The 42,423-nt window shown below is 61.2% G+C and carries 38 protein-coding genes and 6 tRNA genes (1 of these 44 cut by a window edge); 13 read left to right on the top strand and 31 right to left on the bottom strand.

Annotated elements, in window-relative coordinates; translation table 11 throughout:
- Nucleotides 1-31: 31 nt before the first annotated feature.
- Together cheR and ACK59Z_RS06360 are read right to left on the bottom strand one after the other, a co-directional pair.
- Entirely contained in the window at nucleotides 32-859 is an 828-nt protein-coding gene (gene cheR, locus ACK59Z_RS06365; protein ID WP_004575768.1) for a protein-glutamate O-methyltransferase CheR, read from the bottom strand.
- A gap of 51 nt (nucleotides 860-910) precedes the next feature.
- A complete protein-coding gene (locus ACK59Z_RS06360) occupies nucleotides 911-1,840 on the bottom strand; it encodes a chemotaxis protein CheV (RefSeq protein WP_003254476.1) in 930 nt (309 codons plus the stop codon).
- Nucleotides 1,841-1,917: 77 nt separating this feature from the next.
- Here ACK59Z_RS06360 and flgA point away from each other — a divergent pair, with 77 nt between their 5' ends.
- The 4 genes from flgA (at nucleotide 1,918) to ACK59Z_RS06340 (ending at nucleotide 4,489) form a co-directional block, all read left to right on the top strand.
- Complete coding sequence (gene flgA, locus ACK59Z_RS06355) at nucleotides 1,918-2,670, top strand: flagellar basal body P-ring formation chaperone FlgA (RefSeq protein WP_003254477.1); 753 nt, start codon at nucleotides 1,918-1,920, stop codon at nucleotides 2,668-2,670.
- 164 nt (nucleotides 2,671-2,834) lie between these two features.
- Nucleotides 2,835-3,149, top strand: coding sequence for a flagellar biosynthesis anti-sigma factor FlgM (flgM, locus tag ACK59Z_RS06350; RefSeq protein WP_003254479.1), 315 nt, complete (start codon nucleotides 2,835-2,837; stop codon nucleotides 3,147-3,149).
- A gap of 49 nt (nucleotides 3,150-3,198) precedes the next feature.
- A complete protein-coding gene (locus ACK59Z_RS06345; RefSeq protein WP_003254480.1) occupies nucleotides 3,199-3,666 on the top strand; it encodes a flagella synthesis protein FlgN in 468 nt (155 codons plus the stop codon).
- A 79-nt stretch (nucleotides 3,667-3,745) separates the two neighbouring features.
- Nucleotides 3,746-4,489 (top strand): flagellar brake protein, encoded by a 744-nt coding sequence (locus tag ACK59Z_RS06340; RefSeq protein ID WP_003254481.1) that lies wholly within the window; start codon nucleotides 3,746-3,748, stop codon nucleotides 4,487-4,489.
- A gap of 93 nt (nucleotides 4,490-4,582) precedes the next feature.
- Here the strand turns inward: ACK59Z_RS06340 and ACK59Z_RS06335 are convergent, their stop codons facing one another.
- From ACK59Z_RS06335 to bkdR, 3 genes are all read right to left on the bottom strand, one after another.
- Nucleotides 4,583-5,923, bottom strand: a complete 1,341-nt coding sequence (locus ACK59Z_RS06335; protein ID WP_064614948.1) for an MFS transporter — start codon at nucleotides 5,921-5,923, stop codon at nucleotides 4,583-4,585.
- Between the two features lie 132 nt (nucleotides 5,924-6,055).
- Nucleotides 6,056-7,297 carry a glutamine synthetase family protein gene (locus tag ACK59Z_RS06330; protein WP_180988311.1) on the bottom strand — a complete coding sequence of 414 codons (1,242 nt, stop codon included), beginning with the start codon at nucleotides 7,295-7,297 and terminating at the stop codon, nucleotides 6,056-6,058.
- 195 nt (nucleotides 7,298-7,492) lie between these two features.
- Nucleotides 7,493-7,978 carry a Bkd operon transcriptional regulator BkdR gene (gene bkdR, locus ACK59Z_RS06325; protein WP_003254485.1) on the bottom strand — a complete coding sequence of 162 codons (486 nt, stop codon included), beginning with the start codon at nucleotides 7,976-7,978 and terminating at the stop codon, nucleotides 7,493-7,495.
- Nucleotides 7,979-8,176: 198 nt separating this feature from the next.
- Between bkdR and ACK59Z_RS06320 the strand changes: the two genes are divergently transcribed.
- The 4 genes from ACK59Z_RS06320 to lpdA are packed head-to-tail and all read left to right on the top strand — an operon-like array spanning nucleotide 8,177 to nucleotide 13,123.
- Nucleotides 8,177-9,409 carry a 3-methyl-2-oxobutanoate dehydrogenase (2-methylpropanoyl-transferring) subunit alpha gene (locus ACK59Z_RS06320; protein WP_003254486.1) on the top strand — a complete coding sequence of 411 codons (1,233 nt, stop codon included), beginning with the start codon at nucleotides 8,177-8,179 and terminating at the stop codon, nucleotides 9,407-9,409.
- A 1-nt stretch (nucleotide 9,410) separates the two neighbouring features.
- Nucleotides 9,411-10,469 (top strand): alpha-ketoacid dehydrogenase subunit beta, encoded by a 1,059-nt coding sequence (locus ACK59Z_RS06315; RefSeq protein ID WP_003254487.1) that lies wholly within the window; start codon nucleotides 9,411-9,413, stop codon nucleotides 10,467-10,469.
- Nucleotides 10,470-11,741, top strand: coding sequence for a dihydrolipoamide acetyltransferase family protein (locus ACK59Z_RS06310; protein ID WP_010955112.1), 1,272 nt, complete (start codon nucleotides 10,470-10,472; stop codon nucleotides 11,739-11,741).
- Between the two features lie 2 nt (nucleotides 11,742-11,743).
- The gene (lpdA, locus tag ACK59Z_RS06305) at nucleotides 11,744-13,123 is read left to right on the top strand and encodes a dihydrolipoyl dehydrogenase (RefSeq protein ID WP_019750717.1); all 1,380 of its coding nucleotides are present in this window, start codon (nucleotides 11,744-11,746) and stop codon (nucleotides 13,121-13,123) included.
- A gap of 272 nt (nucleotides 13,124-13,395) precedes the next feature.
- Here the strand turns inward: lpdA and ACK59Z_RS06300 are convergent, their stop codons facing one another.
- The gene (locus ACK59Z_RS06300; RefSeq protein WP_409292634.1) at nucleotides 13,396-14,394 is read right to left on the bottom strand and encodes a diguanylate cyclase; all 999 of its coding nucleotides are present in this window, start codon (nucleotides 14,392-14,394) and stop codon (nucleotides 13,396-13,398) included.
- Nucleotides 14,395-14,609: 215 nt separating this feature from the next.
- On the opposite strand from ACK59Z_RS06300, the gene ACK59Z_RS06295 reads away from it, so the two are divergent.
- Both ACK59Z_RS06295 and ACK59Z_RS06290 read left to right on the top strand, forming a co-directional pair.
- Nucleotides 14,610-15,137, top strand: a complete 528-nt coding sequence (locus ACK59Z_RS06295) for a hypothetical protein (protein ID WP_108192217.1) — start codon at nucleotides 14,610-14,612, stop codon at nucleotides 15,135-15,137.
- A gap of 312 nt (nucleotides 15,138-15,449) precedes the next feature.
- Nucleotides 15,450-16,832 (top strand): amino acid permease, encoded by a 1,383-nt coding sequence (locus tag ACK59Z_RS06290; RefSeq protein WP_108192216.1) that lies wholly within the window; start codon nucleotides 15,450-15,452, stop codon nucleotides 16,830-16,832.
- Between the two features lie 82 nt (nucleotides 16,833-16,914).
- On the opposite strand, the gene ACK59Z_RS06285 is transcribed toward ACK59Z_RS06290, so the two are convergent.
- A tRNA-Arg gene (locus ACK59Z_RS06285) sits at nucleotides 16,915-16,991 on the bottom strand.
- Between the two features lie 111 nt (nucleotides 16,992-17,102).
- Nucleotides 17,103-17,696: a phosphonate metabolism protein/1,5-bisphosphokinase (PRPP-forming) PhnN gene (gene phnN, locus ACK59Z_RS06280; protein WP_047604204.1), complete on the bottom strand. Its 594-nt coding sequence runs from the start codon at nucleotides 17,694-17,696 to the stop codon at nucleotides 17,103-17,105.
- Between the two features lie 344 nt (nucleotides 17,697-18,040).
- Here phnN and ACK59Z_RS06275 point away from each other — a divergent pair, with 344 nt between their 5' ends.
- Entirely contained in the window at nucleotides 18,041-18,367 is a 327-nt protein-coding gene (locus tag ACK59Z_RS06275) for an Arc family DNA-binding protein (RefSeq protein ID WP_003254499.1), read from the top strand.
- 106 nt (nucleotides 18,368-18,473) lie between these two features.
- On the opposite strand, the gene mgtE is transcribed toward ACK59Z_RS06275, so the two are convergent.
- Nucleotides 18,474-19,916, bottom strand: coding sequence for a magnesium transporter (gene mgtE, locus ACK59Z_RS06270; protein WP_003254500.1), 1,443 nt, complete (start codon nucleotides 19,914-19,916; stop codon nucleotides 18,474-18,476).
- Nucleotides 19,917-20,109: 193 nt separating this feature from the next.
- Here mgtE and ACK59Z_RS06265 point away from each other — a divergent pair, with 193 nt between their 5' ends.
- Nucleotides 20,110-20,292: a hypothetical protein gene (locus tag ACK59Z_RS06265; RefSeq protein ID WP_127644222.1), complete on the top strand. Its 183-nt coding sequence runs from the start codon at nucleotides 20,110-20,112 to the stop codon at nucleotides 20,290-20,292.
- 20 nt (nucleotides 20,293-20,312) lie between these two features.
- Here ACK59Z_RS06265 and ACK59Z_RS06260 read toward each other — a convergent pair.
- From ACK59Z_RS06260 to acs, 21 genes are all read right to left on the bottom strand, one after another.
- A tRNA-Arg gene (locus tag ACK59Z_RS06260) sits at nucleotides 20,313-20,389 on the bottom strand.
- 73 nt (nucleotides 20,390-20,462) lie between these two features.
- Nucleotides 20,463-20,539, bottom strand: a tRNA-Arg gene (locus ACK59Z_RS06255).
- A 74-nt stretch (nucleotides 20,540-20,613) separates the two neighbouring features.
- A tRNA-Arg gene (locus ACK59Z_RS06250) sits at nucleotides 20,614-20,690 on the bottom strand.
- Between the two features lie 71 nt (nucleotides 20,691-20,761).
- Nucleotides 20,762-20,838 (bottom strand) — tRNA-Arg (locus ACK59Z_RS06245).
- Between the two features lie 106 nt (nucleotides 20,839-20,944).
- A tRNA-Ser gene (locus ACK59Z_RS06240) sits at nucleotides 20,945-21,035 on the bottom strand.
- Between the two features lie 72 nt (nucleotides 21,036-21,107).
- The gene (csrA, locus tag ACK59Z_RS06235; protein ID WP_003254503.1) at nucleotides 21,108-21,296 is read right to left on the bottom strand and encodes a carbon storage regulator CsrA; all 189 of its coding nucleotides are present in this window, start codon (nucleotides 21,294-21,296) and stop codon (nucleotides 21,108-21,110) included.
- Between the two features lie 167 nt (nucleotides 21,297-21,463).
- Nucleotides 21,464-22,699 carry an aspartate kinase gene (locus tag ACK59Z_RS06230; RefSeq protein WP_003254504.1) on the bottom strand — a complete coding sequence of 412 codons (1,236 nt, stop codon included), beginning with the start codon at nucleotides 22,697-22,699 and terminating at the stop codon, nucleotides 21,464-21,466.
- Between the two features lie 102 nt (nucleotides 22,700-22,801).
- Nucleotides 22,802-25,426 carry an alanine--tRNA ligase gene (gene alaS, locus ACK59Z_RS06225; protein WP_029611822.1) on the bottom strand — a complete coding sequence of 875 codons (2,625 nt, stop codon included), beginning with the start codon at nucleotides 25,424-25,426 and terminating at the stop codon, nucleotides 22,802-22,804.
- 384 nt (nucleotides 25,427-25,810) lie between these two features.
- The gene (astE, locus tag ACK59Z_RS06220) at nucleotides 25,811-26,818 is read right to left on the bottom strand and encodes a succinylglutamate desuccinylase (protein ID WP_003254507.1); all 1,008 of its coding nucleotides are present in this window, start codon (nucleotides 26,816-26,818) and stop codon (nucleotides 25,811-25,813) included.
- A 10-nt stretch (nucleotides 26,819-26,828) separates the two neighbouring features.
- Entirely contained in the window at nucleotides 26,829-27,119 is a 291-nt protein-coding gene (locus ACK59Z_RS06215) for a topoisomerase II (RefSeq protein ID WP_003254508.1), read from the bottom strand.
- 14 nt (nucleotides 27,120-27,133) lie between these two features.
- The gene (gene astB, locus ACK59Z_RS06210; protein WP_004577068.1) at nucleotides 27,134-28,483 is read right to left on the bottom strand and encodes an N-succinylarginine dihydrolase; all 1,350 of its coding nucleotides are present in this window, start codon (nucleotides 28,481-28,483) and stop codon (nucleotides 27,134-27,136) included.
- A gap of 23 nt (nucleotides 28,484-28,506) precedes the next feature.
- Nucleotides 28,507-29,970, bottom strand: a complete 1,464-nt coding sequence (astD, locus tag ACK59Z_RS06205; RefSeq protein ID WP_004577069.1) for a succinylglutamate-semialdehyde dehydrogenase — start codon at nucleotides 29,968-29,970, stop codon at nucleotides 28,507-28,509.
- Nucleotides 29,971-30,999: an arginine N-succinyltransferase gene (gene astA / locus ACK59Z_RS06200; RefSeq protein ID WP_003254513.1), complete on the bottom strand. Its 1,029-nt coding sequence runs from the start codon at nucleotides 30,997-30,999 to the stop codon at nucleotides 29,971-29,973.
- 78 nt (nucleotides 31,000-31,077) lie between these two features.
- Nucleotides 31,078-32,097: an arginine/ornithine succinyltransferase subunit alpha gene (gene aruF / locus ACK59Z_RS06195; protein ID WP_108192215.1), complete on the bottom strand. Its 1,020-nt coding sequence runs from the start codon at nucleotides 32,095-32,097 to the stop codon at nucleotides 31,078-31,080.
- Between the two features lie 148 nt (nucleotides 32,098-32,245).
- On the bottom strand, nucleotides 32,246-33,466 hold the full coding sequence (locus tag ACK59Z_RS06190) for an aspartate aminotransferase family protein (protein WP_409292630.1): 1,221 nt from the start codon (nucleotides 33,464-33,466) through the stop codon (nucleotides 32,246-32,248).
- Between the two features lie 411 nt (nucleotides 33,467-33,877).
- Complete coding sequence (argR, locus tag ACK59Z_RS06185; protein ID WP_004576734.1) at nucleotides 33,878-34,858, bottom strand: transcriptional regulator ArgR; 981 nt, start codon at nucleotides 34,856-34,858, stop codon at nucleotides 33,878-33,880.
- 98 nt (nucleotides 34,859-34,956) lie between these two features.
- Entirely contained in the window at nucleotides 34,957-35,721 is a 765-nt protein-coding gene (locus ACK59Z_RS06180) for an ABC transporter ATP-binding protein (protein WP_010955179.1), read from the bottom strand.
- A gap of 22 nt (nucleotides 35,722-35,743) precedes the next feature.
- A complete protein-coding gene (locus ACK59Z_RS06175; protein ID WP_003254520.1) occupies nucleotides 35,744-36,442 on the bottom strand; it encodes an ABC transporter permease in 699 nt (232 codons plus the stop codon).
- Complete coding sequence (locus tag ACK59Z_RS06170) at nucleotides 36,439-37,128, bottom strand: ABC transporter permease (RefSeq protein ID WP_003254523.1); 690 nt, start codon at nucleotides 37,126-37,128, stop codon at nucleotides 36,439-36,441. The genes ACK59Z_RS06175 and ACK59Z_RS06170 overlap by 4 nt, the downstream gene beginning before the upstream one ends.
- Nucleotides 37,129-37,216: 88 nt before the next feature.
- A complete protein-coding gene (locus ACK59Z_RS06165) occupies nucleotides 37,217-38,002 on the bottom strand; it encodes an ABC transporter substrate-binding protein (protein WP_003254524.1) in 786 nt (261 codons plus the stop codon).
- A 536-nt stretch (nucleotides 38,003-38,538) separates the two neighbouring features.
- Nucleotides 38,539-40,500, bottom strand: a complete 1,962-nt coding sequence (gene acs, locus ACK59Z_RS06160; RefSeq protein WP_003254525.1) for an acetate--CoA ligase — start codon at nucleotides 40,498-40,500, stop codon at nucleotides 38,539-38,541.
- A gap of 397 nt (nucleotides 40,501-40,897) precedes the next feature.
- Between acs and ACK59Z_RS06155 the strand changes: the two genes are divergently transcribed.
- Nucleotides 40,898-41,152, top strand: a complete 255-nt coding sequence (locus ACK59Z_RS06155) for a DUF2790 domain-containing protein (RefSeq protein ID WP_003254526.1) — start codon at nucleotides 40,898-40,900, stop codon at nucleotides 41,150-41,152.
- A gap of 152 nt (nucleotides 41,153-41,304) precedes the next feature.
- Here the strand turns inward: ACK59Z_RS06155 and ACK59Z_RS06150 are convergent, their stop codons facing one another.
- On the bottom strand, nucleotides 41,305-42,423 hold the 3' portion of the coding sequence (locus ACK59Z_RS06150; protein WP_012051576.1) for a sigma-54-dependent transcriptional regulator. Its footprint extends 441 nt past the window's final position; 1,119 of the gene's 1,560 nt are visible here — the last part of the coding sequence; its start codon lies beyond the right edge, outside the window — the gene reads right to left on this strand; it ends in the stop codon at nucleotides 41,305-41,307.

The raw sequence follows: 42,423 nt of genomic DNA, 5'->3' as shown, positions 1-42,423 counted from the left end.
GACCGGCATCTCTCGATACCGGCCTTCGTGCTTACTTGGCCTGGTAGATGATCCCCGGGCTGCACTGCACCATCTGGTAATGGTCCGGCAAGCCGTTCAGCGCTTCCGAGGCGCCGAGGAACAGGTAGCCACCTGGCTTGAGGGTACTGTGAATGCGCAGCAGGATGTCCTTCTTCACCTGCGCCGAGAAATAGATCAGCACATTGCGGCAGAACACGATGTCGAACTTGCCCAGACTGGCATAGCTGTCGAGCAGGTTGAACGAGCGAAACTCGACACGGCTGCGAATCGCTGGCTTGACCGCCCAACGCCCCGGCCCCTTGGGGTCGAAGTAGCGCTGCAGGCGCTCCTGGGACAGGCCGCGGGCAATCGCCAGGCTATCGTATTCGCCGGTCTTGCAGTTGGTCAGCATGGTGCCGGAGAGGTCGGTGGCGACGATCTGCGCCCCCATCTTCAACTGACCGAGGTTGCTGCGCTCGAACTCGTCGATCGCCATCGAGATGGAATACGGCTCCTGCCCCGACGAACAGGCCGCCGACCACATGCGCAGGCGCTGGCCGGGGTTGTTGCGGATGAACTCGGGGATCACCTTGTTCTTCAACACCTCAAAGGGGTAGGTGTCGCGAAACCACAGGGTCTCGTTGGTGGTCATGGCATCGACCACCTGCTCGCGCAAACCACCGCGCGGCTGGGCCTGAATGCGCTGCACCAGCTCACCCAGGCTCTTGATGCCCTGTTGTTCCATCAGCTTGTTGAGACGGCTGGAAACCAGGTACTGCTTATTCTCGCCCAGCAGGATGCCACAGGCTTTCTCCAGGAAGACCCGGAACTGTTCGAAATCCAAATTACCCGTAGACACTACTGCCGCCTCTTTTCAATCACTGGTGCCGGGGGCATGCCCCCGGCTGCTTCAATGCGCTGCCTTGATCCGGTCGACCACCCGTTGGGCCAGGTCGTCCGGCTTGAACTTGGCCAGGAAGTCATCGGCGCCGACCTTCTTGACCATTGCCTGGTTGAACACCCCGGAAAGCGAAGTATGCAGGCAGATGTGCAATTTTTGCATGCGCGGATCGCTGCGAATCTCCGCGGTTAGCGTATATCCGTCCATTTCCGGCATTTCAATGTCCGAGATCATCATCAGGAACTCTTCTTCCGGCTTTTTGCCCTCATCCACCAGCTGACGCAGGTAGTTCAGCGCCTGACGGCCATCATTGAGCGCCACCACCTCGACCCCAACGGTCTGCAGGCAACGGCTGACCTGCTTGCGCGCCACTGACGAGTCGTCGACGGTCAGCACCCGCATCAACACCGCCTTGTCCTGCACTTCGGCATCGATCACACCGGCCGATACCGACTCGGACGACGGCGACACTTCGGCCAGCACCTTCTCCACGTCGATGATCTCGACCATGCGGTTGTCCACCCGGGTGACCGCGGTGAGGTAGTGATCACGGCCAGTACCCTTGGGTGGCGGATGGATCTCTTCCCAGTTCATGTTGACGATGCGCTCCACCGAATGCACCAGGAAGCCTTGGGTCTTGGTGTTGTACTCGGTGATGATCACGAAGCTGTTGCGTGTGTCTTCCTGCAGCGGTCGCAACCCGGTGGCCATCGACAAGTCGAGGATCGGGATGGTCGACCCACGAATATTGGCAACGCCACGCACCACAGGGTGCGCCTTGGGCAGCAGGGTCAGCGCAGGGCATTGCAGTACTTCCCTGACCTTGAACACATTGATGCCGTAAAGCTGTTCGCCATTGAGGCGGAACAGCAGCAATTCCAGGCGATTCTGCCCCACCAGCTGCGTGCGCTGGTTGACCGAATCCATAACACCCGCCATGCCAGACTCCTTAACGTTTCAGCCTTTCGTTGCAACTCAGGTAGCGAGTCGGCACGGGCTTTGCTTTTTTGAGTGTCATGCACACGAAAACGACATTTTCCCGACGATTGACACGCCTGCTGACTGGCCCGCTGGCCACGCTGTGCCTGCTGATGCCCGGCGTTCGCACGGTGGCGAACGCGTTCACCTTGCCTGAACAGCTTATCGGTGTCACCCAAGGGTTTCTTGAATTCACCGTTGAAGATTATCTGTCCACTACCCAGACCGCCGGCCGCTATGAAATCCAGGTCAACCCGCTGGACCCACGCCTGCGCATGCCGTTGTGCAGCCAGCAGCTGGACGCCTCACTGGAAAGCCCGGCCCAGCCGCTGGGCCGGGTCACGGTACGGGTACGTTGCAACGGCGCAGCACCGTGGACGGTATTTGTGCCGGCCACCGTGCGACTTTTCCGCGACGTGGTGGTGGTGACCCGCCCGCTCAAGCGCGACAACACGGTCGGCGAAGGTGACGTGGCCCTGCGCGAGCGCGATGTCGGCACCCTGGGCCAAGGCTTTCTGACCGAGCTGGACCAGGCGGTGGGCATGAAGATGCTGCGCCCCACGGTGATCGACCAGGTGCTCACCCCGCAACACCTGGAACAGGCCGAGGTAGTGCGCAAGGGTGACCAGGTGGTGATCATTGCCCGCAGTGGCAGCCTGAGTGTGCGCATGCCGGGCGAAGCCCTGAGCAAGGGCGGCCTGAGCGAGCAGATCCGGGTACGCAACCTCAATTCAAAACGCGTGGTCAAGGCCAGGGTGACCGGCCCGGGCCAAGTCGAGGTCAGTATGTAGGCCAGCCACCAGATTGCGCTGGCAGTGAGGAACCGCTTTTCCTAAACTGTGTCAGAACACGGGTTCGCGGGCTTGCCGACAGGCGGCAATGCATTTGTGCCTAAAGTTTATATCGGGTTGGCCGAAAACAAGGCAAGCGTCCAAATACCCAGAGGTTTCTGATCATGGTCATCGACTTCAGTCGTTTGAATAACTCTCCGTCCGTCACGGGCGGCGTGCGCGGCAACACCGCGTCCGGCAGCGCCGAAAAACCGGCAGCCAGCCAGGAAGCGGTGAAAGACACCAGCGCCAGCGGAGAGGCGGTACACCTCAGCCAGGAGGCACAGCAGTTGCAGAAAATCAGCGACAAGCTGCGCGACGAGCCCGTGGTCAACAGCGCCCGTGTGGCCCAGTTGAAGCAGGCAATCGCCGACGGCAGCTACCAGGTCGATGCCGGCCGGGTCGCCAGCAAACTGCTTGATTTCGAAGCCCAGCGCTGACCGTACGGCGCGCTGACTTCACGGACGCCAGAAAAGCCAAGAGTTAGCCATGCACGACACCACCTTGCTGCAACTGATCGAAGATGACATTGCCCCGATGCAGGAACTGCTCGACCTTCTGCACAAGGAAGCAATCGCCCTGCATGGCCGCGACATGCCGCTGCTGGAGCAAATCCTGGCGCGTAAGCAGTCGTTGATCATCTTGCTCGAGCAGCACGGCCAGCGCCGCAGCCAATTGCTCGGCAGCCTGGGCCTGAGTGCCGACCGCACCGGCGTGCAGGCTGTAGCCGCGCAGTCACCCCATGGTGATGTGATGCTGCAGCGGCTCGACATGTTGTCGCAACTGATGGACGAGTGCCAGCAGGTCAACCAGACCAATGGCCGGATCATCCAGGTGCAGCAACACGTCACCAACAACCAGATTCGCATCCTTCAGGGCGGCGACTCGCCTTCGCTCTACGACAGCCGTGGCAGCACCTCGCCGCTGGCCAAGCCGCGCGCGCTCAGCCAAGTGTGATTTTTCTATCAAGGCACAGAACATAGTGGCAAAATGCCGTTACTTGCGTGTGTCGCTTTTGCCTGGAGAACGATAAGCTGTGTTCAATGAATCCGATGCCCCGCAACCACCCAAGGTGTTGAGCACCCCCTTGGAGATTGCGGCCAACTTGCGGCAGCTGCAGGAAAGCCACGACCCCCTGATCATCACCTTCCATGACCGCAGCCAGCGCTTCCAGAGCTATGTGGTGCACGTGGACCGCGAAAGCAACACCCTGGCACTGGATGAGATGATCCCCCGTGACGGCGAGAAATTCATTGAGAACGGTGAGCACTTCCGTGTCGAAGGCTTCCACGATGGTGTACGCATCGCCTGGGAATGCGATCACACGCTGAAAATCAGCGAAGTCGACGGCCACCGTTGCTACAGCGGCGCCCTGCCGCAAGAGATGACCTATCACCAGCGCCGCAACGCCTTCCGCGCCGCGCTGAAGCTATCGCAGCTGGTCGACATCATCCTCGACGGTGCTCACCTCAAGGGCAACGGCGCCATGCGAGGCAAGCTGCTGGATATCTCGGCCACTGGCTGCAAACTGCGCTTTGAAGGCAATGTCGAAGACCGTTTGCAACTGGGCCAAGTGTATGAGCGTTTCAAGGCGGGCAACCCACTGGGCCTGGTGGACACCATGGTCGAGCTGCGTCATCTGCACTATGAAGAGCGCATCAACACCACCTTTGCCGGCGTACGCTTCCACAACCTGAGCGGCCAGGCTCAACGCAAGATCGAGAGTTTCGTGTACCAGCTGCAGCGTGAAGCTCGGCGGTTCGACAAGGACGATTATTGATCGTCGGTCGGTAAAACAGAAAACGCCACCTGCTGAGGTGGCGTTTTCATTTGTGTTTCTGCTGGGCTGGCCTCTTCGCGGGTAAACCCGCTCCTACACCGACTTGCTGACCTCTTCAGGTTCAGGCGCCTGTTGCTGCGCGCCCTTCTCTTCATCCTCGGTATCTTCAGCCGCCACCGGCGCCTGCATCACGTCCTGCACCGTCTGCTCATCCACCCGCGGGTCCAGCGCCGCCGACAACGGCGAACCGGCCGCCGGCATCGCCACGTGGCCCAGCGGTGCGTCCTGCACCTGATGCAGGCCGGTAACCGCTTTCGGCCGAATACGCCAGACCAGCACCAGAGCAAAGAATACGAAGAACGCATACAGCATCTGCGCGCCCAGCACTTTCATCAGAACCCCTGCCGCCAGGGGGCCGACGCATGCCCCCACACCGTAGGTCACCAACAGCATCGCCGTCAGCGATACCCGGCGCTCGCTTTCCACGTGGTCATTGGAAAAGGCAACCGCCAGCGGGTACAGGCAGAACTGCAGCAACGAGATCAGGAAGCCGATACCGAATAGCAACTCCAGCGGCACACTGGGCAGTATCGCCAATGGCGCAGCCGCCAGCGCCAGCCCCACTGCCACACTCCGAATCAGCACCGCCCGGTCATAACGGTCAGACAACCAGCCCAGCGGCCACTGCACCAGCAGGCCGGCAAAAATGCAGCTACCCATGAACAGACCGATCTGCTCGGTACTCATCCCCTGGCTTGACGCATATAAAGGCGCCAGACCGTAGAACGAGCCGACAATCAGCCCCGAGCCCAAAACCGTACTGAGCGACTGCGGCACGCGCTTGATGAAAAACTTCGGCTCCATCGGTGCCGGGCGCAAGGGCGCCGGGTGAATACGCCGGGTCATCGCCACGGGCACCAGGCACAGGGCAAAGCACATCGCCACCAGCATCAGCAGCTCAGGGCCGAGCTGCGGGTGCACCACCAGAATCAACTGGCCAAGCACCAGCCCCAGGTACGAGGCAATCATGTAGCCGCTGAACACCGCGCCCCGGTGTTTCACATCGGCCTGCTCATTGAGCCAGCTCTCGATGACCATGTATTGGCACATCATCCCCAGGCCGACGATCATGCGCAGCCCGACCCAGGCCGGCAGCCAGCTGGTCAGGCCATGACCGAGCACCGCAGCGCCGACGATACCGGCACAGGTGGCATAGGCGCGTATGTGCCCTACCCGTCCGATCAGCCGGTGGCCAACCTTGCCGCCAACCGCCAGACCAAAGTAGTTGGCCGCCATCAACGCACCCACCCACAGGCTGTCGACGTGGTCGGCAGCCAGGCGCAGGGCCAGGTAGGTGCTGAGCAGGCCCGAGCCGATCAACATCATCAGCGCGGCGAAATACAACGACTGAAACGGCTTCCATACATTTCGCATACGTCCCGTGGAGCTCCCTGGTCAGGTGGCAGTTTTGGGTGCTAGCAGCATAAAGGCAAAAACCGCCTGGCGCAGGCCCCCCGACAGCTATTTGGCATTGCGGGGGCGTGCCCGGTGCAGGTTGTGTCGCGCTCAGGCCTGTGCCGCCAGGACCCGGCGCTCCCACGGCGTGATCTCGTCGAAGAAATCGCTCAGCTCAAGCGTCTTGCTGGCAATGTAGCCTTCGATGAACTCGCTGCCGAACAGTTCCCGCGCCAGCGCGCTGCGCTTGAGCCTTTCAAGGGCCGCGTGCAGCGTGCACGGCAGGCTCAGGTGCTCGGGCACTTCGAATTCGCCCTGGATGGCCGGCGACGGTTGCAAGCGCTGCTCGATGCCATGCAGCCCGGCGGCCAGGCTGGCAGCAATGGCCAGGTACGGGTTGGCATCGGCGCCAGGCAGGCGGTTTTCCACCCGTCGCGCTACCGGTGCACTGGCCGGAATGCGCAAGCCAGCGGCGCGATTGTCCTCGGACCAGCACGCATTGTTCGGCGAGGCATAGGGGTGGCACAGGCGCTGGTAGGAATTGACGTTGGGCGCGAACAGGGCGGTGAAGTCGGCCATGCACGCCTGTAACCCACCGATGAAGTGGTGGAAGGTGTCTGTCGGCAGGCCCTGCTCGTCACTGAACACGTTACGCCCGCTGCCGGCCTCGACCAGGCTCTGGTGAATGTGCATGGAACTGCCGGGCGTACGCGCCAGCGGCTTGGCCATGCAGACCACCGTCAGCCCGTGCTTGAGCGCCACTTCCTTGAGCAGGTGCTTGAACAGGAAGGTCTGGTCGGCCAACAGCAGCGGGTCGCCGTGCAGCAGGTTGATCTCGAACTGGCTGACACCCATTTCGTGCATGAAGGTGTCACGTGGCAGGCCGAGCGCGGCCATGCAGTGGTACACCTCCTTGAAGAACGGGCGCAGGCCGTTGTTGGAACTGACACTGAACGCCGAATGGCCCAGCTCGCGGCGGCCATCGCTGCCTACAGGCGGCAGGAACGGTTGCTGCGGGTCTGTGTTGGGGGCAAAGACGAAGAACTCCAGCTCGGTTGCCACTACCGGCGCCAGGCCCAGTGCCGCATAGCGGGCTATCACGGCTTTTAGCTGGCCCCGGGTGGACAGTGCCGAGGGCCGGCCATCCAGCTCGTTGGCATCGCAGATGGCCAAGGCGCGGCCGTCCTTGCTCCAGGGCAGGCGGTGGACCTGACTGGGTTCGGCCACCAGTGCCAGGTCGCCGTCATCACTGCCGTAGAACTTCGCCGCTGGGTAGCCACCCATGATGCACTGCAGCAGCACACCCCGGGCCATCTGCAGGCGACGGCCTTCGAGGAAGCCTTCGGCGGTCATCACCTTGCCGCGCGGAACGCCGTTGAGGTCGGGGGTGACGCATTCGATTTCATCGATGCCCTGGAGCTGAGCGGTGCTCATGACGCTTGTCCTTGTTGTTGTAGGCTGACAACAACATAGGCTGCGGGTGTTTAAAATATCAAGCAGCCTATATAGGTGTCTGTGTCACCCGCGAACAGGCCGGCACAGCCCCCCCTACTCCCGCAAGGTCATGCCATTGGCCGGCAACGGCAACGCCGTCTTGTAGCGCACCTGCTTCAGGGCAAAACTCGAACGAATATTGGCCACCCCCGGCAAGCGCGTCAGGTAATCGAGAAACCGCTCCAGCGCCTGGATGCTCGGCAGCAGCACCCGCAACAGGTAATCCGGGTCCCCGGTCATCAGGTAGCACTCCATCACCTCGGGCCGCTCGGCGATCTCTTCTTCAAACCGATGCAACGACTGCTCCACCTGTTTTTCCAGGCTGACATGGATAAACACATTCACATCCAGCCCCAGCACCTCAGGCGACAGCAAGGTCACCTGCTGGCGGATCACCCCCAGCTCTTCCATGGCCCGCACCCGGTTGAAACAAGGCGTGGGCGACAGGTTCACCGAGCGTGCCAGCTCGGCATTGGTGATGCGGGCGTTCTCTTGCAGGCTGTTGAGAATGCCGATATCAGTACGATCGAGTTTGCGCATAAGACAAAATCACCGGTTTTTTGTGTTTATGCGGAATGTTTATCTGCCCCGCTCAGCAAAGGCAATCAACTTGAGAGAAAAATTCTCCTGCCGGGCCACTAAGATGTAGGTGACGCTGACTTACCAGTCACAAGCCGGTACTCAGCGGCGGCCGCTTCAGAGCTCACAAAAACAAATACCCGAGCGAGCGTAAAAAGCATGAACGAGTACGCCCCCCTGCGTTTGCATGTGCCCGAGCCCACCGGCCGGCCAGGCTGCCAGACCGATTTTTCCTACCTGCGCCTCAACGATGCAGGTCAAGCCCGTAAACCCGCGATCGATGTCGATGCTGCCGACACTGCCGACCTGTCCTACAGCCTGGTCCGCGTGCTCGACGAGCAAGGCGACGCGCAAGGCCCCTGGGCCGAAGACATTGACCCGCAGATCCTTCGTCAAGGCATGCGCGCCATGCTCAAGACGCGGATCTTCGACAGCCGCATGGTGGTTGCCCAGCGCCAGAAGAAGATGTCCTTCTACATGCAAAGCCTGGGCGAAGAAGCCATCGGCAGCGGCCAGGCGCTGGCGCTGAACCGCACCGACATGTGCTTCCCGACCTACCGCCAGCAAAGCATCCTGATGGCCCGCGACGTGTCGCTGGTCGAGATGATCTGCCAACTGCTGTCCAACGAGCGCGACCCCCTCAAGGGCCGCCAGTTGCCGATCATGTACTCGGTGCGCGAAGCCGGCTTCTTCACCATCAGTGGCAACCTGGCGACCCAGTTCGTGCAGGCGGTCGGCTGGGCCATGGCATCGGCGATCAAGGGCGATACCAAGATCGCCTCGGCGTGGATCGGTGACGGCGCTACTGCCGAGTCAGACTTCCACACCGCCCTCACCTTTGCCCACGTATACCGCGCCCCGGTCATCCTCAACGTGGTCAACAACCAGTGGGCCATTTCCACCTTCCAGGCCATCGCCGGTGGCGAGTCGACCACCTTTGCCGGCCGTGGCGTGGGTTGCGGTATTGCTTCGCTGCGGGTTGACGGCAACGACTTCGTCGCCGTGTACGCCGCCTCGCGCTGGGCTGCCGAGCGCGCCCGCCGCGGCCTGGGCCCAAGCCTGATCGAGTGGGTCACCTACCGTGCCGGCCCGCACTCGACGTCGGACGACCCCTCCAAGTACCGCCCTGCCGATGACTGGAGCCACTTCCCGCTGGGTGACCCGATCGCCCGCCTGAAGCAGCACCTGATCAAGATCGGCCACTGGTCCGAAGAAGAACACCAGGCCGTCACGGCCGAGCTCGAAGCTGCGGTGATTGCCGCACAGAAAGAAGCCGAGCAGTACGGCACCCTGGCTAACGGGCACATCCCGAGCGCCGCCTCGATGTTCGAGGATGTGTACAAGGAGATGCCCGAACACCTGCGCCGTCAACGCCAGGAACTGGGGGTTTGAGATGAACGACCACAACAACAGCATCAACCCGGAAACCGCCATGGCCACCACTACCATGACCATGATCCAGGCCCTGCGCTCGGCCATGGATGTCATGCTTGAGCGCGACGACAATGTGGTGGTGTACGGCCAGGACGTCGGTTACTTCGGCGGCGTGTTCCGCTGCACCGAAGGCCTGCAGAACAAGTACGGCAAATCGCGCGTGTTCGACGCGCCCATCTCCGAGAGCGGCATCGTCGGTACCGCCGTGGGCATGGGTGCCTATGGCCTGCGCCCGGTGGTGGAGATCCAGTTCGCCGACTACTTCTACCCGGCCTCCGACCAGATCGTCTCCGAGCTGGCCCGCCTGCGTTACCGGTCGGCCGGCGAGTTCATTGCCCCGCTGACCCTGCGCATGCCTTGCGGCGGCGGCATCTATGGCGGCCAGACTCACAGCCAGAGCCCGGAAGCGATGTTCACCCAGGTCTGCGGCCTGCGCACCGTGATGCCGTCCAACCCTTATGACGCCAAAGGCCTGCTGATTGCCTCGATCGAATGCGACGACCCGGTAATCTTCCTGGAGCCCAAACGCCTGTACAACGGCCCGTTCGATGGCCACCACGACCGCCCTGTAACCCCGTGGTCGAAGCACCCGCACAGCGCCGTGCCCGACGGCTATTACACCGTACCGCTGGACAAGGCCGCCATTACCCGCCCTGGCAATGACGTGACCGTGCTGACCTACGGCACCACGGTGTACGTGGCCCAGGTGGCCGCCGAAGAAAGCGGCGTCGATGCCGAAGTGATCGACCTGCGCAGCCTGTGGCCGCTGGACCTGGACACCATCGTCGAGTCGGTGAAAAAGACCGGCCGTTGCGTGGTGGTGCACGAGGCCACCCGCACCTGCGGCTTCGGTGCCGAGCTGGTGGCGCTGGTGCAGGAGCACTGCTTCCACCACCTGGAGGCGCCGATCGAGCGCGTCACCGGCTGGGACACCCCCTACCCTCACGCACAGGAATGGGCTTACTTCCCCGGCCCTTCGCGGGTAGGTGCGGCACTGAAAAAGGTCATGGAGGTCTGAATGGGCACGCACGTCATCAAGATGCCGGACATTGGCGAAGGCATCGCGCAGGTCGAGTTGGTGGAATGGTTCGTCAAGGTCGGCGACATCATCGCCGAGGACCAGGTGGTGGCCGACGTCATGACCGACAAGGCCACTGTGGAAATCCCCTCGCCGGTCAGCGGCAAGGTGTTGGCCCTGGGTGGCCAGCCCGGGGAAGTGATGGCGGTCGGTAGCGAACTGATCCGCATCGAAGTGGAAGGCAGCGGCAACCATGTGGACGTGCCTCAGCCAAAACCGGTAGAGGCCCCGGCCGCCCCGATTGCAGCCAAGCCGGAACCGCAGAAAGACGTAAAACCCGCCGTGTACCAGGCGCCCGCCAACCACGAAGCTGCGCCCATCGTGCCGCGCCAGCCGGGCGACAAGCCGCTGGCCTCGCCGGCCGTGCGCAAACGCGCCCTGGACGCCGGTATCGAACTGCGTTATGTGCATGGTAGCGGCCCGGCCGGGCGCATTCTGCACGAAGACCTCGACGCCTTCATGAGCAAGCCGCAAAGCAATGCCGGGCAAGCACCTGATGGTTATGCCAAGCGCACCGACAGCGAGCAGGTGCCGGTGATCGGCCTGCGCCGCAAGATCGCCCAGCGCATGCAGGACGCCAAACGCCGGGTCGCGCACTTCAGTTATGTCGAGGAAATCGACGTCACCGCCCTGGAAGCCCTGCGCCAGCAACTCAACAGCAAGCACGGCGACAGCCGCGGCAAACTGACCTTGCTGCCATTCCTGGTGCGCGCCCTCGTCGTGGCGCTGCGTGACTTCCCGCAGATCAACGCGACCTACGACGACGAAGCGCAGATCATCACCCGCCATGGCGCGGTCCATGTGGGCATTGCCACCCAAGGTGACAACGGCCTGATGGTACCGGTGCTGCGCCACGCCGAAGCGGGCAGCCTGTGGGCCAATGCCGGCGAGATTTCGCGCCTGGCCAACGCGGCACGTAACAACAAGGCCAGCCGTGAAGAGCTGTCCGGCTCGACCATTACCCTGACCAGCCTTGGCGCCCTGGGTGGCATTGTCAGCACGCCGGTGGTCAACACCCCGGAAGTGGCAATCGTCGGGGTCAACCGCATGGTCGAACGACCGGTGGTGATTGATGGCCAGATCGTCGTGCGCAAGATGATGAACCTGTCCAGCTCGTTCGACCACCGCGTGGTCGATGGCATGGACGCTGCCCTGTTCATCCAGGCCGTGCGTGGCCTGCTCGAACAACCCGCCTGCCTGTTCGTGGAGTGAGCATGCAACAGATTATCCAGACTACCCTGTTGATCATCGGCGGCGGCCCTGGCGGCTATGTAGCAGCCATCCGCGCCGGGCAACTGGGCATTCCTACCGTACTGGTGGAAGGCCAGGCACTGGGCGGCACCTGCCTGAACATCGGCTGCATCCCGTCCAAGGCGCTGATCCACGTGGCCGAGCAGTTTCACCAGGCCTCGCGCTTTACCGAACCCTCGCCGCTGGGCATCAGCGTGGCTTCGCCGCGCCTGGACATCGGCCAGAGCGTCACCTGGAAGGACGGCATTGTCGACCGTCTGACCACCGGTGTTGCCGCCCTGCTGAAAAAGCACGGGGTGAAAGTGGTGCATGGCTGGGCCAAGGTACTGGACGGCAAGCAGGTCGAGGTCGATGGCCAGCGTATCCAGTGCGAGCATCTGTTGCTGGCGACCGGTTCCAGCAGTGTCGAACTGCCGATGCTGCCGCTGGGTGGCCCGGTGATTTCCTCGACCGAAGCCCTGGCGCCGAAAGCCCTGCCGCAACACCTGGTGGTGGTCGGCGGTGGCTATATCGGCCTGGAGCTGGGCATTGCCTACCGCAAGCTGGGTGCACAGGTGAGTGTGGTGGAAGCGCGCGAACGCATCCTGCCGACCTACGACAGCGAATTGACCGCCCCGGTGGCCGAGTCGCTGAAGAAACTGGGCATCGCGTTGCACCTGGGCCACAGCGTCGAGGGCTACGAAAATGGCTGCCTGCTGGCCAGCGACGGCAAGGGTGGGCAACTGCGCCTGGAGGCCGACCAGGTACTGGTGGCCGTTGGCCGCCGGCCACGCACCAAGGGCTTCAACCTGGAATGCCTGGACCTGAAGATGAACGGCGCCGCCATTGCCATCGACGAGCGCTGTCATACCAGCATGCACAACGTCTGGGCCATCGGCGACGTCGCTGGCGAACCAATGCTGGCGCACCGGGCCATGGCCCAGGGCGAGATGGTCGCCGAAATCATCGCCGGCAAGGCTCGACGCTTCGAGCCGGCAGCGATTGCCGCCGTGTGCTTTACCGACCCGGAAGTGGTGGTGGTCGGCAAGACCCCGGAACAAGCCAACCAGCAGGGCCTGGACTGCATCGTCGCGCAGTTCCCGTTTGCCGCCAATGGCCGGGCCATGAGCCTGGAGTCAAAAAGCGGTTTCGTGCGGGTAGTGGCGCGCCGTGACAACCACCTGATCGTGGGTTGGCAGGCGGTTGGCGTGGCGGTCTCCGAGCTATCCACCGCGTTTGCCCAATCGCTGGAGATGGGCGCGTGCCTGGAAGATGTGGCCGGCACCATTCATGCCCACCCCACGTTGGGTGAAGCGGTGCAAGAAGCCGCCCTGCGCGCGTTGGGCCACGCCTTGCATATCTGACACTGAAGCGGCCGAGGCCGATTTGGCCCGCTGCGCCGAGAGGCGCTGCGGGTCTTTTTTCATTCAGGTCATCCAAGCCTCCAGAAAACAGCGCGCTCTTTGAGGGGCTAGTGTGGTGTTTTGCAAATACGGCCAATAACTCGCGAGCGATTTTTGCGCTCAGGCAAGGCGTCGCGACGAGTCGTAGCCCAGCTACGGCGAGGAGCGACAACGCCGCATGAGCGCAAAAAGCGCCGCGAATTATGGTCGTTATTTGTGAAACACCACACTAGCTACTCGGCAATTGCGTTCTTGCCTGTCCCCTTGGCCCTGTAGAGTGCCTTGTCGGCACGCGCCAGCAGCGCGTGCTGGTCCTCCCCTTCCAGCCATTGCACCACGCCATAGCTCATGGTCAGCCGGCAATCACCCACCGGCTCCACCTGCTCCAGCACCTGGCGCAAGCGCGCCGCCACATCCAGCGCCTCCCCCAATGCGGTCTGCGGCAGCACGATGACGAACTCGTCGCCGCCCCAGCGCGCCAGCAGGTCCAGTTCGCGCAAGCAGGTGCGCAGGCTTTCGGCCACCCGGACCAGCGCCGCATCGCCACGGGCGTGACCGTAGCGGTCGTTGATCGGTTTGAAATCATCCATGTCCATGGCGATCAGCGACAACGGCTGGCGGAAGCGCTGGGCGCGCTGGCACTCCCGCTGCAACGCGCTCTCCAGCCGGTAACGGTTGGCAACACGGGTCAACGCATCGCGTTCGGCCAATTCACGGTTTTCGTCCAGTTGCCGCTGCAACTGCTGGTTCACCCAGGACAACTCACGGGTGCGTTCGGCCACCTGAAATTCCAGCGACTGGTTCTTCTGTTCCAGTTGCGTCACCAAGCGCTTGCCAGCGTCGATATTGCGATGCGCACCCAGCATGCGTGCCACGGAACCGTCCTTGTTATGCGCGATGACGTAGCCGCTGTCTTCGATCCAGATGTAGCTGCCGTCCTGACAACGGCAACGGTATTCAATGCGGTAGCGCTCGTTGCGCTGATTGATATAGGCCTCGAAATGGGCCATTACCCGGGGGTAGTCTTCGGGATGGATCACGCTTTCCCAGGTAAATACCGAGTTGGCCATGGAGTGGCTGGCATAACCCAGCATGCTGTACCAGCCCGGGTTGCGATAAACGTAGCCGGTATTGGCATTCCAGTCCCAGATGCCATCACTGATCAAATCGAACAAGGTGTGCAATTGCTGTTCACTGAAGCCGGCAGGTACCGGCCGGGTTTCTTGACTCATGGACGCTCTCCCTGATGCCCAGCAACTGCGCTCCGATCAAGGGGCTGCCGACAGTGGTGTTGATTGCCGCGAGCGGCAAGATGATGCCTATCACGGGCAAGCATATGCCCACCCGTGTGCAACCGAAATAGCGCCAACGCCCTGATTTCGGCCGGCACAGCGCTGGCATGGCTTTTGCGCTTGGTACCTGCCAACGAGATTTCCAAGGAGGAAACATGATAATCGCCCCGAACGGCGTCAGCTGGCAGCCCACGCTCCATCAGCCTCGGTCCACCAGCGATGAGCAGGCAGTGGCCCAGATTGCGCCTGTCCGCACGCCAATATCCACCGCCAACACGGCGAGCCAACAGCAGAATGGAGGCAGCACCGCTCAGCAAAACGCAGAGGATGCTCGTGCAGAAGCCTTTGCCAAATTCAAGGTGATACTGCAAAACCTGAGCTCTGCGACCACCGAGCCGGTCATCGGAGAACCCCTGCCGCCCAAGACTGCCCGGCAGGAATTTCAAGACTTCATGTCCAAGTCGCCCGGCGAGATGATCAAGGAAAAACTGCTGCGTGAAATAGGCTTGACCGAAGAAGAGTACGACGCCCTGCCGCCCGAAATGAAAGCAAAGGTCGACGAGTTGATCGCCCAGCGCATGAAAGAAGACATCAAGCGCAAGATCGAGGAGAAAGCGCAAGAGCAGGTCGCCAAGGTGGACGGCGGCGTGGATGAAGAGCAACAAGCGGCAAGCCCGGTGTGAGGGAATGCCAGCGGCCGGTAAGGAGAGCGCCGCGGTTCGTCCAAGGCGCCCCAGCCTGAGCGGTTTGAAGGCGTGCGGTGGCGTCGATGTTCAGGTGGTGCATGGCTTCGTCAACTGCAACGCTAACGGGGCCATCACCGGTCTCAGGAAAAATCGGCAGGATGTTGTGCAGAGAATTCGTTTGAGGTCCTTGGCCTTATTGTCCAGGGTGGCAGGCTGGTAGCTATTTGCCACGCGTGGACGCAGGCGCATGACGATGCCTGCGTAGGGGGACGATGTCGGATCCCTCCTAAAATAAGAGAGGACAAGGAAATGCAATCACACGGTTTGAAGCAAAGCCTCAAGCAGCGGCATATCACCATGATCGCGCTGGGTGGGGTGATCGGTGCAGGGCTGTTCATGGGCTCGGGCTCACTGATCGCATCGGCAGGGCCCGCGGCCATACTGTCGTATTTCATTGGTGGCCTGGTGGTCACCCTGGTCATGTTCATGCTGGGCGAAATGGCCTGCCGCAACCCGGATGCAGGGTCGTTCTCGACCTACGCCAACACCTACCTCGGTGACTGGGCAGGGTTTGCGGTCGGCTGGCTGTACTGGTTCAAGTCGATGATGACCATCACCCTGGAAGCGGTACTGCTGGGCGCCATCCTGCATGACTTCCTGCCCTGGCTACCGATCTGGGCAGGTGCCTTCCTGATGCTGGTGACACTCATGGCCAGCAACGCCTACTCGGTGCGTTCGTTTGCCGAAGTCGAGTATTGGCTGGCCGCGATGAAGGTCGCCACCATCCTCATCTTCATGCTGCTGGGCGTCTCGATCCTGCTCGGCCTGCACAGTGAGATTCCCGCCCCCGGCCTGATCAACCTCACCGCCCATGACGGCTTCATGCCCAACGGCCTGTCACCGGTGATGGCCGGCGTTATCGTGGTGATTTTCTCCTTGGGCGGCAGCGAAATTGCCGCTGTGGCCGCGGGTGAGTCAGAGAACCCGCGACAGAACGTGATCCGTGCGATCAAGAGCGTGATCCTGCGGGTGATGCTGTTCTACGTAGGCTCTGTGTCGATCCTGATCCTTTGCCTGCCCTGGACCGACAAGGCCAACCTGGCCTCGCCCTATGTTTCGCTGTTCAGCCTGGCCGGGTTCGGTGGTGCTGCAGTGGCCATGAAACTGGTGCTGTTCGTCTCGTTCATGTCGGTGATGAACTCGTTCATGTTCTCCAACTCGCGCATGCTGTTCTCGCTGAGCCAGCGCGGTCACGCGCCCAAGCTGTTCTCACGCACCAGTGCCAAGGGCGTACCGATCAATGCACTGCTGCTGAGCCTGTCGATCTGCACGATGATCCTGACCGTGCACTTTGTCAGTGGCGGCGACCTGTTCATGACCTTGGCCAAGAGTACCGGCAGCCTGGTCATGGTCGTATGGATCTTCATCATCATCGCCCACGTGGCGATGCGCAGGAAAACCCGCCACGAAGCGGTCGCCCCAAACGCCTTCCGTGCCTGGCTGTTCCCCTACACCAATATCATTGCGCTGTTCGCCTTGCTGGCAGTCATCGGCACCCAGGCGTTCGACCCGGCATCGCGTTTCCAATTCTGGTTCACGGTGCTGACGGTACTGCTGGTGGTGGCGGGGTACTTCCTGATGCGCCAGCGGCTGGCCCCAAGCGCGGCGTTATGCCACGAACGTGATGCATGACAGCGCTGGCCAAGCGCAGGTGCTGTCAACAGCAGCACGACGGCGACAAAGGCGACGGAGACAATAATGGGAATGACGAGAATGGCGTCCCAGGCAGGAATTGAACCTGCAACCTTCCCCTTAGGAGGGGGATGCTCTATCCAATTGAGCTACTGAGACGCTACGACCGGCAGCGAGCGCTGCACAGCGGGATGGCCAGCATGTTAACCAGCATGCTGGCGTTTGTCATGCCTCAACTGGGCTTTTTCGCGTAATCCTTTTCTGCCGCTGCTATCCCCGCGGTAGCACGCCCTGATGGCGAAGCAGCGAAACAAATGCGGCGACCGCCGCCTGCAGTGTGGAAGAATTATCCAGCACATGCACCGACGGGTCGGCTGCAGCTTGCAAGCGTGCGCTGCGCGCCAGGCGCTGCTCCACTTCTTCTGCAGTTTCCCGGCCCCGGGCCAGCAAGCGCTGGCGCAGCACCTCAGGCTTGACCTCGACCAACACGGCCAACAAATCCGGGTAGCGCTGACGGGCTTCTGGCAGATAAGCCCGCGAGCCATTCACCAGCACTGCCCTCCCCGCCGCCAACCACTGGTCCACCTGCCGGGGTATGCCATAGTCCAGGCCATTGGCCCGCCAGTGCATGGCAAACGCACCCTGCGCACGCAAGGTATCAAACTGCTCAGGCGTGACCCCTTGGGCAGCTTCGCCTTTGGCTTCGGCCGAACGGGTGATGACCCGGCGGGCAATTTCTACCCCGGCGAGGGCCAGTTGCTCACGCGAAGCGTCGATCAGGGAGTCTTTCCCGGAACCCGACGGCCCAACCAGAAATATCAACCGGCCCGTCCCTGATCGGCGGTCGCTTGCGTCATGTTGCATAGCCACTATGCTCTATGGAGAGAACCGGCGCATTCTAGGGCTTTTCTGGGCATTTTTCTGCGTTTTACCGATTATTGACGGCAAAAGACTGACGGCCAGGCTAGCCAGAGCATGTAAAACTTTTCAAACCAGTGCTCATTTCTGATAATTGGTACTGGCATAAAGCCTTTATCCGGCTCACTATTTGTCACATAATTGACGCCAAGCAAACGGCGACCATGAGGCAAGATGAGCATCCATTTTTCACTGGCGGTTGAACATTTTGTCGTCGCCACGGTCGTACTTCCATCCCGTGCGGCCAATTTGAGAACCGCTTCCCCTGAACCAAACTCTGGTCAATTTATATGCGCCCAATGAAACAGGCTATTTATTCGAGCCGCACCGCTGACAAGTTCGTCGTCCGCCTGCCAGACGGAATGCGTGAGCGCATTGCCGAGGTAGCGCGCAACCACCACCGCAGCATGAACTCCGAGATCATTGCACGCCTGGAGCAGAGCCTTATCCAGGAAGGTGCGCTGGGTGACGAACTGAGCATGCGCCTGGACAGCCCTGAGCTATCCCTGCATGAGCGCGAGTTGCTGCAGCGTTTCCGCCAACTGTCCCACCGCCAGCAGAACGCCCTGGTCGCCCTCATCGCTCACGATGTGGAAATGGCCGCAGACGCTTCCTGAGGCCTGCAGCGAACACAAAAAAGCCAGCGTAAGCTGGCTTTTTTGTGGATGACTGATTGGCAGCAAAGGCATTTCCCTGTGGGACGTTCCCACAGGGAGGATGGGCTTACAACAGGAACAGCGTCGCCAGCCCAAGGAAGATGAAGAAACCACCGCTGTCGGTCACAGCAGTGATCATCACGCTCGCCCCCATCGCAGGGTCGCGCCCCAGGCGAGCCAATGTCATCGGGATCAGCACGCCCATCAGCGCTGCCAACAACAAGTTCAAGGTCATCGCTGCAGTCATCACCACCCCCAGCGACCAGCTGCCATACAGCCAGAAAGCCACCGCACCAATCACTCCGCCCCAAACCAGGCCGTTGATCAGCGACACCGCCAATTCCTTGCGCATCAAGCGGCTGGTATTGCCTGGCGACACTTGGTCCAGGGCCATGGCGCGGACGATCATGGTGATGGTCTGGTTACCAGAGTTGCCACCAATACCCGCAACGATCGGCATCAACGCAGCCAACGCCACCAGCTTTTCAATCGAACCTTCGAACAACCCGATCACTCGCGAAGCAACGAACGCGGTAATCAGGTTGATGGCCAGCCACGCCCAACGGTTGCGGAACGAACGCCAGACCGAGGCGAAAATATCTTCCTCTTCACGCAGACCCGCCATGTTGAGGACTTCGCTCTCGCTTTCCTCACGGATCAGGTCAACCATTTCGTCGATGGTCAGACGGCCGATCAGGCGTTCGCTCTTGTCCACCACCGGGGCGGATACCAGGTCATAACGCTCGAAAGCCTGCGCTGCATCGTAGGCATCTTCCTCGGGCTGGAAGGAGACAGGGTCGGTCGCCATGACCTCCGCCACCTTCTTCTCCGGGTCGTTGACCAGCAGGCGCTTGATCGGCAATACCCCCTTGAGGATGCCGTCGTAATCAACCACGAACAATTTGTCGGTGTGGTTCGGCAATTCTTTCAGGCGGCGCAGGTAGCGCAGCACCACTTCCAGGCTGACATCTTCGCGGATGGTGACCATCTCGAAGTCCATCAGCGCACCGACCTGCTCCTCGTCATAGCTCAGCGCCGAACGCACCCGCTCGCGCTGCTGGGCATCGAGGGTTTCCATCAGCTCGTGAACAACGTCACGCGGCAGCTCTGGGGCGAGGTCGGCCAGTTCGTCGGCGTCCATCTCCTTGGCGGCAGCCAGCAGCTCGTGATCGTCCATGTCGGCGATCAGCGATTGGCGAACCGAATCGGAAACTTCCAGCAGGATGTCGCCATCGCGCTCCGAGCGCACCAGCTGCCAGACCGTCAGGCGATCTTCCAGGGGCAAGGCTTCGAGGATGTAGGCGATGTCGGCGGGGTGCAGGTCATCGAGCTTGCGCTGCAGCTCGACGAGGTTCTGGCGGTGGACCAGGTTTTCCACCAGGTCATTGTGCGCGCCTTCCTGGCGATGGGTCAGGTCTTCGACCATGCGCTGACGCTGCAGCAGTTCGACCACCTGGGCCAGGCGATCCTGCAGGCTTTCTTGCGCTTTTTTAACTTCTACTTCGGTCATAGGCGAACTCCACTCCCAGCAGCGGAGCACGCCGAGGGAATCAATCGGTCAGATCTTTCTGTATGAATCGTGTTAGCGAGTAACTACTGGGTAAGTCCATGGTGGTTTTCCACAAGCCCCGGCGGGGCTGACGGGCGCAATCATACACTGCTAAAGCTGTCAGATCGCTTAAATTTTTGGCCAGAACAATCGTTTGCGTGATAAAGCTGGGACAACGCTCGAAGCTATCAGTGCGACGGTTGTTGTGGATGAGAAAGCACATTTGATTTTTGAGGCCGCTCAGCGGCTCAAGACTACACCGCAATCATTACAGAAGAGCGTAGATCGACAGGCTCAAGAATTCATTGGCGCACAAACAAAAAGCCCGCTCTATTGAGCGGGCTTTTTGATGGGGTATGGCGGACTCAGCAGGATTCGAACCTGCGACCGCTCGGTTCGTAGCCGAGTACTCTATCCAGCTGAGCTATGAGTCCGTGGTGGTAGTTTTAGACCAGATTACCACTGGTTGACTGAAGTAGCTTTGCAAGCAGAACCACTTCAAGAAAGTGGCGGACTCAGCAGGATTCGAACCTGCGACCGCTCGGTTCGTAGCCGAGTACTCTATCCAGCTGAGCTATGAGTCCGCGATTGGCAGTTTTAAACCAGATTACCGCTGGTTGACTGAAATGGCTTTGCAAGCAGAACCACTTCAAGAAAGTGGCGGACTCAGCAGGATTCGAACCTGCGACCGCTCGGTTCGTAGCCGAGTACTCTATCCAGCTGAGCTATGAGTCCGCGATTGGCAGTTTTAGACCAGATACCGCTGGTTGATTGAAGCAGCCTTGCAAACAAAGCCACTTCAAAAGTGGCGGACTCAGCAGGATTCGAACCTGCGACCGCTCGGTTCGTAGCCGAGTACTCTATCCAGCTGAGCTATGAGTCCGTGTCTTGCCGCGCATTATAGGTCGCTGAAACATTTTTGCAAGAAGCTTTTCGTTATAAAACAACTACTTAGCGTTCCTACCGTTTACAGCGCCCTACGCAAATAATGGCGGTGAAGGGGGGATTCGAACCCCCGATACCCTTATGAGGTATACTCCCTTAGCAGGGGAGCGCCTTCGGCCACTCGGCCACCTCACCGCAACACGAGGCGAATATTAAAGAACCTCTTTCACCTTTGCAACCCTTTTTTTGAAAAAAACTTCAAAAAAATTAAAGGCTTGGCTCTTCATCCTTCTCCTTCTTGATCCGCAGGTAGATTTCCTCGCGGTGAACTGCCACTTCTTTCGGGGCGCTCACGCCAATACGCACCTGGTTGCCTTTGACGCCAAGCACCGTCACGGTGATCTCGCCGTCTCCAATGATCAGGCTCTCGGCGCACCGACGAGTCAGAATCAACATAGCTTTCTCCTTACGCAAAACATTCAGGGGTAACAGTCTTGGATATCGGGCCCGGGTCGCGGACGACGACCATGGCCCCGGTTACTCGCCGCACAAGGCAGGACAGGACCTGCGCGGCGAGCAGAAACGCGAAGGGCGCGGCAAGCCGCGCCCTTCCAGGCAGCGCCTTACTCGCCCTGTCGGGCAGGAGCATCCAGATCGAACGCGGTATGCAGCGCGCGCACGGCCAGCTCCAGGTACTTCTCTTCGAGCACCACCGAAACCTTGATCTCGGAAGTGGAGATCATCTGGATGTTGATGCTCTCCTTGGCCAGGGCTTCGAACATGCAGCTGGCAACACCGGCGTGCGAACGCATGCCGACGCCGACGATCGAGACCTTGGCGATCTTGGTGTCGCCGATCACTTCACGGGCACCGATTTCGCGCGCAGTGTTTTCCAGCACGCTCTGCGCCTTCTCGTACTCGTTGCGGTGCACGGTGAAGGTGAAGTCGGTGGTGTTATCGTGAGCAACGTTCTGCACGATCATGTCGACTTCGATGTTCGAAGCGCTGATCGGGCCGAGGATCTTGAAGGCCACGCCCGGGGTATCCGGCACGCCGCGAATGGTCAGCTTTGCTTCATCACGGTTGAAGGCGATACCGGAAATGATCGGCTGTTCCATGGATTCCTCTTCATCAATGGTAATGAGGGTACCCGGACCCTCCTTGAAGCTGTGCAGCACGCGCAGCGGAACGTTGTACTTGCCGGCGAACTCCACCGAACGGATCTGCAGCACCTTGGAACCAAGGCTGGCCATTTCCAGCATCTCTTCGAAGGTGATCTTCTCCAGGCGACGAGCCTGTGGCACGACGCGCGGATCGGTGGTGTAGACGCCATCGACATCAGTGTAGATCTGGCACTCATCAGCCTTCAGCGCTGCCGCCAGGGCCACGCCGGTGGTATCAGAGCCACCACGACCCAGGGTAGTGATGCTGCCGTGCTCGTCGACACCCTGGAAGCCTGCAACCACGACCACGCGACCTTCCTTGAGGTCGGCACGAATCTTCTGGTCGTCGATTTGCAGAATGCGCGCCTTGTTGTGCGAGCTGTCGGTGAGAATACGCACCTGGTTGCCGGTGTAGGACACCGCTGGCACACCACGCTTGATCAAGGCCATGGTCAGCAGGGCAATGGTGACCTGCTCACCCGTCGACACGATCACGTCCAGTTCACGAGGAACCGGCTGATCGGTGATCTGCTTGGCCAAGTCGATCAGGCGATTGGTTTCACCGCTCATGGCCGACAGCACAACCACCAGGTCGTCGCCCGCTTCACGGTGTTTCTTGACCTTTTCGGCTACCTGCTCGATCCGCTCGATGGAACCGACAGAGGTGCCGCCAAATTTCTGTACGATCAACGCCATTTCAATGGTGCCTCAGCCCATACAGGGCCCCAAAAAACAATCCAACATGAAGGGGTGGACGGGAGTGGCCTGTGTGGCCACTAGACCCTCCACCCCCTCATCTCAAAGTCCCTGCTCTGCGAATGGCACGGCCAGCGCCAGGGCCTGGTCCAGGGCAGCGACGTCGACGCCACCACCCTGGGCCATGTCCGGACGGCCGCCGCCCTTGCCACCCACCGCCGCAGCGGCTTGTTTCATCAGATCGCCAGCCTTGAGTTGGCTGGAGAGGTCCTTGGTCACGCCGGCCACCAGCACAACCTTGCCCTCATGCTCGCTGCCCAGCAGGATCACTGCGTGGCCGAGCTTGTTCTTCAGCTGATCGACCAGGGCCAGCAGGGCCTTGCCATCCTGCCCATCCAGGCGGGCGGCGAGGACCTTGGCACCCTTGACCTCAACGGCCGCGTTGGAGAGATCGTCCCCGGCGGCGCTGGCGGCCTTGGCCTGCAGCTGTTCCAGCTGCTTCTCCAGCTGGCGGTTGCGCTCAAGCACAGCCGACAGCTTGTCGATCAGGTTGTCGCGGTTACCCTTGACCAGTTGTGCGGCTTCCTTGACCTGCTCTTCGGCAGCGTTCAGGTAAGCCAGCGCAGCGGCACCGGTTACGGCTTCGATACGGCGCACGCCAGAGGCTACGCCGCCTTCGCTGATGATCTTGAACAGGCTGATGTCACCGGTGCGCTTGGCGTGGATACCGCCGCACAATTCCACCGAAAAATCACCGCCCATGCTCAGCACACGCACGGTGTCGCCGTATTTCTCGCCGAACAGCGCCATTGCGCCTTTGGCCTTGGCAGTTTCGATGTCGGTCAGTTCGGTTTCAACCGGGGTGTTCTTGCGAATCTCGCGGTTGACGATGTCTTCCAGCTGCTTGATCTGCTCCGGCTTCACCGCTTCGAAGTGGCTGAAGTCGAAACGCAGGCGCTGGCTGTCGACCAGCGAGCCCTTCTGCTGTACATGCTCGCCCAGTACCTGGCGCAATGCTTCGTGCAGCAGGTGGGTGGCGGAGTGATTCAACGAGGTGGCGTGCTGTACGTCGGCATCGACCTTGGCCTCGACGGGCGAACCGATCAGCAGCGCACCGCTGGCCACCACGCCGTGGTGCAGGAAGGCGCCGCCGGTCTTGGTGGTATCACGCACGTCGAAGCGTGCAGCACCCGCCTGCAGGAAGCCGCTGTCACCGACCTGGCCACCGGACTCGGCGTAGAACGGCGTGCGGTCGAGCACCACAACGCCCTGCTCGCCTTCACCCAGCTGGTCAACGGATTGGCCGTCCTTGTACAGGGCGATGATCTTGCCCTGGCCCTCGGTGGTGTCGTAACCGAGGAACTCGGTGGCGCTGTCGACCTTGACCAGGCTGTTGTAATCCATGCCGAAGGCGCTGGCGGAACGGGCACGCTCACGCTGGGCGTCCATTTCACGCTCAAAGCCGGCTTCGTCGATAGTCAGTTCACGCTCACGGGCGATGTCGGCAGTCAGGTCCATCGGGAAGCCATAGGTGTCATACAGCTTGAACACCACGTCGCCCGGTACCACATCGCCTTTCAGCTGGGCCAGGTCTTGCTCGAGGATGCGCAGGCCCTGCTCCAGGGTCTTGGCGAACTGCTCTTCTTCGGCCTTGAGCACGCGCTCGATGTGCGCTTGCTGGCTCTTCAGCTCCGGGAAGGCTTCGCCCATTTCAGCGGCCAGTGCGGCAACGATCTGGTAGAAGAAGCTGCCCTTGGCGCCCAGCTTGTTGCCGTGACGGCAAGCGCGGCGAATGATGCGGCGCAGCACGTAGCCACGGCCCTCGTTGGACGGCAGCACGCCGTCGGCAATCAGGAAGCCGCACGAACGGATGTGGTCGGCGACCACTTTCAGCGAGGCCTGGCCGTCATTGCTGCAACCGATGGCCTTGGCTGCGGCAGCCAGCAGGTTCTGGAACAGGTCGATCTCGTAGTTCGAATGCACGTGCTGCAGCACGGCGCTGACGCGCTCCAGGCCCATGCCGGTGTCCACCGACGGCGCTGGCAGCGGGTGCAACACACCGTCGGCTGTGCGGTTGAACTGCATGAAGACGTTGTTCCAGATCTCGATGTAGCGGTCACCGTCTTCTTCTGGCGAGCCAGGTGGGCCACCCCAGATATCCGGGCCGTGATCGTAGAAGATCTCGGTGCATGGGCCGCACGGGCCGGTATCGCCCATGGTCCAGAAGTTGTCGGAGGCGTACGGGGCGCCCTTGTTATCGCCAATGCGCACCATGCGCTCGGCCGGCACGCCGACTTCCTTGGTCCAGATGTCGTAGGCTTCGTCGTCGGTGGCGTAGACGGTGACCCAGAGCTTTTCCTTGGGCAGGTTCAGCCACTGCTCAGACGTCAGGAAGGTCCAGGCGAAGGTAATGGCATCGCGCTTGAAATAGTCGCCGAAGCTGAAGTTGCCCAGCATTTCGAAGAAGGTGTGGTGACGCGCGGTGTAACCGACGTTTTCCAGGTCGTTGTGCTTGCCACCGGCACGCACGCACTTCTGGCTGCTGACAGCACGCGTGTAGGCGCGCTTCTCCGCACCGAGGAAGCAGTCCTTGAACTGGTTCATGCCTGCGTTGGTGAACAGCAGGGTCGGGTCGTTGTTCGGGATCAGCGAACTGGAGGCGACTCGGGTATGTCCCTGCTCTTCGAAGAAGCGAAGGAAGGCTTCACGGATTTCTGCGCTTTTCATAGGTTCTTCCACGGAAACGGCGGCCCTGTTGGGCAAACGCGTCGACGAAACGACGGCAAAGGGCCGCATTATATCGGTCCTGCAGTCTTGATGCAGTGTGTTTATACGATAGAAGCCATCGTTTGGACGGTTTTTCGGGCTATGCAAACGAAAACGACATGACCGGATGCTAAATCCTGTGTTTCGCCACTGGCAAGCCAATTACCGCTTAAGGGAGGGGAAAAGGGAACAGGCGGTGAATTAAAAGGTTTTCATCATGGATAGGATCCGAAACTGTGTCGCCTGGTTCGCGGGTAAACCCGCTCCTACAAGGTAAGTGCAAGGCCTTAATGTGGCGCCGTGCCCGTAGGAGCGGGCTCACCCGCGAAACAGGCGACACCGCTCTCACCCCAGCCGCTGCCCCGAATCCGGCACGATCAGAATGCCGGCGCGCAGGCCGTTCCTGACCTTGGGATTGGGGAAGATGATGCGCGCACCCTCCTCCTCGACTACCCAGCGCATCTCGGCCAGGTCTTCAGCCAGCAGGTAACCCTTGCTCAGCTCGGAGAAGTTTTCGATGTCCGCCGGCAGGTGCAGGTGGAAGCTGTCGCTGTGCTTGATGATTTCGCGGGAAACACTGAACAGCTGCAGGCCATCCAGCGAACTTTCGTTTTCGGGCTCGGTAGCCTCGATGATGCGGATCAGCCGCTCTTCGAGCTTGTCGAGGTTCACCTGCTCGTTCTGGCCGAACGGGCGGGCCTTGCCCAACTCCAGGGTGAAAGCTTCAGCCTCAAGCTGTTCGTAGGTGAAAGCACTGAAGGTGATGGACGACTTGCTTTGCAGCAGCACCGCCTCCATACCTGCCGCCGCCAGGCGCGCCAGCTCACGACGGGAGTGCTTGCGCCCCTCTTTATAAGGGTACAAGGCAAATTGCTCGATCTTCGAACCGCGGATGGCAGTATGCAGGTCGTAATGCAGGCGGTTGCGCCCCGGCTTGCTGAAGAACACCCGGGCGAACTGTTCAAGCTCGGCAGCACGCAGTGCTTCGAACCCGCTGGACAGCTCATGGCGACCATTGAACAAGCGGTTGATGTCCTGTTCGATAAAGCGCTCGCCCTTGCGGATCGCCGCCGGGTTGCCGAACAGGAACAGCACCCGTGCCCTGGGTTTGATCTTGCCGTTGGCCACGCCATGCAGCAGCCGCTCGAGCAATTCGATCGGCGCTGTTTCGTTGCCATGAATGCCGGCGGACAACAGCAAGTCCAGCCCGCAATCTTCGCTTTCGGCCGGACGCACTTCGAGCGCGCCCTCCCCCAGCCATCGCAAACGCGCGCCCCCGGGTGTCACTTGGGTCTTCTCAGCCGGTTCGTGAGCGGTGAGGGTCAGCTCAAGCAATTTGCCAAGGGCGAGCATAGGTGCTTCCTTAGTGGTGGTGACCGCAGTCAGGGCCATGAACGTGATCGTCGTCTTCGCCAAGTTCTGCCGGTTCCATTTCCAGCTGCAGGCTGACCAGATTGGTGGCCATCGGGCGCAGCAGCAAGTTGGCATACTCGGTGTCGTCTTCCTCGACATCCACGCCGATCAGCAACTGGCCACGGCCATCCTGCTGAATCCACACTTCCTTGCCTTGCCAGACCACAGCAAAGCGGGTGCAGGAAGTTTCCAGCTGGGTGCCGTCTTCATCTTCGAGGATCAGGCGCAAGGCGTCGGTCATTACAGAGTCTCTCTTCAAGGTTGGCGTTGGAACGGATACACCGAGCCCAACTTCAGGATCTGGGTCAATTCGTCCAGTGCCGTACGGCATTCCACCAGCAGTTGCGGGTCAGCCAGGTCTGCTTCGCCAAGGCGATCGCGGTAGTGCCTGTCGACCCACTGCAGCAGCGTGTCATACAGCGGGGCCGTCATGATAACGCCTTGGTTGACGGCTGCCAGTTCCGCTTCTTTCAAAGCCACGCGCAGACGCAGGCAGGCGGGGCCGCCGCCGTTTTGCATGCTTTGCTTGAGGTCGAATACCTTGACCTCCTTCACCGGGCCTCCCTGGCTGGTCAGCTGACCCAGATAGGCCCAGACCCGCTCGTTGTTGCGGCACTCTTCCGGCACGACCAGCAGCATGGAACCATCGTCGCGGCTGAGCAGCTGGCTGTTGAACAGGTAGGAACGCACCGCGTCCTCCACCGCCACCGCGGCCCTGGGCACGCAGATGGCCTGGAAGTTGCCACCCTTGCTGGCCAGTTTAGCTCGCAGTTGCCCAAGTACCGCGTCGGTCTCGAGAAACGCGTCCTCGTGGTAGAACAGCACCTCGCCGTTACCGACCGAAATCACATCATTGTGGAACACACCCTGGTCGATCACCGCCGGGTTCTGTTGAGCGTAGACCACACCGTCATCGCTCAGGCCGTGCAGCCGGGCCACAGCTTGCGAGGCCTCCAGGGTTTGTCGGGCCGGGTACTTCTGTGGCGCGGGGTAACGGCTGTCGAAGGCACTGCGGCCGTAGACAAAAAATTCCACGCCAGCCTCGCCATAGGCGCGGCAGAAGCGCGTGTGGTTGGCCGCGCCCTCGTCACCGAACTGTGCCACGGCAGGCAGCGCAGCGTGGTGGGCAAAGTGTTTCTCGTTGTTGAACATGGCGCCCAGCACGCGGCTGGTGGTCGGGTGTTCGATGCTGCGGTGATATTTGCAGTTGAGGTTGGCGGCAGTGAAGTGCACGCGACCGTCAGCAGTGTCGGCACTCGGGCTGACTGTCGCGGCGTTGGCCACCCACATGCTCGAGGCCGAGCAACTGGCCACCAGCAACGGCATGGCCTCGCGGGCGGCGCGCTGGATAACGTCGGCATCGCTACCACTGAACCCCAGGCGGCGCAGCGCCGCCACGTCCGGGCGCTCTTGTGGCGCCAGAACACCCTGCTTGAAGCCCATGTCGGCCAGCGCTTTCATCTTCGCCAGGCCCTGGCGCGCGGCCTCACGCGGGTTGGACGCCTGCTGGCTGTTGCTCTGCGAAGCCACGTTACCGTAAGACAGGCCGCCATAGTTGTGGGTAGGCCCCACCAGGCCATCAAAATTCACTTCATAGGATTTCATCGGCTAGGCTCCGTGACCTGTTGTTATAGGGTGACGCCCGGCGTCAGGGTCGCCGGCAAGGCAAGGCTGGCGGTCTCCAGCGAAGCCACGGGGTAAGCGCAGTAGTCGGCCGCGTAATAGGCGCTGGCGCGATGGTTGCCACTGGCACCCACACCACCGAACGGCGCGCTGCTGGCAGCCCCCGTCAGCTGCTTGTTCCAGTTGACGATGCCAGCGCGACTGCGCAACCAGAAGTACTGGTAGCGGGCCCGCGAATCAGACAGTAAGCCGGCGGCCAGGCCATACTGGGTGTTATTGGCTTCATCGATGGCAGCATCGAAGTCGGCGTAGCGGATCACCTGCAACAGCGGGCCGAAAAACTCTTCGTCCGGGCGGTCAGCCACGGCGGTGACATCGACAATGCCCGGGGTCAGCAGTGCAGCATCGGCCTGCGGCTGAGTCATTTCCAGCAGTTTCACGCCACCTTTGGCGGCCAGTTCAACCTGGGCGGCAAGCAGCGCCCGAGCCGCCTGCAGCGAAATCACCGACCCCATGAAAGGCGCCGGCTGTTCATCGAACGCCCCCACCGTGATGGTTTTGCACACTTCGACCAGGCGCGCGATCAGCGCATCGCCCCAGGCGCCTTGCGGCACCAGCAGGCGCCGCGCGCAGGTGCAACGCTGGCCGGCGGAAATGAACGCCGACTGGACAATGGTATACACCGCCGCATCGAGGTCCTTGACCTCGTCCACCACCAGCGGGTTGTTACCCCCCATTTCCAGGGCCAGGATCTTGTCTGGGCGGCCTGCGAACTGTTGATGCAGCAGGTTGCCGGTGCGGCTGGAGCCGGTGAAGAACAGGCCATCGATACCTGGGTTGGCGGCCAGCGCCACACCGGTTTCGCGTGCGCCCTGCACCAGGTTCAGTACCCCCGCCGGCAGGCCGGCAGCAATCCAGCAGTTGACGGTAAGCTCAGCGACCTTGGGGGTGAGCTCGCTGGGCTTGAACACCACGCAGTTGCCTGCCAGCAGCGCCGGCACGATATGGCCATTGGGCAGGTGCCCGGGGAAATTGTAAGGGCCGAACACCGCCACGACGCCGTGAGGCTTGTGCCGCAGAACAGCCGTGGCATCGGCCAGCGGACCACTCTTTTCGCCGGTGCGCTCGCGGTAGCTCTGTACTGAAATCGCCACCTTGTTGATCATACTGGTGACTTCAGTCGCAGATTCCCACAGCGGCTTCCCAGTTTCCTCGCCAATGCACTGGGCCATGGCTTCGGCATGCACTTTCAGCTGCGCGGCAAACTTCTCCAGCACATCGATACGTGCCTCCAGGCTCAATTGCGCCCAGGCCGGAAAGGCCTGCCGCGCAGCCTGCACGGCAGCGTCGACCTGGCTGGCGTCAGCGCCCTGCCCTTGCCAGATCACGGCCTGGGTCACCGGGTTGAGCGACTGCAGGGTTTCGCCCTGGCCGGCCTGCCAATTGCCTGCGATGTAATGCGTGGTCATTTACTGGGCCTCCCGGCTGGCCGACAGCGGCACCGCGCGGACATTGTCGCCGACGCCCATGCGCAGGCGCTTGGCGGTCAACGGGTCGACCACCAGGGTGCCGGCGGCCAACCGTGCAGGTGCAGCAGTGATGCGGCAATCGTCGCGCTTGCGGTTGTGGATGATGAAAGGGGTCGCGTCATCGCCTGGCGTACCTACCGCCAGCACCAGGGTCTGGCTCTCGCGCACGGCGCGGATCTTGGCAGTGTCACACTCGATGGCCGGGCCGGCATCGAAGATGTCGACGTAGCCCTGGTAGTTGAAGCCTTCCTGCTTGAGCATGGCCAGCGCCGGCTCGGTGTCTTTGTGCACACGGCCGATCACACTGCGCGCCGCTTCGGACAGGAAGCAGGTGTACAGCGGGAACTTGGGCATCAGTTCGGCGATGAACGACTTGTTGCCCACGCCGGTGAGGTAATCGGCCTGGCTGAACTCCATCTTGAAAAAATGCCGGCCCAGGCTTTCCCAGAACGGCGAACGGCCCTGCTCGTCAGACATGCCGCGCATTTCGGCAATGATCTTCTTGCCGAACAGCTCGGGGAACTCGGCAATGAACAGCATGCGCGCACGCGACAGCAGGCGGCCATTGAGGCCCGAGCGGTAGTCGCTACGCAGGAACAGCGAGCACAGCTCGGAGTTGCCGGTCAGGTCGTTGGCCAGGAACAGCGTCGGGATTTCGCGGTAGATCTTCAGCTCCTGCGAAGCGCTGACAGTCAGGCCGACCCGGTAGTTGTACCAAGGCTCACGCAGGCCGACGGCGCCGGCGATGGCACTGATACCCACCACCAGACCTTCGTCGTTTTCCAGCACGAACAGGTAATCGGTGTCGCCACGCTCGGCTTCGCCACGAAAGCTTTTTTCCGCCCAACCAACGCGATGCCCCAGGCGCTCTTCGTTGGCCGGCAGCGTGGTCAGCCCGGTGGTGCCGGTGCTGCGTGCCAATTCGATCAACGCAGGCAAATCGCTGCTGCGTACAGGACGAACGATCATGCTATCTCCTTGTGCGGCGGCATCGGCCGGCGCGAAACTCTGCTAACGCATCAATCCCGAAACGTCTGTTGCCAGACCTCAAACCGCGACCAGGCGCACGCTGGCGCCCTCGCCCACGCCCAGCGCGTCGGCTGCTGCCACGCTCAGGCTGACCGGCTTGCCAGGCACCCAGTCCAGGTCCAGCAACACCGCGCGGTAGTCCTGCAACAGGCCGTTGCACACCAGGTACGGGCGACCGCCTTTGGCCGGGGCCTCCTCGATCTTCACCGGCACCACCCGGCTCTGGGCGATCGAGCGGATGCCAGAGGTGCGCGCATGCAGGGTCGGGCCGCCGTCGAAGATGTCGATGTAGTGCTCGGTCTCGAAGCCTTCGCGCATGAGTATGTCGAAGGTGATCTGTGCCCGCGGATGCACCTGGCCCATGGCTTCCTGCGCCAGGTCTGGCAACAACGGCACGTAGATCGGGTAGTGGGGCATCAGCTCCGCGAGAAAGGTACGGCTCTTCAGGCCGCACAGGCGCTCGGCGTCGGCATAGTTGAGGTCGAAGAAATTGCGGCCGATGGCATCCCAGAACGGCGATTCACCCTGCTCGTCGCTGAAGCCGACGATTTCGGTCACCACCGAATCGGCAAAGCGCTCCGGGTGCGCAGCCATAAACAGCAGCCGGCCGCGCGAGTTGAGCTCGGCCCAGCCACTGTTCACCAAATCCGGCGCCACATAGAAACTGGTCAGCAGGCTGTTGCCGGTCAGATCGTGGCACAGCGACAGCACATGGATCTTGTTGTGTATCTTCAGCTCGCGTGAGGCGTGCACGAATGTTTCGTTACGAAAACTGTAGAACGGCTCGGAGTACCCGGCCGAAGCGACGATGGCCGAGCAGCCGGCCAACTTGCCTGTTTCACTGTCTTCGAGCACGAAAAAGTAACTCTCTTCACCGTTGAAGCTGACCTCGGCGGCGAAGGATGTCTCAGAGGCGGCAATCTTGTCGCCCAGACGAGCAGTGTCGTCCGGCAGCGAGGTGACACCAATGGGGCTGTCTGCAGCCATGCGCTGCACGTCGTTCAGATCAGCCATTTGCGCGGGGCGCATCACCAGCATGGTGTCACTCCTTTGGAATACGGGCCATTCACGTCGGCACGGAAAAACGGCAGGCACCCAGGCACCTGCACTGGAATCGGGTATCGCCGGTCCCGGCGTAGCCTCGGGTTGAGGCTGCGCCGGGACCGGCGAAAGGACCGCTGGCGGATCAGCCTTTGGTCAGTGTGGCCACAGCGCGTTCGAAGCGGTCCAGGCCTTCGTCGATGTCAGCGTCTTCAACCACCAGGCTTGGCGCGAAGCGGACGACATCCGGGCCGGCCTGCAGCACCATCACGCCTTCTTTCTCGGCAGCATTGAGCACGTCCTTGGCCTTGCCTTTCCAGGCCTCGGTCAAGACGCAGCCCAGCAGCAAGCCGACGCCACGCACCTGGCTGAACAGGTTGTACTGCTGGCCGATCTGCTCCAGGCGGGTTTTGAAGCGCTCGTGCTTAGCCTTGATACCGGCCAGGGTTTCCGGGGTATTGACCACATCCAGCACCGCGCAGGCAACGGCGCAGCCCAGCGGGTTGCCGCCATAGGTGGTGCCGTGGGTGCCAACGGCCAGGTGCTTGGCCAGCTCGGTGGTGGTCAGCATGGCGCCAATCGGGAAGCCGCCGCCCAGGCTCTTGGCACTGGTCAGAATGTCCGGGGTCACGCCGTAGTGCTGGTAGGCATACAGCGAGCCGGTACGGCCCACGCCAGTCTGCACTTCGTCGAAGATCAGCAGCGCATTATGCTCGTCACACAGCTTGCGCGCGCCTTCCAGGTAGGCCTTGTCGGCCGGCACCACGCCGCTCTCGCCCTGGATCGGCTCGATCACCACGGCGCAGGTCTTGTCGGAAATCTGTACCTTCAACGCTTCCAGGTCGTTGTACGGCACATGGCTGATACCGGTGATCTTCGGGCCAAAGCCATCGGAGTACTTCGGCTGGCCACCCACGCTGACGGTAAACAGGGTGCGACCGTGGAAGCTGTTCACGGTGGCGATGATTTCGTGCTTTTGCGGACCGAAGCGGTCATGAGCCACACGACGGGCCAGCTTGAAAGCGGCCTCGTTGGACTCGGCGCCGGAGTTGCAGAAGAACGCGCGGTCGGCAAAGGTGGCGTCCACCAGCTTGTGGGCCAGGCGCAGGGCCGGCTCGTTGGTGAACACGTTGGAGACGTGCCAGAGGGTGTTGGCCTGTTCAGTCAGGGCCTTGACCAGTGCCGGGTGGCAGTGGCCCAGGGCATTGACCGCGATGCCGCCGGCAAAGTCGATCAACTCGCGACCCGACTGGTCCCAGACGCGGGAACCCTCGCCTCGCACAGGAATGAAGGCCGCCGGAGAATAGTTGGGGACCATCACCTGGTCGAAATCGGCACGTTGCACCGGGGCTTGCTCAACGGACATCTGAGTCTCCTGAAGAGGAACGCTGGCCTGGAAGTGGCGAGCGATGGGGGGATTGTAAGGACTGATCCGCGCCTGTCCTTGCGGCCAAGCGACAACTTGTTACAGCGCAAAACCCAGTTTTGACAAGGCTTTCGGCAATGCGACAAACACTGTCGCAATCGCGCAGTGTACGGGAGAGAGGGGGCTGGGTGAACGGGTGTTCACACAGGTTTGTGAGGGGGCGGGATGTACGGGTGTTCACACAGGATTGTGAGGGGGACAGGATGTACGGGTGTTCACATAGGATTGTGAGGGGGCAGGATGTACGGCGATGTTGATGTGTTGACGGGGAGATCGAGCGCCGCCCGCGCGGCGCTCGATTTGCGCCCCAACACCAACCCCAAGGCATACACCCCGAACCCAACCGAAATCTCAGCCCTTTTCAGCCGGCGCCGAGCTCAATTCGAACGGGCTGCTGCTGCGACGCTGGTTCCGGTCTTCCCGCGGCGTTGCACCAAAGAAGTTACGGTAGGCACTGGAAAAATGCGGCCCCGAGGAGAAGCCACAGGACAGCCCGATCTGGATGATCGACTTGCTGGTCTGCATCAGCATCTGCCGCGCCTTGTTCAACCGCAACTCCAGGTAGTACTGGCTGGGCACACGGTTCAGGTACTGCTTGAAGATACGCTCCAACTGCCGACGTGACACGCACACATGCTGGGCGATTTCGTCGGTGGTCAGCGGCTCTTCGATGTTGGCTTCCATCAGCAACACGGCCTGAGTCAGCTTGGGGTGACTCGAGCCCAGGCGGTTCTGCAGCGGAATACGCTGGCGCTCGCCACCCTCGCGGATGCGTTCTACCACCAGCTCTTCCGATACCGCCCCGGCCAGCTCCGCCCCGTGATCGCGCGCCAGCACCGCCAGCAGCAGGTCGGTCACGGCCATACCGCCGCAGGCGGTCAGTCGGTCGCGATCCCAGTCGAACAGGTGGCTGGTGGCAATCACCTTGGGGAAGCGTTCGGCAAAGTCATCCTGCCAGCGCCAGTGCACGGCTGCCCGGTACCCATCGAGCAGGCCCAGCATGGCCAGCGGATACACACCGGCCGACAAGCCACCGATCAGGCAACCACTGCGCGCCAGTTGCTTGAGCGCCGCTGAAAAGGCAGCCCCCATCGCCGCAGGCGGCTCGTCGGCCAGCAGAAAGAGCTTGTGGCAGCCCTCCAGGCGGCCGGTCCACGGCTCGCCCGGCAGCCGCCAGGCGCCTTCCTGCGCAGGCTCGGCCTGCAGGAAGACCAACTCGTAGACCACATCCGGATGCACACGCTGCGCCACCAGCAACACTTCCTCGGCCAACGCCAGGGTCAAAGGCCTGGTGCTGGGCCAGATGAGAAAACCGATTCGCTGGGTGGTCATAGGGTACGGTCCGAAACCTGAGGTCGTTCGAGTCTGTGCGCCGGGTCAGGCTGCGCTCGCCGCGCAGCATGCCCTATTCTGGTGCAAAAATGCAGCTTTTACTTCAGGCTGCCGGAGAGGAACTGCTGCAGGCGCTCCGACTGCGGATTGGCCAGCACTTCACGCGGGCAGCCGGTTTCTTCCACCAGGCCTTTGTGCAGAAACACCAGCTGGTTGGACACCTCGCGGGCAAAGCCCATTTCGTGGGTCACCACCACCATGGTCCGACCTTCCTGGGCCAGCGCCTGCATCACCTTCAGCACATCACCCACCAGCTCAGGGTCAAGCGCAGAGGTCGGCTCGTCGAACAGCATGACCTCCGGCTCCATGGCCAATGCCCGGGCAATTGCCACACGTTGTTGCTCACCCCCCGACATATGCCCGGGGAAGGCATCCTTGCGATGGGCAACCCCCACCTTGGCCAGATAGTGCTCAGCCTTTTCCAGGGCTTCCTTCTTGTTCACGCCCAGCACGTGCACTGGCGCTTCGATGATGTTCTCAAGCGCAGTCATGTGCGACCACAGGTTGAAGTGCTGGAACACCATCGACAGGCGTGAGCGCATACGCTGCAATTGACGCGGGTCGGCGGCCTTCAACGCACCATCCTTGCCGGGGACCAGCTTCAGTTCTTCGTTGTTGAGCAGGATCTTGCCGGCGTGCGGCTGCTCCAACAGGTTGATGCAGCGCAGGAAGGTCGACTTGCCCGAACCGCTGGAGCCGATGATGCTGATGACGTCGCCGGCCTTGGCCGCCAGTGACACGCCCTTGAGCACTTCGTGGCTGCCGTAGCGCTTGTGCAGGTCTTGGACTTCGAGTTTGTACATGCTGTCGATTCTCACAAAGCGGTCAGTGCTTGCGCGGCGCCAGGTAGCCGAGCCAGCGGCGTTCGGCCATCTTGAACAGGCGCACCAGGATGAAGGTCAGGCACAGGTAGAACACGCCCGCCGTGATATAGGCCTCGAAAGGCAGGTAGTACTGGGCATTGACCGTGCGCGCAGCACCGGTGATGTCGATCAGGGTGACGATCGACGCCAGGCTGGTGGTCTGCAGCATCATGATCACTTCATTGCTGTACTGCGGCAGTGCCCGACGCAGTGCCGAAGGCAGCAGGATGCGGCGGTACATTTTCATGCGCGACATCCCCATGGCCTTGGCAGCTTCGATCTCGCCATGCGGCGTCGCCTTGAGGCTGCCGGCAATGATTTCGGCCGTGTAGGCACTGGTATTGATGCCGAACGCCAGGCAGGCGCAGAAGGTGGCGCTGGACAGCAGCGGCCAGAAGATACTCTCGCGCACCGCCTCGAACTGGGCCAGGCCGTAGTAGATCAGGAACAGCTGCACCAGCATCGGCGTGCCACGGATGACGTAGGTGTACAGCCATGCAGCAAGGTTGACCACCGGCTGCCTGGATACCCGCATCAGGCCCAGCGGAATGGCTGCCAACAGGCCGAAGAAAAGCGAAATCGCCAGCAGTTTCAGGGTGGTCAGCAAACCGCCGAAGTACATCGGCAGCGCTTCCCAGACGACGTTGTAGTCGAAGATCATAGTTCAGCCACCTTGACGCCCACCGAGTAGCGGCGCTCCAGATACTTCAGGGCCAGCAGCGAAACACTGGTCAGCACCAGGTACAGCGCCGCCACTGCCAGGAAGAAGGTGAAGGGTTCGCGGGTGGCGTCAGCCGCCTGCTTGGCCTTGAACATCATGTCCTGCAGGCCGACGACCGAAATCAGTGCAGTGGCCTTGGTCAGCACCAGCCAGTTGTTGGTGAAGCCCGGAATGGCCAGGCGAATCATTTGCGGCACCTGGATGCGGAAGAACACTTGGCGGGGGCTCATGCCATACGCCACGCCCGCCTCGGCCTGGCCTTTGGGAATGCCCAGGAAGGCACCGCGGAAGGTTTCCGAGAGGTAGGCGCCAAAGATGAAGCCCAGGGTACCGATACCCGCAATCAGCGGATTCAGATCGATATAGTCTTCGTAGCCGAGCAGCGGCGCCACCCGATTGATGATGTCTTGCCCGCCGTAGAAGATCAGCAGGATCAGGACCAGGTCCGGAATACCACGGATCACCGTGGAATACAGATCGCCCAGCCAGGCCAGCCAGCGCACTGGCGACAAACGCAGCGCCACACCGATCAGGCCGAGCACGATGGCCAGGGCCATCGACGACAGGGCGAGCTGTAGCGTCAGCCACGCCCCGTCGAGGATGACTGCCCCGTAGCCTTTCAACATGATGAGGTCCTCGACCTAGAGAATGAAAAATGGTGCAAACCTCAGAGCCTCTGCTGTTTGCACCATTGCACAGGTGAAACCCGACGTCTTACTTCGAGTCTGGACCGTAGATGTCGAAATTGAAGTACTTGCTTTCGATTTCTTTGTACTTGCCGTTGGCACGGATGGCGTCGATCGCCGCGTTGATGCGGTCGACATTTGCCTTGTCACCCTTGCGTACGGCAATACCGATACCGTCACCGAAGTACTTGGCGTCGGTGAAGGCCGGGCCTACGAACGCGAAGCCCTTGCCGGCGTCAGTCTTGAGGAAGCCGTCTTCCAGCAGGGTGGCATCAGCCACGGTGCCGTCGAGGCGACCAGCTGCGACGTCCAGGTAGATTTCGTTCTGGGTGCCGTAAGGCACCACGGTGGCACCTTTGGCGCCCAGCACTTCCTTGGCGAAGCGGTCGTGAATGGAGCCGCGCTGCACACCGATCTTCTTGCCTTTCAGTTCGTCCAGGCTGTCGCTGACGGTGGTGCCGTCCTTCATGACCAGGCGCGCCGGAGTCAGGTAGTAGCGCTTGGTGAAGTCGACCGACTTCTTGCGGTCATCGGTGATCGACATGGACGACAGGATGGCGTCGATCTTGCGCACTTTCAGCGCCGGGATCAGGCCGTCGAACTCCTGCTCGACCCAGGTACACTTGGTTTTCATCTCTTCGCACAGCGCGTTGCCGATATCGTAGTCAAAGCCGGCAATGCTGCCGTCAGGTTGCTTGAAGGCGAAGGGTGGGTAGGCCGCTTCGATGCCGATTTTCAGCGGTTTTTCAGCAGCCTGCGACACCAGGGAAAACACAGACAGCGCCAGGGCGCCAAGCAGTGCGAGCTTCTTCATCAGGTAACTCCATCGGTACGGGGCAATACAAGGCAGGTAACGGCTGCCCGATATGCGAATGAGTACAACGCGAGCCGCGCAGGGTTCGACCAAGGCCGCATACCACGAGCGAGTGAGTGGCATTTTAACGACAGCCCGGTAGTCGATATTTCTTCAAAGCGACAACTACTTATAGAAGCGCTTGAAACCGCCGCGGGCGATGTTGACAGCCAGTGCAGAATATGCAATGACGCAAGAAATAGAACCTATAGACCTAGCAATTCCTGGGCCTATTATTGGCAAACCCTTGTACGACGGCAAGTGCAGCGTGCCTTGATGCACAAAATGCTGACCCCGATGCACCGAAACGGGCCGGAATTGTTTCCTAGCGCCCCGAACCTGTGCGGGGCCGGTGACAGAACAGTAACCGATGATTGTCGGGTAACAATGCAAGAGCGGGCTTGCCCGCGAATGCATGAGGTCAGGAGACAGCTTAGCCTGAACTGACGCATTCGCGGGCAAGCCCGCTCCTACAGGGGGTATTGCCGGGGAGGGAATTAGGCCGAAGCCAGGTTCATCGCCTTGTGGGTATCGATCAGGTGCTGCACCACACCTGGGTCGGCCAAGGTCGAGATATCGCCCAGGGCGTCGTATTCACCGGTGGCAATCTTGCGCAGGATGCGGCGCATGATCTTGCCCGAGCGGGTCTTCGGCAGCCCTGGCGCCCACTGGATCACATCCGGCGAGGCAATCGGGCCAATCTCCTTGCGTACCCAGTTCTTCAGCTCCAGGCGCAATTGCTCGCTGGCCTCGATGCCGGCATTGAGGGTGACATACACATAAATACCCTGCCCTTTGATGTCATGCGGCACGCCAACCACTGCGGCCTCGGCAACCTTCGAATGCGCGACCATGGCGCTTTCGATCTCGGCAGTACCCATGCGGTGGCCGGACACGTTGAGCACGTCATCCACACGACCGGTGATCCAGTAGTAACCGTCCTCGTCGCGGCGCGCACCGTCGCCGGTGAAGTACATGCCACGGAAGGTCTTGAAGTAGGTGTCGACGAAGCGGTCATGGTCGCCGTACAGCGAACGCGACTGACCCGGCCAGGAATCGAGGATTACCAGGTTGCCCTCGGCAGCACCGTCGATCAGGTTGCCCAGGTTATCGACCAAGGCAGGCACCACACCGAAGAACGGACGGGTTGCCGAACCCGGCTTGAGGCCGGTGGCGCCAGGCAGCGGGCTGATCAGGATGCCGCCGGTCTCGGTCTGCCACCAGGTGTCGACGATCGGGCAACGCTCCTTGCCGACGGTCTTGTAGTACCAGTTCCAGGCCTCAGGGTTGATCGGCTCACCCACCGACCCCAGCAGACGCAGGCTGGAACCGTCGGCGCCCTCAACAGCTGCCTGCCCTTCAGCCATCATGGCGCGAATGGCAGTTGGCGCTGTGTAGAGGATGTTGACCTTGTGCTTGTCGACGATCTTCGATACGCGGGTAATGTCCGGGTAGTTCGGCACGCCCTCGAACAGCAAGGTGGTAGCGCCGTTGGCCAGCGGGCCGTAGACGATATAGCTGTGGCCTGTGACCCAACCGACGTCGGCGGTGCACCAGTACACCTCGCCCGGGCGGTAATCGAATACGCGTTCATGGGTCAGCGCGGCGTAAACCAGGTAACCGCCCGTGGTGTGCAGCACGCCCTTCGGCTTGCCGGTGGAGCCGGAGGTATAAAGGATGAACAGCGCCTCTTCAGCGCCCATTTCCTTGGGTGCGCAGTGGCTCGAGGCGACTTTCATCAGGTCTTCGTACCAGATGTCGCGGTGCTGGTGCCAGGCAATGTCGCCACCGGTGCGCTTGCACACGATGATTTTCTGCACGCTGCTGGTTTCAGGGTTGGTCAGCGCCAGGTCGACGTTGGCCTTGAGCGGTGTGCGGCGGCCACCACGCACGCCTTCGTCGGCCGTGATCACCACCTTGGACTTGCAGTCGATGATACGGCCAGCCAGCGCCTCGGGCGAGAAGCCGCCGAACACCACCGAGTGAATCGCACCAATGCGTGCACAGGCCAGCATGGCGACCACCGCTTCGGGGATCATCGGCATATAGATGGTGACCACGTCACCGCGGTGCACATCCTGGCCACGCAGGGCGTTGGCGAACTTGCAGACCTGCTCGTGCAACTCGCGGTAAGTGATGTTGCGGTGCTCGGAAGGGTCGTCACCTTCCCAGATGATGGCCAACTGGTCACCGCGCTCTTCAAGGTGGCGGTCCAGGCAGTTGGAGGAAACGTTCAGAGTGCCGTCGGCGAACCATTTGATATCGACATGGTGGTCGTCGAAGGAGGTCTGCTTGACCTTGGTGAACGGCTTGATCCAGTCGATACGCTGGGCCTGCTCGCGCCAGAAGCCGTCCGGGTTGATCACCGATTGCTGGTACATGGCCTTGTAGGTGGCCTCGTCGGTCAGGGTAGTGGCCGCAACCTCGGGACGAACGGGATACAGTGGAGCCGCACTCATCTGTGTTACCTCGGTGTAATAGTTGTTTTTGTATGGAACCGTTTGTAACTGTACCAGAGCGACAAAAGCCATTCGACGTTGGTAGTAATTTGGTACACCCGTTCCGGCAAAACGCTCTGGCGCGGGCATTACAGCCTTGCCGACGAAAAAACGAGGGGTTTGCCACAGGATTGTTACAGATTCTGTCAAAACACTTTATCAAAACACCCACTGTTTCAGCATTGGCCACCGCCATAAAATTCACCTCGCCAGCAACGGCAAGGCGATTAACAACTGGTAACAGCCCCCACGAAGGCAAACGTTAATCCCCCTCTAATCCCGATAGTTAACACTCGCTGTACTCGCGGCGCCATAAGCGCCGCGTGCCCCCTCACGACCTTAGACAGGTAAATAGAAAATGAAAGCTTTACTGGTATTGGTACTTGGCAGTCTTTGCGGCGCGGCAATGGCCGGCGAAGCCAAAGATGCCGAGCAGATTCCGGTTGAACAGTACAGTTACTCGCAGCACCTGGACATTGCTCGCGTCATTTCCATGAGCGAAGTGCCCAATGTGTGCGAAGTCGTGCCCGCCCGCATGACCTACGAGGACTCCCAGGGCCAGAAGCACATTCTCGAATACCGCGTGATGGGGAACGGCTGCTCTAACGGCTGATACCTTGGAATCGGGGGCCCTGCGGCCCCCTATCGCGACACAAGGCCGCACCCACAGGTAATGCGCTCAGCCAGAGCACAGCGTATTACTTGTGGGAGCGGCCTTGTGTCGCGAAAGGACTGCAACGCAGTCCCAGGTTCTTTGCCCAACAACTAATCCGCCGACTTGTTAAGCGAGTAATCCCTCAACTTGTTGGCAATTGTCGTGTGCGAAACACCCAGTCTTTTGCCCAAGGCCCGACTACTGGGAAACTCACCTATCAAACTTTCCAGCACCGCCTTTTCAAAGCGCCCTACTATCTGCGAAAGATCCCCTTCCAGCGAAAACTCACCCAACGGTTGCCGCACGCCATAATCCGGCAAGCGGATATGCTCGCTTTTAACCACGCCGCCGTCACATAACGAAACCGCCTGGAACAAAACGTTTTCCAACTGCCTTACATTACCTGGCCAGTGGTACTGCCCAAGTTTGTCCATTGCCGCCGGTGCCAGGCGCGGCATGGCACAGCCAATCTGTCGACTGGCCTGATCGAGAAAATGCTGCACCAACCCCTCCAGACCATCCATGCATTCGCGCAAAGGCGGAATGTGCAGCGACAGTACATTGAGCCGGTGATACAGGTCCTGGCGAAACTCGCCACGGGCACACAACTCGGACAAATCCACCTGGGTTGCACAAATCACCCGCACATCCAGGTAGACCTCTTCATCGCTACCTACCCGACGGAAGCAGCCGTCCTGCAGAAAGCGCAGCAGCTTTACCTGCAGGCGCGGGCTCATCTCCCCTACCCCGTCAAGGAACAGCGTGCCGCCTGCAGTCAACTCCAGCAGCCCCAGCTTGCCTTCGGCCCGTGCCCCTTCGAATGCCCCAGGGCCGTAACCGAACAGCTCGGTCTCGGCCATCGACTCGGGCAACCCGGCGCAGTTGAGCGCCATCAGCGGCGACTGTCCACGCGGACTGGCCAAATGGCAGGCACGCGCCAGCAACTCCTTGCCCGTACCGGTTTCGCCCTCGATCAGCAACGGTGCATCCAGCGGCGCCATGCGCCGCGCTTCACGCACCACGGCAGCCATCACCCGCGAGCTCTGGAAGATGCTGTCGAAGCCACGCAGCTCTTGCTTGCGCACATTGTAGATACGCTCGCCGATTCGGTCGGCGCGGTGCAGGGTAAGCACCGCGCCGGCCAGCGCCTCGCTGTCATCGTGCTCGGACTGCAGCGGTGCGATATCGGCCAGGAACACATCGCCTTTGACTTTGATGCGCAAGCCGTT

It is taken from the genome of Pseudomonas sp. KCJK9058 (assembly GCF_046230975.1).
GTDB lineage: Bacteria > Pseudomonadota > Gammaproteobacteria > Pseudomonadales > Pseudomonadaceae > Aquipseudomonas > Aquipseudomonas alloputida.
Note: the sequence above shows the minus strand (reverse complement) of the source record. Positions and strands in the feature narration are given on the sequence as shown.

Excerpts from the sequence above, each read along its gene's own strand:
- ACK59Z_RS06360 (WP_003254476.1), bottom strand. The coding sequence starts at position 1,840 with ATGGCGGGTGTTATGGATTCGGTCAACCAGCGCACGCAGCTGGTGGGG.
- flgA (WP_003254477.1), top strand. The coding sequence starts at position 1,918 with ATGCACACGAAAACGACATTTTCCCGACGATTGACACGCCTGCTGACT.
- flgM (WP_003254479.1), top strand. The coding sequence starts at position 2,835 with ATGGTCATCGACTTCAGTCGTTTGAATAACTCTCCGTCCGTCACGGGC.
- ACK59Z_RS06345 (WP_003254480.1), top strand. The coding sequence starts at position 3,199 with ATGCACGACACCACCTTGCTGCAACTGATCGAAGATGACATTGCCCCG.
- ACK59Z_RS06335 (WP_064614948.1), bottom strand. The coding sequence starts at position 5,923 with ATGCGAAATGTATGGAAGCCGTTTCAGTCGTTGTATTTCGCCGCGCTG.
- ACK59Z_RS06330 (WP_180988311.1), bottom strand. The coding sequence starts at position 7,297 with ATGACCGCCGAAGGCTTCCTCGAAGGCCGTCGCCTGCAGATGGCCCGG.
- bkdR (WP_003254485.1), bottom strand. The coding sequence starts at position 7,978 with ATGCGCAAACTCGATCGTACTGATATCGGCATTCTCAACAGCCTGCAA.
- ACK59Z_RS06320 (WP_003254486.1), top strand. The coding sequence starts at position 8,177 with ATGAACGAGTACGCCCCCCTGCGTTTGCATGTGCCCGAGCCCACCGGC.
- ACK59Z_RS06315 (WP_003254487.1), top strand. The coding sequence starts at position 9,411 with ATGAACGACCACAACAACAGCATCAACCCGGAAACCGCCATGGCCACC.
- ACK59Z_RS06310 (WP_010955112.1), top strand. The coding sequence starts at position 10,470 with ATGGGCACGCACGTCATCAAGATGCCGGACATTGGCGAAGGCATCGCG.
- lpdA (WP_019750717.1), top strand. The coding sequence starts at position 11,744 with ATGCAACAGATTATCCAGACTACCCTGTTGATCATCGGCGGCGGCCCT.
- ACK59Z_RS06300 (WP_409292634.1), bottom strand. The coding sequence starts at position 14,394 with ATGAGTCAAGAAACCCGGCCGGTACCTGCCGGCTTCAGTGAACAGCAA.
- ACK59Z_RS06295 (WP_108192217.1), top strand. The coding sequence starts at position 14,610 with ATGATAATCGCCCCGAACGGCGTCAGCTGGCAGCCCACGCTCCATCAG.
- ACK59Z_RS06290 (WP_108192216.1), top strand. The coding sequence starts at position 15,450 with ATGCAATCACACGGTTTGAAGCAAAGCCTCAAGCAGCGGCATATCACC.
- phnN (WP_047604204.1), bottom strand. The coding sequence starts at position 17,696 with ATGCAACATGACGCAAGCGACCGCCGATCAGGGACGGGCCGGTTGATA.
- ACK59Z_RS06275 (WP_003254499.1), top strand. The coding sequence starts at position 18,041 with ATGCGCCCAATGAAACAGGCTATTTATTCGAGCCGCACCGCTGACAAG.
- mgtE (WP_003254500.1), bottom strand. The coding sequence starts at position 19,916 with ATGACCGAAGTAGAAGTTAAAAAAGCGCAAGAAAGCCTGCAGGATCGC.
- csrA (WP_003254503.1), bottom strand. The coding sequence starts at position 21,296 with ATGTTGATTCTGACTCGTCGGTGCGCCGAGAGCCTGATCATTGGAGAC.
- ACK59Z_RS06230 (WP_003254504.1), bottom strand. The coding sequence starts at position 22,699 with ATGGCGTTGATCGTACAGAAATTTGGCGGCACCTCTGTCGGTTCCATC.
- alaS (WP_029611822.1), bottom strand. The coding sequence starts at position 25,426 with ATGAAAAGCGCAGAAATCCGTGAAGCCTTCCTTCGCTTCTTCGAAGAG.
- astE (WP_003254507.1), bottom strand. The coding sequence starts at position 26,818 with ATGCTCGCCCTTGGCAAATTGCTTGAGCTGACCCTCACCGCTCACGAA.
- ACK59Z_RS06215 (WP_003254508.1), bottom strand. The coding sequence starts at position 27,119 with ATGACCGACGCCTTGCGCCTGATCCTCGAAGATGAAGACGGCACCCAG.
- astB (WP_004577068.1), bottom strand. The coding sequence starts at position 28,483 with ATGAAATCCTATGAAGTGAATTTTGATGGCCTGGTGGGGCCTACCCAC.
- astD (WP_004577069.1), bottom strand. The coding sequence starts at position 29,970 with ATGACCACGCATTACATCGCAGGCAATTGGCAGGCCGGCCAGGGCGAA.
- astA (WP_003254513.1), bottom strand. The coding sequence starts at position 30,999 with ATGATCGTTCGTCCTGTACGCAGCAGCGATTTGCCTGCGTTGATCGAA.
- aruF (WP_108192215.1), bottom strand. The coding sequence starts at position 32,097 with ATGCTGGTGATGCGCCCCGCGCAAATGGCTGATCTGAACGACGTGCAG.
- ACK59Z_RS06190 (WP_409292630.1), bottom strand. The coding sequence starts at position 33,466 with ATGTCCGTTGAGCAAGCCCCGGTGCAACGTGCCGATTTCGACCAGGTG.
- argR (WP_004576734.1), bottom strand. The coding sequence starts at position 34,858 with ATGACCACCCAGCGAATCGGTTTTCTCATCTGGCCCAGCACCAGGCCT.
- ACK59Z_RS06180 (WP_010955179.1), bottom strand. The coding sequence starts at position 35,721 with ATGTACAAACTCGAAGTCCAAGACCTGCACAAGCGCTACGGCAGCCAC.
- ACK59Z_RS06175 (WP_003254520.1), bottom strand. The coding sequence starts at position 36,442 with ATGATCTTCGACTACAACGTCGTCTGGGAAGCGCTGCCGATGTACTTC.
- ACK59Z_RS06170 (WP_003254523.1), bottom strand. The coding sequence starts at position 37,128 with ATGTTGAAAGGCTACGGGGCAGTCATCCTCGACGGGGCGTGGCTGACG.
- ACK59Z_RS06165 (WP_003254524.1), bottom strand. The coding sequence starts at position 38,002 with ATGAAGAAGCTCGCACTGCTTGGCGCCCTGGCGCTGTCTGTGTTTTCC.
- acs (WP_003254525.1), bottom strand. The coding sequence starts at position 40,500 with ATGAGTGCGGCTCCACTGTATCCCGTTCGTCCCGAGGTTGCGGCCACT.
- ACK59Z_RS06155 (WP_003254526.1), top strand. The coding sequence starts at position 40,898 with ATGAAAGCTTTACTGGTATTGGTACTTGGCAGTCTTTGCGGCGCGGCA.